Genomic DNA, 42,478 nt, shown 5'->3' on the forward strand with positions numbered 1-42,478 from the left:
CGGTCAAATTCTGAAGCTACGAAAGTCGCGTAGTTTTTCCCCTTCGTATAGGGGCTCGTTATTGACGCTCCCACGTAGGTGCTCTTGTCCCGAAGGGCTTCTTGAACACGTTTCGAAGCCCCCCGTACTTGCGGGTGGGCAAGCTGAAGATCCATGGTTTCCCATGCGCTATGTAACTCTGCACGGAGTTTTGCGTTGGCCGTCTTGATTTTGAAGGTATCCATTCCGAATTCATGCATAGTCGAGTAGGAATGGGCGGGCCGTTTGGGCTTCCGCGAAAAGATCTTTTCCAAAATTTTCGACAAGCGCTTATTTGACCCCTCAACTTCAACTTTCTTTTTAACCTGATCCTGGATGGTGGCGGTGTAGGTGAGGGGTAACGCTTCGTACAAAGAATTGAGTCTCAATTCCCCGGCGGTTGCTAAGAAGTCACGGACAGCGGCGAGCTGTTCCTTACGTGATTCGGCCTCCTGTTCTTGTCGTCGGTGGTGTCTGGCAAGAGCGTTCTTGGTAAATTCGCCATATACACCGGCGAGCAAAGTCAGAGTACCGGTGATAACGGCGACTAGAACTGTGTCGGATATTGGAAGGTCAAACATAAAGAAAATATATGAATGAACTGACCAAAGCTAATGTTCAACCCCTATTTATGGGGTAGTGTGCGTCAGACCGTCGACCACGACCAGAAGAGTTCGTTCCCGGCGTCGGCTCGTAGTCCGATCAACTTCGACAGGCGCCGGGTGTCGTCGAGGTGGTCGGCGTCGAGGGCGGGCGCCAGAAACTTACTGTCGGACGACGACGGGTCCATCCCGTTGCCCTTTACGGTGAGCGTGACCACCCTGGCGAGCTTCGACACTTCAAGGTAGCCGAGAACGTCGCGCGTACGCCTTGCGAGCCTGTCGGTGTGCCACACGATCACCCGGTCGACATTGCCGCGGGCGATGTGGCGGAGAAGTTCGGTGTACGCCGGGCGCTCGCCCCCCGACCACGCGCTGACGCTGTTGTCGACCAGTTCATCGACGACTTCGAGGTCGTAAGGCCCGGCGAGCTTATGACAGTTGTCAAGCTGGCGGTTCACACCCGCTTCTTCTTTGCGGTCGAGACTGATCCGTGCGCAAATGACCGCACGCCCGGCCGGGCGGCGTTCTTCTCTGCTGTTTACATGGGAAAGGCATAATCCAACTTGTCACTTAAAAGTGACGGTGGGTGCCGTCACAAATAACATATGCGCTGCTAGGTATGTGTTTTTGGCGCAATAGGGGAGTGGGAGTCTGTTTTTGTCTCAGTGGGGTGAAAATGAGGCGTGAGAGGCAGTTATGCCGTTCGGGATGCCGGAGAAGGTGTAGTGGTATGGAACACCGATTTTACCTTGTATGTGCTCTGTTGTGAGCGATTTTCAGTGTGCGGGGAATTAAAGACGAAGAAAAATTCTCTCTTTTAATGAGACGCGGGGTAGGGGTCTGAGCGTTGATGGAGAGTGGACCGTCTTGGCGCGGATCGTATTCGATGGTGCGTGAGTCAATATGACATTCGCGAAAACGATGGGCGCGGGCGCGCAAACATTTCCTACTGCTTTTGAGATCGATTCAGCACAAACGCCAGCATCTCTTCACCCCACTTGTCCACCCTGCAATTTCCAACCCCGCAAATCGCCGTAGAATCGCACACACTTTCTATGTGTTCCGGACACCCGTGAGCGCACCCCAAACACTCACTTTCCCCGACTACATCAGTTCTTCCCACTCAGCATCTACCAGCACCGTCCCGTCATCGGACACGCCCACAGCGGGAAGTACCTCTAACGGTGGAATCCCAAACGACATGAGCATGCGCCCAAACGCTCGCTGACTCGGATAGTGCTCATCTTCTAGCCCCTCAGCATCCAGAATGACTTGCTCGGTCAGCACGGAAAGTCCGTACCAGAAGTCTTCACGACTCCCGCGATACGTAAACGCCATGTAGCGAGTGGAAGCATCGTCTACGTCCCCGAACGTGAGATCACATCCTGTCTCCCACGCATTCGCAGCATGCAGTTTGGCGATTTGCAGAAGTGTCAGAAGTGGATTCTCGCGCGGGTCGATCAGGACCAGAAACTCGTCCGGGATCTCATCGACTTCGCGCCATTGCGCAACCTCTGCGCGAAGGTGTCCAGCACTTACGTTTGGCTTGAAATTAGCAATCATCAGTCACCTTCCACTGCTCCGGGATCGCAAAACCACCATCATCGAGGTGGTGATCCTTCCAATCCAAAATGGCACGTTTCCATCGAGTGGGATCAGTCTCTTGCCACCCGTGGTCACGCTCGACAGAAAGATGACCGTCTAGAAGACGTGCGGTTGCATCCGTTACGTCATCAGCCAGTGTGTAAGCGAAATCTCCAGGAAATTGCGCATCCGCCCATCGAATGAACGGCAGAAAATCCGGGTCACGGAAGTCCTCACATGGCGGGTCAATCATCGTCCCGTCAGGTAAGTATTCGCAGGACAAAATGTGCTGGTTTTGTGCCATTTCCGTCTCAGCAATGTCCATTAAGCGCACCAGGCGAGAGACGTTGAGCATCAGCGCTCCGTCGAACTCTTCTCCGTCCAGGCGTTTGATCCATCCAGCATCTACCAGGCGGTTAATGCAGCCTTTCAGCGGATACTCCGGTTCGCGCCACCAGGGACGCTCATAGGCTTCTTCTGGGATGTAGTGAATCATCCCGATACAACCACGTCGAAAAGTCCCGTGACGGTCGATCAGGTGCCCGGTAGAATCATCAGCGTGTTTGCTCACATGTGCGAGTGCGATCTTGTCGTAGTACTCCAGTGATGGGGTCATCACTTGCATCACTGCATCAGATAGAATTTCTCCCAAATTGTCTCCTTTGGTTGGTGGTGTTGGCACGGGATTGTGCCAACGGAGACAGAACGCTACAGTACGCTGTTTGCGCATGTCAAGACCCATTTTTCCGACTTAGTAGGTGGGTGGAATACGTAGTATCTGCGTGGGTTTTGCAGGGCGGATCTGGGAGCGGGAGAACACCTAATAAGTCACGGGGACGGACGGGACGCTCACATAGAAAGTGAAGGACAACGTTGGGTGCGATACATAGAATGTGTGAGCGATAACCCGCGCGAGCAAGAGGTGTTGTGCTCGCGGGGGCGATTACTTCTCGCGGGACGCGACGGTGCCACCTTCGTGCGGAAGGTGCGTTAATTCCGCATCGGCACGTAGATCGCGGATGAACCCTTCGAGCCATTCGGCGGTCACTGCGTCATCGGGTGAGATCACCGCGACCGGGATGAGGTCTGTAATCGGCGGGCGTGTGGTTGGTTTGTCCAGGTTGATCACCTTGCTTTCTTGTGTTGGTTTTTCGGGCACGGGGTTGGGGTGAGGTGAGTCAATATGACTCACCAGGCGCACGCGCGCCTATCCCCCTTACGCCCCGTGGTAACAGGCTTCTTCAATCCAGGAGATATCCGCGCGGTAGGCTTCCTTTTCACCGTCGAGGTACATGTCCACCAAGTAGATCCAGTAATCCACCCAAAACGCTTTCTCAGAATCGATCCAGATGGACAGGGGACACCCTGGCGGAAGGTAAATCGTCCATGTCTCATCCGGGTTGTCACCTACCGAGACTTTCGCGGGGAGGTCCGTGCCCCAATCGTGTCCCGCTAACTGGCGTTCAATCTCGGGTAGGAAATTCGACGGTCCCGATTGACCAATTTTCACCTGAGATTTATCCCATGAGAAGCGGACTACATCGAGTTCTCCGCGCTCGTTTCGTCCTGTTTGATTTATCTCGTACTGCTGGTCCAAGTTGTTCTCCCTTCACTAGACCGATCAGTACAGTAAGAGGACTTTGCGCGGTTTGTCAAGAACATATGTTCGACATAGTAGGTGCGGTGCGTCCCCCGCTTTCGCTTATCTCACCCTGACTTACACCAGTTTGAAACAGGGCGTGACCAGCACTGGACACCAACTATCACGTTCCGACGAACGGCGCGCGGACTGTGAAAGAATGGAGAGGTTAATGCAAAAAACTGAATGAATAAGGAATTAGAACATGAGCAATTACACGCCGATTACTCGCGACGAACTGGAGAGAACTCTCTGGGGAGCAGCCACGGCACTTCGTGGATTTATGGACGCTTCCGATTACAAGAACTACGTGTTCCCCGCACTGTTCTGGAAGTGGATTAGCGATAATTACAAGTACGAAACGGAACGGTTTGAAGCGGACTATGACGGTGTAAGACTCGACTCCGAAACCCGTGACGAGGTTGAAGCCGATTACCACGCCTTTGTGATCCCACCGGGCGCGTCGTGGGACAACGTGTATCTGGATAAGGACATTCCCGAGAGTATTCGTAAGGACAAAGCGCACGCACTTCACCCGAGGAACTACATTGGCGCTCGTATACGTTCGGCAATGACCGCAATCCAACATGCTAATCCGGAGCAACTTTCAAACATCTTCGGAGATGCTGCTTACGGTAACGAAGAGCGCCTAAAAGAAGAGGGACTTCGTAAGATGCTCGCCGGTCTTGCGGAGCACACGTTTAATGCAGAAACAGTTCCGGGCGACTCTTTCGGAGATGCGTACGAGTACCTACTCAAGAAGTTCTCGGATGATTCCGGCACCGGCGCGGGAGAATTCTTCACCCCGCGCCCGGTCGTGCGCTTGATTACCCGTCTTCTCGATCCGCAGTCCGAAGAGTCTGTTTACGACCCCGCGTGTGGCTCCGGTGGCATGCTCATCGAAGCCTGCAACACCGTCGAAGAGCATGGTGGCGATCCACGAACCCTTACCTTGCATGGTCAGGAAAAGAACATGACCACGCAGGCTATCGCGCGGATGAACCTGTATATCCACAACCAGCCAGAACATAAGGTCATTCACGACAACACCCTGCTCGATCCCGGCAATCGCAGACCGGATAACACCTTTGAACAGTATGACGTGGTAATTGCCAACCCTCCGTTTTCCGTTGAGGATTGGGGACGTGAGTCGTGGGATGACGATCCCCGAATTATCGGTGACTTGGCTCCTAATTCCTACGCAGATTTCGCGTTCATGCAGCACATGATCACTTCAATGAAGCCTAAGACGGGACGTATCGGCGTAGTCATGCCCCACGGCATCCTTTTCCGAGGACATGCGGAGAAGCGGATTCGTACGGAAATTCTCAACCGTGATCTCATCGAAGCGGTCATTGGCATGCCAAACAATATTTTCTACGGCACAACAATCCCGTCCTGCATCGTGATTCTGCGCGCTGAGAAGTCGGAAGAGCGTAAGAACAAGATCCTTTTCGTGGATGCTTCAACTCGTTTCGTCAAAGGCTCGAACATGAACGAACTTACTGATGACGATGTGAATGCAATCCTGTCAGCGTTCCACGACGAGGAGGACGTGGACGGCGCAGACGAAGGAATCGAGTTCCGACTTGTAGACATGGACGAGATCGAGTCAAATGACTACGACCTCAACATTGGTCGTTACGTCCAGGCGAACACGGATGTTGAAGTGGATCTTGAAGCATCCATCGCAGAATGGAACGAAGCGGAATTGGAGCGCGAGCGCGCCCGCGACGCATTCCGCAACCTCCTAAAGGAGGTCGGTTTTGGTGAATAAACAAAACTGGATACCTACCAAGGTCAAAGATGTTGCAAAGATTGTGTCTGGCGCTACCCCCAAAACCGGCATCGAAGAGAATTGGGGTGGTGACATACCGTGGCTAACGCCAAAGGATTTGTCTGACAATCCAGCGCCATATACTTCTCACGGTTCACGGTTCCTTACCGAACAGGGGTTTAATTCCTGTTCCACGCATATGCTGCCCAAAGGCACCGTTCTTCTTACTTCACGCGCTCCAGTTGGGTACGTCTCTGTAGCAGCGAACGACATTTGTACGAATCAGGGCTTTAAGAGCCTTGTTCTAGAAGATGGTCAAATTCCGGAGTTCTGGTACTACCTCCTGAGTGCTAACACCGAAACGCTTCTTAACTACTCAGGCGGATCGACATTTAAAGAACTAAGTAAAAGATCTCTTGAACAAATCGAGTTCCTGATTCCCCCTATTGAGGAACAGCGCGAGATCGTAAGTTTCATGCAGGCGCTGGATCTCATGATCCAGGCGGGTGACCGCGAGATTGCCAGCGCGGAACAAATGCGCGGAGATGTGGCAAGAACGCTCATCCGACAAGTGGGCGAAGAGTTCGAATTTAAGCCCCTTCAAGAGGTTGTGGAATTTCACGACAATAAAAGAAAGCCTGTAAAGAAGGCGGATCGGGTTCCCGGATCTTACCCATACTATGGCGCAAGCGGAATAGCGGATTATGTCGATAACTTCCTATTTGAAGGCTTGCACCTGCTGATCGCAGAAGACGGTGAAAATATCAGAACCCGAAAACTACCTATCGCGTTTCTGGCTAATGGGAAATTCTGGGTTAACAACCATGCTCATATCGTCAAAGCGGAGAGTGACACATCCACTCAGTACGTGGCTCTAGCAATCGAATTCTCGGATGTATCTGCGTACATCAGTGGCTCATCCCGTCCGAAAATTACCAAGTCAGCGTGCCAATCCATTCAGATTCCCTTCCCACCCCTCGAAGACCAGAAAAAAATCGTGGGAAAAATGCAAACACTCGATACGTACATCGATTCCGCGAAACGATCCCAAGAAGCGCTCAAGCAGGTGCGCCAAGACGCGCTCCACGCACTGCTATCCGGTGACAAGGGTGTGCGCGATTTAGCGGAGTTGTTCGCAAGCGATGAGGGCGTAGCGTAGGTGCATCCCGCGCCTGTGAGTCATATTGATTCGCCCACCCCTCACGCCCCATTCACACCCCGCGAAAACCCCGCCCCACCTGCTATAATCGACATATTCATCCACCGCCAAAACACATAGAAGGTTCATAAGGCGACAACAACATAAAAGGTAGACAGAAAATGGCAACGTTCAGCGAAAAATCAACGGTTCAAAGCTTCCTCGCAGACAGAATCTCCGATAACGGATTCACGGAGGTCAAAGCGAAGGATCTTCCCCGTCAACTCGCTGACCCCTACATCCCCGCCTACCTCAAACAAGCGGTCATCGATCTCAACCCCACCCTAAAAGCGCACCCCGAGCGCTATGACGAGATCGAGCCACGCCTATCAGCAATCTTCGGCAAAGCGGTCACGTCCTCGCCCATGCAAGCGAACAAAGAGTTTATCCAACAACTCTTCGGTGGTTTTACCCACAAGTTCATCGGGGACAACGACTACACGACCATTCACCTTTTTGACCTGGATAACCCGGAAAATAACCAGGCGATTGTTTCCAAAGAGGTGGTCTACAAAACGCCCAACACCCACGAGCGTTTCGATCTCGTGCTGTTTTTAAACGGACTACCCGTAGTCATTATCGAGACGAAAAACATCACCCAAGATTGGAAACTTGGCGTATCGGATATCAACCAGGTCTACCTCAACAAGGCTCCCGCATTTTTCGCTACCAATATCCTGAATGTGGTCTGCAACGGGACAAACTTCCGCTATGGCTCGCTTAACCAGCCGGACTACACCTGGAGCATGTGGGGATCGACCGAAGACCCCTACGACCTGAAAGGTATCGAGCGCACAAAGCGTTCTATCGACCTGCTGCTGTCCCCATCCACGCTGATCAACATCGCGGATGATTTCACGCTGTTCCAGCGCTCCGGCGTGAGTGGTGCGAAAAAGATCATCCCCCGCTACGTGCAGATGGAAGCAGCAGAAGCCATTCACACGCGTGTTCGCGAACCTAACGGTGGCAACGGATTGATCCACCACTACCAGGGAACAGGCAAGACCCTGCTGATGGTCTACACGGCGATGAAACTGCTCGAAGACGCAGATATCGAAAAGCCCACCATCCTGATCGGACTCGACCGCGTGGACTTAGAGAAGAACGTTCTCGATGACTTCCGTGATTCTGGTATCGCCAACATCACCCACGTCGGCAGCGCGAAGCAACTCAAAAAGACGGTCACCAACGCCGTTCCCGGCATCATCGTCACGTCCATCTGGAAGTTTAAGGACGTAATCCTCGACTCCGGCGAGGTGTGGAACTCCAGCGAGAACTTCATTGTGATGATCGATGAGGCGCACCGCACCCAAGACGGCGATCTTGGTATGAAGATGCGCCAGGTCATCCCGAACGCTCGTTTCTTCGGTATGACCGGCACACCGATTAATGAAGGTGGCATTAACGGGCGCAACACGTTCAAACTGTTCGGCAACCAAAAAGATCCGGGACAAGTGCTGTCCAAGTACACGATGGAACGCGCTATCGCGGATGAGACTTCCGTCCCCATCATTGTCGAACCACGCTTGGTGGACTGGAACCTCGACCAGGACGCGCTCGATGCAGCCTTTAACACGCTTGTCGAAGATGAGGGACTGACTGAAGACGAAGCAGCCTATTTGTCTGATCGTTCCGGCAAGCAGAAAACGGTCGTGCTCAACCCGGATCGCATCGATGCAGTCTGCAACGACATTTTGGACTACTACCACGCGCATGTCGCCCCACTTGGATTTAAGGCGCAAGTAGTCGCGCTGGATCGTGAAATGTGTGTCATCTACGAGCACAAACTCAACGAATTGATCAAACAGCGCGGATTGAACTACACCACCGAAGTCGTGATGACTGTCGGCGGGAAAGAAGACGAAAAGCGCGGATGGACAAAATACGAGCGTTCCCGCCCGCAAGAGCATGCACTCATTGACAGGTTTGTGCGTCACGATTCTGCGCCAGACATTCTGATCGTGACCTCGAAGTTGCTCACCGGGTTTAACGCGCCTATTGAAAGCACAATGTTTATCGACAAGCCATTGTCGAAGCAGACGCTATTCCAGGCGATTACACGCACGAACAGGCGCTATGCCAACCCGGAAACGGGACAGGAGAAAACCCACGGCATCATTGTCGATTACGTAGGCATCTCCAAGCGGATCGCGCGAGCGCTCAAAGAAGCATCCCCCGAGGATAAGAAACTCCGTGTCGAAGTCGAGGAAGTGCTGGTCCAATTCGATAAGGCGCTCAAACTCGCCTTGAGTCGGTTCGACGGGATCGACCGGACAGACGACAGTTTTAAGTCCTTCACCGCAGCAGCCAGCCGTTTCGCTACCGAAGATGACGCGCGTGCTTTCAAGCGTGAATTCATGACCGTTGAAGGACTGTGGGAGGTGCTGTATCCCAACCCGCAAGTAATCAAGCATGAGCAGGATTACAAGTGGCTTGCACAGTTGTATCAAGTGGCGAAGGGTGCCGAAACTGACTTTGACCTCGTGTGGGAGAAGTTGGGCGCAAAAACGATCCAACTCGTCCATGATTCGATCTCGAACGTAAAGGTGAAAAGTCTCAAGCGCCTGGAAGTCTCATCAGACACTATCGACAAGTTGCGAGAATTAACTGACATTCTTGACCCTGATGGGGACGAACTCGATCCTGATGCGGTCACCGCTGACGAGATTCTGGACTCGATTGATCGCCGGATCAAGATGCGTCTCGCCAAGTCTGACGGGGCGACGGTGTATGTCTCACTTGCGGAGCAGTTGGAAAACTTGCGCACGCGCTCCACCGCCACGATGGAAGACACGGAAAAATTCATCGAGGAAGCAATTCGTTTGGCGCGCAAGATCCGTGATTTGGATAAGCGCTCCGGTAGCGATGAGGACACTTCGAAGGTAGAAGAAAATATCGCGCTGCTACCGGATGATCACGTTGGTGCGCTGACGCAGATTGTCACCGAGTACAAGCCGGAAGATTCTTCTATCGTGGTGGAACTTCTGGCGAAGGAAATTGATCAAATCGCGCGCACGGTGACGTTCTCGGGATGGAGTGCTGGCAACTCCACGGGCGACAGGAAGGTACGCGCTACCATCTCGAAGAAGTTGGTTGATTTCCACATGCCCCCGCGTGGCGACCTGTTTGATGCTGTGTACGAGTACGTCGCGGAGCACTACTAACGGATGCAAAAGCCAACAACAAACGATCTACCCGTAATCTCCCACGATGAGGTTGCGCCGGAGGTAGCAGACGTTTCGCAGGTAGTCGAACCTGTTCCGGTTGTGGTCCAAGATGAGGGACTTGAATTATCGGATTGGCTCAATATCGCCATGCTGTTCGCCACTATCGTGTCGCTAGGTATTGCTGCTTATGCCACTTGGCAGAACGCGAAAACAGCACGAGAAGCCAGCGAAAACGCCCAAGACGCAGCCGACCAGATGGAAGAGATCGCTCATGCGAGCCAGTCCACGATGTGGACCGCTAGAGATCAATTGGATCGTTTAGAGATCATGACGGCGACGGAGACACAGATTCTTGGTGGGTTGGATGATGTGATGCTTGCGTTGTTTCGCCCTCGTATGAACGCTTATCTTGGAAGCCCGATACACGAAAAGGGATATCTCCCGCTTGTCGTGGAGAATGTTGGCAAAAGTCCCGCCCGCAACGTCACTGTGAGATTCAACCCGCCACTTCCGGAACCAGACGTGGATCGTCTCAACGCCAATACTTCGGAGTTAGTCGATTACAGGAAATCGCCGGTCGAACTGACCCTTGCGAAGTACGAGGGGAAGACGTTCAAGACTTGGGCACCAAATCAGTCCACGTCTGTGCCATTTTGGGCGACAAAAGTTGAGCGGTTCCCTCTTCGAGAAGTCGGAGAGAGTAAGCGATTTGTCAATGCGGACGGAACTCCAGCGGATGCGGTGTTGGTCCGTAAACAATCTGACGGAGCAATGCTGCTCGATGAATCCGGCGACGGGATTCCCGCTGATGTTGAGGTGATCATCAACTACAGCGATGACAACGGCGAACAGTATGAGGATTCGGTGTCGCTCAATCCTGACCTGTGGGTTTCTACGACGTTTAGTAGCAAAGAGCGTCACAGTTCATCGGTGACGTATGGCGCGGACGATTAGGCGTGTCAATTTGGCACACGGGTAGTCCAGCATCACCCGGCGCAAACAAAACACCTACTAGGTGGGACTATCTTCCCGACCTAGTAGGTGTTCCTTCCTCCCCCGTCCCCAAGACTCATTAGTGATCAGCGAAGTGCTGGACGCAGAAATAGTGTCCCGTAACCGGATCTTGTGCAATACCAATACCTACTTTTGGAGCACGCCCGTTAGTACTCATGGCACTGCTGTGTCCAGGTGACCCGGCGAACATACTGATGAACCTATCGTGCGAGATCTGGCTCATCGCCACGTTCTCCCGACCCCTTGTGTTGTACCCCGAGTGCCAAATCTCATCTCCCGGAGTCTGCGCCAATTCTTCAGCAAACCGCTGCGCAGTTGCTTCCAACGCGGGATCGTAAGTAATCGGGCGCAACTCCTTGTCACGAGAACGCCACGCAACCAACTGATCGAACTGTTCCTTTTTCGCTTGCTGGATCTCGCTCGGAGTCAAGGGCGGGTTCTTTTTGCCGAGAGGACTGTTCTCTTGCTTGCACTTGAAGTAATCAGGAGTGTTCTTCACGCACCCGTCTGAATCTGCTTTACGCCCACCATTCGACGGAGCAGACGTGTTCGATTGCTTCGCCAGTGCCGATTGTGCTCCTGTATCCGATCCAGGAGAAGACGAAGACAAATCTCCGCTTCCAAAGAGCAATCCAAGAATCAGGACGATGACGGTGACAGCAGCACCGGCGTACTGCATGAGTTGTTGTGGGTTAGGCACGGGATTTACTTCCTTGGGAAAACGGATGACACGGGGTAAAAAGACATTCTCATCATAGCGCTAGGTCTTTCCTGCGCTTATGCTGCGCGATACTCAGGCATCGTCTCGTTCGGATCGAGCGGAATCGTGACCTGATCTGGGTACGACAAATTGCTGTACGCCTGCACAAGCACCGCTTCAACGTTGTCAAAACCGCCAAAACGTGAGATTTTGACGCTACCGCTTGCGCCAAGTCCGCGAATTTCGCCAAACGGCGGTTCAGTACGGTAATTGTCGTTTGGACGAACCACTTCAAAAATGACGAGATAGTACTCCTTATCCGTCAACTTCTTGATCTCGATATTGGCTCCGTCATCAGTGACACGCGCATCCCAACCTGCTTCTTTCGGATTGAAACGGGTGCGCGCCCCATCCATGCGCTGGAACCGTCGAAGGCTGTCCCGATAGTTCTGCTCTTCCTCGTCCTCGCGCTGCTTGATTAAGCGTTGTTGCTCGCGGTACTGCTCTTCGCGCGCAAACTTTTCCTGCTGTGCTTGACGGTCAAGATCCGCCTTCCTTTGCGCTTGGATAGCGCGCTGTTTTTCTTCCTCGTAGCGCTGCTGGTCAATCTCGCGCTCGTGGTCGTACTTCGCGACAAGTGCTTCCCGTTGCTTCTCACCGCGCCTATTCGTGAACACGGCGTAGATGATTCCAGCGACACCGATACCCAAACTGACAATGCTCCAAACGTCCAACTCCACATCCTCCCTATTCGACTGCGAGTGCGAATACTGTCCGTGTAATTCGCACTTGTGGGAATCATAGAATGTGTCACGGATGATCCACCCGAATCATTTTTGTGAACGGACTCTTACGGGGAAATAACGCGCGCTCCCAAAAGTGTGATAGCGGACTGCGACATGGCATGAAAAGTAGCGCTAGCCAGGTGTTATGACGGCTTTCTAGTGGGTGGCGCGCGGTGAGAATTGGCACTCCAAGGGATTTTCCGCGAACAACTATTGGCGTAATTGTTCTCGTGGTTGCCGATATGGAAATTCTTTTTTACCTGTATGGATATAGCAGTGTGTAGAAGTCCTCGATGTTCTGGTTGTTGTAGTCGTTGAAGTACCCGTTCGCGTGCATGATCATCTGCGCCAACTCCTGGATCTCGTTGTAGGTACATGATGTTCTTCGCGTTGGATTGGATGAGCGCATCATCGCGCGCGAAGCGATGCGGGTGAGATCCAGAAAGTGATTCTGACGAACGGGCGTGCGAATCAGTTAACCTAATAAATGAACACTATTAGTGTTGATGAATTCAAATTATTAAACGCTTAAGCGCCAGGACTTTCTGCGCGCATGCGTGTACGTACACAAAAGGGAAAATTAGATATGAAAACAAATATAAAGAAACAAATTCTACACTCAATTATTGCCACTGCGCTACTTGCGGGAAGTGCTGTTAGTGGAGTAATCCCCGCTCAGGCTGTGGGTGTGTCGGACAACGTTCATAATTCCGGTGCTGGGGGAATGGTGAACTGTAATGGTGGCGACATTTGTGTTGAGAAAGTTGGGGATGAAATTCAAGTGTCATACGAGATTCAGTTTGGCAACATTCTGCATTCCTCCAATCACGGACAGACTGCAACAGGTTCTCTTATTGCTTTCCCGTCGGTCATCAAGAATCCGAAACTTGAAGTGGTATCAACGTCTATCGAGGGCAAACGTTTCGACTGCTCAAACCTGCGCGCTCTTGGCGGTTTTCCCACTCACACTTTCAAGCAACCTGTGGATGTTCCTCTCCTAGAAGAAGATGAGTTAAAGGCTGCTGGACTCAGTGCAGGGGGATCAAATGTCGGATTTACCCTAAAGGATGAAAACAATCCCCAAGATGATGCTTCATACGTGTCAAAATTCGATGATGACGAAAGAAGATTTGCAACACACGTCAAGGGTGAGGAAGTTATCTCACAGTTCAAAGACGGGTACGAGAAGTACAAGCGTGAAAATCCTGAAGAAACGGTTGCTGGAAACGGGAAAATAATCACACAGGATGCATGGGATTGGGTTAGATCTAGTCGTGATAGCAAAGTAGTGGGTAATTTCTCCCTCCCGGAATATGGAGCGATGGAGGTTGACTACCCCTATGAGTACCTGCTTTTCAATAACGACTCACTAGGTGTTACTACCTATCGTCTAACAGGAACGGTCAAAACTGAGTCAGATCTCGCTTACCTACCTATTAGAGCAAAACAAGGGTTATGGAAATGTTCACAGGAAGGAGGACTTGGTGGTTATACGGCTGGCTGTCAATCTCTCGCAGAATACGAGTGGGGAAGAAACCGTGATGTACTTCCCCGATACTCGCTAGAAAATGACGATGTAACCCGCAATAATCTTAAAAACGACACCAAAGACGGTTTGCACGGATCGTTTAGATGCGCTGTAACTGAAGATCTTGGACGTAACGATCTCATTGGCGCAGACGTTCGTCCCCGCGACCTTAATGGATCAACGTCATGGGGAGCGAAGTATGCACAAACATTTACACTCCAATCTAACGTGGCAACTACTTACTACGTAGGTGCATACAGTGTCGCGGAAGATGGTTGTGACCAGGCGGGTGTCAAGATCTCGGTTTGTGAGGAAGATGAGCAACCAACATCACCAGTTACCCCTCCTCCATCTGAGACAACCACTCCACCAAGAGATGACCGTCCAGGATCATCCACTGAGCCGGTTCCATCGTCTGAGGTCACTTCCAGTGAGCCACCCGCTCCAAGTGAAGAGCCGACCGCTGACGAGTCTGAACCTACCCCTCGCGAGACTCCAAACATCCCAGAACCAGAACCTCGTGAGACTCCAGAAGTTCCAGAGGACACCCCGAGAACTACCGAACCAGCAGCGAGAATTATCCCGTCTTCTCCTGCACCAGTGAACACCCCTCCAGCGGTAAACCACACGCTTCCTGCTAAGCAGCCAGTGCCAAACAATCCTTCTCGTGTGAACACTCCGCCGTTCGTTCCTGCTCCTGCTCCTGTTCAACCAGCAGCAATTCCAGGACCAGTTTCCGAACACGGTCCAGTGGTAAACACAGGTGGCGCAGTTCAAGAGTCCTTCTGGACGAAGATTGTGAACCTGTTCCGTTGATCTGGTAGATCACTTATTCACCCTCGTGTTTCACGGGGGTGTTTTTCATGTCAGCACACCGCTACAAGCGGACTATGTTCATTCTGACGAACATGTGTGCGATGTTGGTATTATGATAACTAGCGCATGATTGTGCGCTCATCCTTCTACACGGATATGTCCCGTGGTAATTGAGTTTTGTTTCTTTCTCTTTTACTCGTACAAACGGTGTCATTGAGGTTCTTTTCTCGGTGGCACCGTTTTGGTTTGTATGGGGCGCTCCTGTTGCGTGGACTGGTGGCTTCAAAGTGGTTTGTAGAGCGTTTCGGTGAAGTGGTGCGGGATAGGACGCTAGGCAGTGGTGGCGTGATGTTTTCGGGACGTTTGTGCTGGTGGGTGGTTGTTCTAGGGGACGTTCTTGCTGGTCAGGGGTGTTCTTTGGGGATTGTCGTGGTGGTTCCGGGGAATTCGGGGAATACTTCCGGGGACGGTCTGGGGGAGGGGTGTGTTTTGGGTGGTAGGGGAGTTTCGCGAATCCCTCGATTGAAACCCGGCCAGGGGATCCCCTGGCCGGGTTTCTGCATGCCGGTCGAATTCCCCCGAGCTCCAGCTAGACGGCTAGCTCAAGCACCGCTTCGCCGACACCGGCAGCCGACGTCGGGTTCTGGCCGGTGATCAGCGTGCCGTCCACGACGACGTGCTTGGTCATCGGGATCTTCGCGGTGGTGTACTCGCCGGCCTGGTCGCGCAGCTTCTCCTCTAGGCTGAAAGGGACTTCTTCGGTGCGGCGGGCCAATTTTTCTTCGGCCCAGGAGTAGCCGGTGACGTGGCGGCCGTCGAGAAGCTTGGTGCCGTCGGCGAGCGTGACGTCGAGCAGGCCGGCGGGGCCGTGGCAGACCGCGGAGACAATCTTGCCTGCGTCCGCGAAGTGGGCGACGGCGCGGGACACGGCCTCGGACGGGAAATCGAAGAGCGTGCCGTGGCCGCCGATGAGGTAGATGCCGTCGTATTCGTCGAGGTTCACGTCGGCGATTGCGGGGGTGTCCTCCAGCTTGTCCATGAACTCGGGGTCCTCGTAGCGCTTGTTCGTGCCGCCCAACTGGATCACCGGGGTTTTCAGGCTGACCGGGTCGATGGGCACGGCACCGCCGTCCACGCTGGCGAGGGTGACCTCGTGGCCGGCTTCAGTGAGCACGTCGTAAAAGTGGGTGAACTCGCCCAGCCACATGCCGGTGTGAATGCCGGAGTTGGTGTAGCGGTGGACGCTGGTTGAGAGCGCAAGAAATTTCATAAACCCATTATGGGGCATGCGCCGCAACGTATAGTCCGGGTATGTCACACAGCACACCACCATTAAACAGTGCGCCAGTCGTGGAAACGCTGGGCATCGATATCGTGCCCGAATCCGAGCGCACCGCGAAACCCTCGGACCTGTTCTGGCCGTGGTTCGCGGCGAACATCTCGGTCTTCGGCATCTCTTACGGGTCGTTTGTGCTCTGGTTCGGGCTGTCGTTCTGGCAGGGAGCGCTCGTTGCTGCTCTTGGCGTGACGTTCTCGTTCTTCCTCTGCGGCCTGATCGCCGTGGCCGGCAAGCGCGGGTCTGCGCCGACAATGGTGCTCTCACGTGCGGCGTTCGGCGTGAACGGGCAGAAGGTGCCGGGCATCGTCTCGTGGTTGACGTCTATTGGTTGGGAGACATTCCTTGCCATCATGGCGGTGCTGGCCACAACGACCGTGATACGGGAGCTCGGCGGCAACCCGGGAACCGGCACCAAGGTCGTGGCCACGGTCATCGTTGCGAGCTTGATTGTGGCCGCGTCCGTGCTGGGATACCACACGATTATCAAGATGCAGTCGGTGCTGACGTGGCTGACAGGTGCGGTGACCGTGCTGTACATGTTGCTGACTATCCCGCGCATCGACTGGGCGGCGGTAAGTGCGGTACCCGCAGGCTCCGCCGGCGACGTGGTGGGCGCACTGGTGATGGTCATGACGGGCTTCGGACTCGGATGGATCAACATCGCCGCAGACTGGTCGCGCTATCAGCGCCGGGATACGCCTGATTCCGCCATCATTTTCTGGAACACCTTCGGCGGCGCCATCGCGCCGGCGATTCTGGTTGTCTTCGGCCTCCTGCTCGCCGCGTCCGACGAATCGCTGGCAGATGCGATCGCCGACGACCCAATCGGTGCGCTGGCCGTCGTCCTCCCCACATGGGTGCTCGTGCCCTTCCTTATCACCGCGGTGTTGTCGCTGGTCTCCGGCGCGGTACTGGGCATCTACTCCTCTGGTCTGACCTTGCTCACCCTGGGCATCAACATCCCCCGCCCAGCAGCAGCCGCGATCGACGGCGTGCTCCTTACCGCCGGCACCATCTGGGTGGTGTTCTTCGCCCAGAGCTTCCTCGGCCCGTTCCAGTCCTTCCTGATCACCCTGGGCGTGCCCCTTGCCAGCTGGGCTGGCATCCTCATCGCGGACATCTACACCCGCACGCAGGACTATGACGAGCCGTCGCTTTACAGCGCCGAAGGGCGCTACGGTGCAGTCGACTGGACCTCTATCGGCATCCTTGCCGTCGTGTCGGTCATCGGGTGGGGGCTTGTGACCAACCTCTTCGCGGAGGAGGCCGCCTGGAACAACTGGCAGGGCTACTTCCTGCCGCTGGTCGGCGAGCACTGGGCGGATGCCAACCTTGGTGTGCTCGTAGCGCTGGTGCTCTCGTTCTTCGCGGCGTGGTTGGCGCGCCGGGGCCGGATCCGCCGGCAGGAAGGGATCGCAGCCTAGGCGGCGTCGCTCCGAGGCGGAGCCGCCACCGGTGCTAGGCCGCCGGGTTACGCACCAGGAGGCGGTCCACCTGCTGGGACAGATCCGGCGGCGGGGTGGTGAAGTCGCTGCCGAGCTCCCGGTCCGCCTGCTCCCCGGCATCGGTGTCAGCTCTTCCGCTGACCATGGCTGCCTCCGCCACGTCCAGCAGACGCTGTAGGCGGTGGACGTTGAGCTGGTACGCGCCGTCGTGCTCGGGGCCGTCCACCGGTGAGAGCCAGCCCGTGGCGGTGAAGACGAACAGGCGGGACTCCAGCAGGTTCGCCTTCAATCCCAACCTGTCTTTCGGGTCTCCCAGGCGGGGCACGTATCCCCTGTGGGCCTTGCGCACCGTACCGTCGGTGTCTAACACGGGGCCCGTATGGTCATCGGCGTACAGCGCGATGTCGGCCAACATATGCAGTTCTCGGGGGAAGAGCGACGGTGCTGTGATGCAGCGAACGGCGGCTCGCAATACTTCGCCCAAGGGCGCCTCCTTTATGCGGTTGTGGTGGAACAACGCGACATTATAATTCCGCGTCCGTCATCGGAGGCGGGGTTGCCGAAAGCCTGTGCGGAGATCCTAGATGGAGGAACCCGCCGGGATGGAGGAACCGCGCAGGCGAGAGTTGAACGCGATGACCCGGCCGTGGTCGGCGTAGATGTCGTTGATCTCGCCGACGCGGATGACGCGGCTCAGCCCCCGGTCGCCGATGAAGAAGTTGCCTCGCGTGTCGCTTGCCACGAATGTCGAGCCGTAGCGGCGCAGCTGCAGGTTGCCCATCTTGGGCGCACCGGCAAATGCGTTTGTATCGGCACAGTCCCACGCGTCCCACTTGCCCAGGTTCATCGCGTTCGCCTTGCCCTGGCCAGCGCACATGTGGCCCGGCATCGTATCCACCAGGCTGAGGCAGTGGACGAAGTCCTGGCCCTGGACGTTGTACACGCCGCAGCGCACGGTGTCCTGCTGGTTAGCAAAGGTGGCGTACGGCGCCTGGGCGGGCAGCGCGCCGTGGGCTGCGGGCCACTCCACGCCGCGGGGGTTGAAGCCCGGCCCCTGATCCGCGGATGCGGAGGACGCGCCTGCAGCAAGTGCGGTGGCAGCAGCGATAGTGGCGATGATGCCGCGGGTGATGGTGCGCATGATGTCTCCTTAGAAGTTGAACAGCACAGTGTTGGTGGAGCCGGCTCGGACCAGCGCGCGCCGGGTGATGTCAAGGACATACAGGTTGCCAGAAAACCCGGGGATCACCGTTGCGGTGCCAAAGCGCCGCACCTGCAACGGGTTGAGCTTTTGGGGCTGGCCCACAAAACCCTGGTTCCAGCAATTTGTGCCCACGAAGTCTCGGTTGACCGTGACTGCAGGGATGAGCTGTTGCGGCGGGTTGCATTCCGGCTGCGTCTGGCGTGCAGTCTCGGACACACAGATGGTCTCGGTGCCGGCTTCGGTCTGATACATCTCGCAGCGAACGTCACCCGTGGCGTTGGAGTACGTGGCCAGGTTAGGGTCGGCCGCGGCGGAGGGGACAAGGGCGGCGGCGAAAAAGGACGCTGGCGGCAAGCGATGCGGTGGCTCTTCGGTGCATGGCAGCAGTAAACCAGGCTATCCCCAGCGCTGCACGCCTCCCGGCAAAGATTTCAACATAATGCCTCGTTGTGCGGCCGATTGCGCATGCGTATCCACGAACTTCTCCGAGCGCACCCCACCCGCGCAGTACACCACCACCTCATCGCCCTCCGCGTACTTGGCCAGGGCGTTCGCCACCGCGTCGGGGTCGCGCTTCACCTCGCTCAGCGGCAGGTGCGCGGATGCGAACGGCAAGTCGGCGATGGCGCGTTCGTGCGGCTCGCGGATGTCTAAGGCGTGGGCTGCGCCGGTGCGGATGTCGTCGTAAAGCGACTGCCCCTCGGTGTCTGCCTCAGTGCTCACCGCGCACGCCTCGGCGTAGGTGGCAAGCGTGGTGGCGCGCGGGCGCGCCGGGTCGCGGGGGACGGTGAAGCGGCGGATGGTGGTGCTCAGCGCGTCGTACACGTGCAGCCGGCCGACCTGGACGTTGCCCACGCCGGTGAGGAACTTCACCGCCTCCGTGGCCATGAGCGAGCCCACCGCGGAGGTGGTCACGCCGAGCACGCCGGCGGTGGCGCAGTCCGGCACGGAATCAGCGTCGGGCTGGGTGGGGTAGAGGTCTCGCAGCCCCACACCGTCTGCGGGCGCGCCGGGGCCTGACCACCACAGCGCGATGTCGCCGCGGTAGCGCAGCACCGAGCCCCACACAAGCGGCGTGCCGGTGATCTCTGCGGCGTCGGCCGCGAGGAACTTGGTGGCGAACGTATCGGAGCCGTCGATGAGCAGGTCGATGCCGTCCAGCGCCGCGATGAAGTTGTCGGGGGTGAGCCGGCCATCCACGGCCGTGACCTCGATGCCGGGCTGCAGCGCCCGCAGGCGCTCCGCGGCCACCTCGACCTTGGATCGGCCCACATCGTCCGCGCCGAAGAGGATCTGGCGGTGGATGTTGGTGATGTCCACGTGATCGTCGTCCCACACCGTGATGTGGCCGACCCCGGTGGCCGCCAGCGTCTGCATAATGGGGCAGCCCAGGCCGCCCGCGCCGATGACCAGCACCCGCGCGTTGTGCAGCCTCTCCTGCTGCTCCGGGCCAAAGCCGGGCAGGTTCATTTGACGCGCGGTGCGCTTCAGCTCTTGCTCGTGCAGCATCTATAAGACCTCGTCCGCCCAGCTGGCCAGGCCGTCGAAGGTGGAGGACGCCACCGCGTGCTCTCGCTTCGGGATGCGCCCGGCCGCGCGCGCCAGACGGCCCGCCTCCACCGCGTGCCGCATCGCCTGCGCCATCGCCACCGGGTCCTGGCAGCGGTTCACCGCGCTGGCAAGCAGCACGCCGGAGCAGCCCAACTCCATGGCCAGGGCGGCGTCGGAGGCGGTGCCCACCCCGGCGTCGATAAGCACGGGCACCTCCGCGCGCGAACAGATCAGCTCGATGTTGTGCGGGTTGAGGATTCCAAGCCCCGTGCCAATCGGCGAGCCCAGCGGCATCACCGCGGCGGCGCCCAAATCCTCCAGGCGCTTGGCGGCCACAGGGTCGTCGGAGGTGTAGGCCAGCACGGTAAAGCCCTCGTCTATCAGCATCTCGCAGGCGTCGACGGTCTCCACCACGTCCGGCAGAAGCGTGCGGTCGTCCGCGATGACCTCGAGTTTCACCCAATCCGTGCCCAGCGCCTCGCGGGCGAGCTTCGCGGTGATCACCGCGTCGCGCGCGGTGCGGCAGCCGGCCGTATTCGGCAGCGGCGCGATACTCAAGCGGTGTAGCAGGTCGAAGACGCTCTCACCGCCGCCGGTTTTGGCGGAGTGGCGGCGCATCGCCACCGTGGTCAGCTCCGTGCCGGAGGCTTCAAGCGCCTGTTCCAGCATGTCGAATGAGCTCGCCCCGCCAGTGCCCATAATCAGGTGGGAGCCGAACTGCTTTCCTGCGATTTCCAGCACGTCTAGCCCCCCTGAACCGCGGTGAGGACGTCGGCCGCGCAGCCGTCTGCAAGCTTGCGCGTCCACTGCGAGCGCGGTACCACCTCGCCGTCGATGGCCACCGCGGTGCCGTCGGCGGGGGCTCCGACCTCGGTGACGAGTTCTTCCACCGTCGCCGCTTCGGTTGTGGTTGCTTCTCCGTTGAGCGTGATGTTCATGTATGCCTCCTCGGGTCGCACGCGGACAAGTCTATTGCGGGCGTGTGCTTCTCGACGAGCTCCGCCCCACACCGCGCCCCCAACGCCGCCAGCAAAATCCCGTGCCTGAAGTAGCCGGTGGAGACGACGGTGCGATCATCTATCCGGCCCAGGTAGGGAAGATCGTCCGGCGTGCCGGGGCGCGCGCCGGCGGTGGCCTCGATGAAGTCGCACTCCTCCAGGGCCGGCACCAGCTCGATAGCGTCGCGCATGAGCTGGTGGATCCCTTGGACCTGCGGCTGGTCCCGGCCGTCCTCGCGAGTGGACGCCCCGATGGTCAGCGTGCCGTCCTCGCGGGGGATGAGGTAGACGGGGCGGTCCTCCACGAACCCGCGTACCACGCGCGTAAGCAGCGGGTACTGGTGCTGCGGCACCCGCACGTGCAGCACGTCGCCGTAGACCGGCCGCAGATCCAGGCCTGCAACGAGTTGGCTTGCGCCGAGGCCGTTGGCCACCACCACCTGATCGCCGTCCAGCGCGTCGAGGCTTTCGATACGGTTGGGGGAGAACGTGACGTTGGCGGACCGGCAGGCGTCGATAAGCGCACGCGTAAACAGGCGGGGCTGGACCTGGTGGTCGCCGCCGATCGCAACCGCCCCCGCCAGCGCGGGGGAGAGCGCCGGCTCGAGCTTTCGGGCCTGGCGCACGGTGAGCTTGTCCACCTCCATGCCGTGGCGGGACTGGTAGTCGCGCAGCTCCTCCAGGTGGGTCTTGTCCGCGGTGTCGCGAGCCACCACGAGCGTGCCGTCCGTGCGGTAGCCGGTGGGCAGGTCCGTGTATTTGGCGGTCAGCGCGATCAGGTCCGGGTACCACTCGGCGGACGCGCGCATGAGCGGAAACAGCGGGTCCTGCTTGTACACCACCTCCGCAGTCGGGGCGAGCATGCCGCCCGCGTGGTGGGAGGCGCCGGAGGCCGGAGCTGGGTCGTGGACCGTGACCGTGTGGCCGCGGTCCGCGAGCGTGAGGGCGGCGGTCAAACCGATAATTCCTGCGCCGACGACCGAGATAATCACTCTTCAGAGGTTAGCGCGCTCGCGGCTTCGCGGCTGCGATTTTAGTGCAGCCGAGCCAGACCTCAGCGGCGAACGTGTGGTCAGGCTCTGAGGAATAAACCATGAGTTTGCCCAAAATTTGGCCTTACTCAGGGGTGCTTCCTATGGGTTTTGTGCGTACGAAGAGGCGGTGGTTGAGTGGTCCTGCACACCCCGGTCGTACTCGGCGACGACCCGCTCGCAATACGCCTTCGCGTCGTCCGCGTGCATGATGCCGCGCACGATGGCGCACCCGTCCACGCCCGCCCGGGCCAGGTCGTAGGCGTCGTCGGCGGTGACATCGCCGATGGCCACCAGTGGCACGTCGGAAGCGGCGACCAGCTCCGGGTACCCGTCAAGCCCAATCGGGGCGCGGCCGGAATCCTTCGTCGGTGTGGCACGGAAGGGGCCGCAGCCGATGTAGTCGATGCAGTCCGCCACGTCGTTGGCGGCGCGGGCCAGCTCGAGGGTGCCCGTAGTCAGGCCGATGATCGCGTCCGGGCCGAGCAGTTCGCGCACCACGCGCACGTCCAGGTCGTCTTGGCCCACGTGCACCCCGGCGATGCCGTGGCCCTGGAGAGCGAGGGCGACGTCCACGCGGTCGTCGATAAGCACTCGCGCCTGCGGGTTGACGGCGTGCACGGCCTCGACCACAGCGCGGGAGAGCGCGTAGAGCTCACGCGCGGAGATCGGTTTGGAGCGCACCTGGATCACGCCCGCGCCGCCGGCAGCGGCCTGGCGGGCGCGCTCCACGACGTCTGGGCCCTGGCCTGTGACGAAGTAACAGCGCAGATCAATCTCGGGCTTAGTCACGCAGCGCCTCGATCAGCTCGTCTTTGGTCATCTCGGAGCGGCCCTCGATGTCGAGCTCCTGCGCGCGCTTATACAGTTCGTCCTTGGTCCAGTCCTCATAGGAGCCGGACTCGCCTCCGCGCTCGCCGACTGCGGAGCGGCCGTCGCGGGCGGCCGCATTTGCAATGGCGGCCGCCTTGGACTTGGAGTTGCCCTCGCGCAGCAGGGCCTCGTAGACCTCGGGATCTTTGATCGAATTAGCCATGTGTGCCAGCCTAGGCGTTTCCGCGTGGGCGCTCGGGTTTTCTTCCGTGCGCTGGGCGCGCTGGTAGCTGGTGATGCTGGTGCCTGCCCGTGCCTTTTGGGCGGATCTGCTAGTTGCTCGGGAGCGCTGCTAGAAGATCGGTCCATTATTGAACATCAGTTTCACTATCACCTGCGGAAACGCAAAGTTGGACGCGTGATCTTCTAGTAACCGCACGCGGCGCCGCCGGCCCAACCAGCAGATCCGCGCTGAAGCGCCGCCGGTGCGCGCTCTACACCGTCATCGGGCCGGTGCGGGTGGGGTGCCCCAGAGGCTCCACGTGCACGATGGTCTCCGCGCCGCCGAGGGCCTCCGCCAGGCCAGCCTCGATGGCGTCGGCGTGGTCGTGGGCGCGGTCGACCGTCCAGCCTCCGGGGACTTGCATAACCAGATTGACGGTGCGCTCGCGGCCGGCGGCGGCGGTGCGCACGGAGGTGAACGTCACGCCGTTCGCGTCGGCGTAATCCTCCAGGTAGGTGTGCACCACCGCGGTTTCTTCCTCTGGTAGCGCCTCCGCGAGCAGGCCCAGCATGGCGCCTTTGAGCAGCTTGTAGCCGGTGAACAGGATGTTCAGGCCGACAATCAGCGCCACAATCGGGTCCAGCGGCTGCCACCCGGTCAGCCATACCAGCGCCATGCCGACGATGACGCCGACGGTGGTCCACACATCTGTGAGCAGGTGGTGGCCGTCCGCGTTGAGCGTGGTCGAGCGGTATTTCTTGCCGGCGCGGATCAGCGCGACGCCGACGGCGCCGTTGAACACCGTGGCCACCACGGAAAAGGCCAAACCGATGCCCACCTGTTCCACAGGGACGGGGTGGAGCAGCCTGTCCACGGCGGTGAAGATGATGGCCACAGAGGCGAGCAGGATCAGTGAGCCCTCCACCTGGGCGGAGAAGTACTCGGCGCGGGCGTGGCCGAAGTGGTGGTTGGCGTCCGCGGGCTTGGCCGACAGCTTCAGCGCCCACAGGCCCACCGCGGCAGCGATGAGGTTGATGCCGGATTCGATGGCGTCTGAAAGGAAGCCCACAGACCCGGTCACCCACGCTGCGACAGCTTTCAGCACAATGGTTGCCACGGCTGCGCCGATGGAGAGCCACATGAAGCGCTCGAGGAGTTTCTGCTCGTTATCCACCACGATGTGTCATCCTTTTCAACCCCGGCAGTCTCAACCCTGCTGTCGAGGAGTCACCCTAACAAACCGGTACCGTTGGCCGGGCACAACGCAAATTCCCCTATCCCGGAAGGTTTTCATCATGGGCCGTTGGGTCGTTGCCATCGCCGGCGCAGTCGTCGGTGCACTGTTTTTTGGTTGGCTGCTGCAGATGCTGGGGGTCACCGGCATCCTTTACACCGTGGGCGTGCTGGTCGGCTCCGCCGTCACCTCCTCCGCGGCTGGCGCCCTGATCAAGCCGGGCCGCTAAGCGCCCCTCCGACTCCGCACCCCCAGATAGGACCCCGCATGGCGCGCACCCGCAGGCCCGCGCCGGGGTATGACTCGGAGGGCAACGAGGCGGAGCGCCCCGAGCTGGAGGACGATTCCTGGAAGTTCCCCGAGGGCTTCGTCCTCGACCGCGGGGATCGCGGGTAGCTTAGCGACGCGCTAACGCCCAAGCCGCATCACGCGGTGCGGGATGCCGGTGTCGAGGAACTCCTCGCCCTCGGCGACCAGGCCGAACTGCTCGTAGTAGCCGACCAGGCCCGCCTGGGCCTCGACGATGAGGTCGCCGGGGAAGCGCTCGGTGTATTCGATGCCGGCGCGCACGATTTTCGGCCCCAGGCCGGAGCCGCGGTGGGCGGGGTGGACCACGAAGCGGCCGAAGCGGGAGCCTGTGTCCGTGGGGAAGACGCGGGCGCAACCGGCGAACTGCTCCCCGTCGAACGCCAGGATGTGGCGGGTGGCGGGGTCCGCGTCCTGGTCGTCGATCTCGTTGTAGGGGCAGTTCTGCTCCGCGACGAACACGTCCACGCGCAGTTTGTACAGCTGGTGGACCTCGAGCGGGGTCATCTCATGCAGTGATTTGAGGCTGATCATGCTTTGGTTCAATCCTTCCCGTCTTGCCATACGAGAGGTGGCGGTGCGCCCACTCGAAGGGGCCCTGCTTTCCTGCGCGGTCAAGGGCCACGGCCAGCGCCAGGGTAATCGCCCACACCAGCAGGCCGATCAGCAGCTTGCCGGTGACGGACGTATCCAGGCCGACTCCCAGGAATGCGGGGGTGCACAGCAGGATAAACAGGAACGACTGCGCCAGGTAGCCGGACATCGAGCGCTTGCCCAGGGCCACAAACGCCCGGGCCCAGCCGGGAACCTGGTTGTGCAGGCTGTCCGTGGCCAGCGCCAGCGCGGCCAAAATGCCCGGTCCGGTGAGGTACCCCACGGCCTGGTTGAGCACGAACAGGGGCATCTCCCACGCGGCGGGCAGCACGCCAGCCGCACTCAGGCCCCAGGGCAGGCCGACGTACACGATCACCACCCCGGCGATGACTGTCCAGGTGATTAAGGTGCGGCGGTGCGAAGCGACGTCGATAAGCACCCGCTCCCGCGCCCACACGTAGCCAATGACGGCCAAACTCAGCAGCTGCACCGCGGCGATGGGCTGCATGCTGAGCATCCCCACCGCCATGCTCATGTTGGAAGAGAAGTAGGCGCCCAGTGAGTCCAGGCTGAGGGTGGGATCTGCTTCCAGGAAACCGGAGGTGGCGTCGAAGTAGAGGGAGGCGTAGGCGCCCATCACGCCCATCGCGGTGAACACGACGAGGATGCTGTACGCGATGACGCGCAGTGTTTTCGAGCTCAGCGTGAGCATGGCCGCGAGCAGGATGCCCACCAAGCCGTAGGTGAGCATGATGTCGCCGTAGAAGAGCAGGCACATGTGCGCCAGACCAAACAGCGCGAGGATGCCGTAGCGGCGAAACAGCACGCGCCGGGCCTGCTTGGCCGGGTAGTGCTTCCGGTACAGGCTCGCGGCGACCAGGCCGAAGCCGAAGCCGAGGAGCGTGGTGAACATGGGCAGGCCGCGTACGTGGATGAACATGGCGGCGAACACGGCGCTGACCTGGTCGAGCATGCTGCCGGGGCGCACGCCGCCGACGGACCAGCCGACGCGGGACTGGTCCTCCGACCAGTCGTTAATCACCCAGGCTTGGGCGACGTTCGCCATGGCGATGCCCAGCAGGGCGGTGCCGCGCGCGAGGTCGGGGACGATTAAGCGTTGCTGTTGCTGTTGGCTCTCGTGCATGCGCTCAACCTACCGCGTTAGCCCCGCCCGAGTCCTTCACGGTGCCGGGCGCGGTGTGGTTGAATGTCTCTGTTGATACAGAAGTTGCCAATGTGATTGGGGATGCCATGCGCCGTCTGCACGCCGCCCGAACCGTTGCCGCCGCGATCATGCTCGTGACCTCGGCGGTTGTGGCCAGCCCTGCGGCGCACGCGCAAAACGCGGAGGCGGAGGTGAATGATCTGCAGAACTACACCTGGCGCACCGACCCAGTCTCCAAGGTGCTTGCGGGCAAGCCCACGGCCGAGCGTGTCCTGCACCGCGTGCCGGGATCGTTCTTCGACGCCCCTCGCACCCCTGCGGAATCCGACGCGGCACTGCAGCGCGGCCACGCGCTCTACGGCCCGAGCACGCCGCTCTACGTCGGCTCCGTTCCCGGCCAGGAGGTTATGTGCACCACCACCGTCGCCGGGTACAACAACCGCGGCGAGAAGGTCGCTCTCACCGCGGGCCACTGCGGCAACGTGGGTGACGCAGTGCGTTCCGCGGACGCCTGGCAGCTCGGCCGTACCGGGACGATCACATACGTGAACAAGCAGCTGGACTACGCCGTGATCACGCTGGCGCCCAACACGGAGGTCACCCGCTCGTACAACGGGGTGACCGCCAACCACCTCGGCGGCGCACCGATACCCCGGGGTGGGGTGGTGTGCAAAACCGGCGTGGCTTCGGGCACGACGTGCGGCTACACCATTTCGGACTGGGATACCCGCAACACCAACCATGTCTGCGCCATGCAGGGCGACTCAGGTGCGCCGCTGATGGTGGGCGACCGCGTCATCGGCATGGTCAACGGCGGGATGTGGGCCCCGCCGTTCAACGTGTCCTGCCGGACACCGCTGCAGGGCCCGCTCCATGCGCCGACAGGGTCGTTGCGCATGGATTCCGTGCTCGGCGACGTGCCGGGCGGCTTCCGCCTTCCGTAGCCCGCCCGGTCCCGGCTAGCTCCGCAGCGCGGCGAGGACCTCCGCAACCGTCTGCGGGTTACCGGCCACGCACCACGTCACCCCGCCCGCGTCCACCTTTTCTGCGCGTCCGCCCACGGCCTCCACGAGCGCTTTCCCCGGCAGCCAATCCCAGTCCGGGACGGTGTGCTGCAGCCAGGCGCCCATCTGGCCGGATGCGAGGTTGGCAAGATCCACAGAGCCCGCGCCCATCATCCGGATCGTCGCTGTGTGGCGCACGGCCTTCAGCCAGGTCTCACGCACTGCGTCGTCCGCCATGAAGGTGGGGTGCAGGTACGTCACCAGCGCGCTTCCGCCTAGCGACGCCTCCGGCAACCCACCAAGCTCCACCCCGTCCCGTGTCGCGGTGCCGTCCGCCGCCAGCCAGGTTGTCCCGGTGGCGGGGCGGTGCACAGCGCCAATGGCGGGGGTGCGGGCGGAGCCGGCGTCTACAAGCGCGAGCGCGGAGCAGAAGTAGTCCGAACCCTGCGAGAAGTTGTAGGTGCCGTCCACGGGGTCGATCACCCACGTCCTGCCCGTCGCGGAGGCGCGGGATGCGCCCTCCTCGCCGAGCACCCCGTCGTCCGGCCGCAAGGCGTCGAGCACGTCGGCCACGAACGCCTCGGCAGCGCGGTCCGCGTCGGTGACCACGTCAGAGACAGACGTCTTGAAGTCGGTGCCCACGCCACGCGCCCGCATCCGTAGCGCGAGCTGCCCGGCGTGTTCTACCAGCGCGGCGGCCAGCTCGGCGTCAGAGTCGTGTGCGTGGGCTTTGATGAACGTTTGAGTATCCGTCACGCCGCCATTATTGCCTAGACGGGGAAGCCGCGCCTGTGTCCTCGTTTTCCTCCAAGTAGACGTTGGAACCAAGGTCGCGGAACTCGCGCGCCATCTCCTGCTCGCCCTCGCGCGCCGCCGGTCCGGTCACTGGGTCCGGCGTGGCGTCGAAGTCGAAGGTGGGCATGCCCAGGTCCGCGATCTGGTCGCCGAACTCGTCGCGGATGTCCTGGCTGATGCGCATGGAGCAGAACTTCGGCCCGCACATGGAGCAGAAGTGTGCCGTCTTCGCGGGCTCCGCCGGCAGCGTCTCGTCGTGGTAGGACTGCGCGGTCTCCGGGTCCAGGGAGAGCGCGAATTGGTCGTGCCAACGGAACTCGAAGCGGGCCTTGCTCATCGCGTCGTCCCAATCGCGCGCGCCGGGGTGGCCCTTGGCAACGTCGGCCGCGTGGGCGGCCACCTTGTAGGTGATCACGCCGGTCTTCACGTCGTCCTTGTTCGGCAGGCCCAGGTGCTCCTTCGGGGTGACGTAGCACAGCATGGCGGTGCCGCCCATGGCGATGTTGGCGGCGCCGATCGCGGAGGTGATGTGGTCGTAGCCCGGCGCGATGTCGGTGACCAGGGGGCCGAGCGTGTAGAACGGCGCGCCGCCGCACCACTCCTCTTCCTTGTCGTTGTTCACCTGGATCATGTTCAGCGGCACGTGGCCCGGGCCCTCGATCATCACCTGGACGTCGTAGTCCCAGGCGCGCTTGCACAGCTCGCCGATGGTCTTCAGCTCGGCGAACTGGGCGGCGTCGTTGGCGTCGGCCACGGAGCCGGGGCGAAGCCCGTCGCCAAGCGAGAACGCAACGTCGTACTGGGCGAAGATCTCGCACAGTTCGTCGAAGTTCTCGTAGAGGAAAGACTCCTTGTGGTGAGCCAGGCACCAGCCGGCCATAATCGAGCCGCCGCGGGAGACGATGCCGGTGACGCGCTTGGAGGTCAGCGGCACGTACGGCAGGCGCACGCCGGCGTGGACGGTCATGTAGTCCACGCCCTGTTCGCACTGCTCGATCACGGTGTCGCGGAAGATCTCCCACGTCAGGTCCTCGGCGATGCCGTTCACCTTCTCCAGCGCCTGGTAGATGGGCACGGTGCCAATCGGCACGGGGGAGTTGCGCAGGATCCACTCGCGGGTGGCGTGGATGTCGTCGCCGGTGGACAGGTCCATCACCGTGTCCGCGCCCCAGCGGGTGGCCCAGCGCAGCTTGTCCACCTCCTCACGGATGGAGGAGGTCACCGCGGAGTTGCCGATGTTGGCGTTGATCTTGGTCAAAAACGCGTTGCCGATGATCATCGGCTCGCTCTCCGGGTGGTTCACGTTGTTGGGGATAATCGCCCGGCCCGCGGCGACCTCGTCGCGCACCTTCTCCGGGGAGCAGTGCTCGCGCAGCGCCACGTATTCCATCTCGCGGGTGATCTCCCCGCGGCGGGCGTAGGCCATTTGGGTCACACGCTTGCCGTCCTGCGCGCGAAGCGGTGCGCGGGACTCGCCCCGCCACTCGTCGCTGGCGCGGCCGCGTTTGACGGCGGAACGGCCGTCGTCAAGCAGATTGCGCTCGCGGCCCGCGTACTCCTCCACGTCGCCGCGCGCCTGGATCCACTCGCCGCGAAGATTCGGCAGGCCCACCTCCGGCTCCGCGTACGGGCCGCGGGTGCGGTAGATCTTGAACGGTGCGTTCGGGCCAGTGGGGGAGTCGTCCAGCTCGATCGCGGTCTCCGGCACCTCCAGTCCGTCCCGCACAATCGGGGCGTAGGAGTGCTTCGGGTGGATTTCGTGTGCATAGATGTCGTGAGCCACGACCTTCTCCTTCCTTCGCTGGTGCTAACCAGACAGGTTCGAACGGTGTTCGCGCGGCGCGTGTGTGCCACATCAGCGCGATCTCAGCCCGGTGCCCCGGGCGCCCGTGTGGGGTCGGATGCCATGCTATCCCGTCTTGGCTGTCGCGTCAGGCGGTTCGCTAGACTTCCCCCCTATGCAGCCGGAGACTCACGCGCGGATCAAGGACTTAAGCTCCACCCTCTCCACCATTGAGAAGGTGATGGACTTGGACGTGCTCCGCGAGCGCGCCCGAGAGCTTGAGGCGCAGGCCGGGGACCCCAGCTTGTGGGACGACCCGGCTCATGCGCAGCAGGTCACCACGGAGCTCTCCAACGTGCAGGCGCGGTTGAAGAAGGTCACCTCGCTTCGCTCGCGTATCGACGACCTTCCGGTCATGTACGAACTGGCCGAAGAAGAGGGCGACGCTGGGATGGCCGACGAAGAGCTGGCCGACGTTGCGGCCCAGATCGACTCGCTTGAGGTGCAGACCATGCTCTCCGGTGAGTACGACCAGCGCGAGGCCGTGGTGAACATCCGCTCCGGCGCCGGCGGCGTGGACGCGGCGGACTGGGCCGAAATGCTCATGCGCATGTACACCCGCTGGGCGGAAAAGGCTGGCCACAAGGTGGACATCTACGACATCTCCTACGCCGAGGAGGCCGGCATCAAATCCGCGACGTTCGTGGTGCACGGCGAGTACCTCTACGGCCAGCTCTCGGTGGAGCAGGGCGCGCACCGGCTCGTGCGCATCTCACCCTTTGACAACCAGGGCCGCCGCCAGACCTCGTTCGCCGAGGTGGAGGTGTTGCCGGTGGTGGAACAGACCGACCACATCGACATCCCGGAGTCCGACATCAGGGTCGACGTCTACCGTTCCTCCGGTCCCGGCGGGCAGAGCGTGAACACTACAGACTCCGCGGTGCGCATCACCCACATCCCCACCGGCATCGTGGTGACCTGCCAAAACGAAAAGTCCCAGATCCAGAACAAGGCATCCGCGCTCAACGTGTTGCAATCGAAGCTGCTGGAGAAGAAGCGCCAGGAGGAAAAGGCCGAGATGGACGCGCTCGGTGCCGGCGGCAACGCCAGCTGGGGCAACCAGATGCGCTCCTATGTGCTGCACCCGTACCAGATGGTCAAAGACCTGCGCACCGAGTACGAGGTGGGCGACCCGCAGAAGGTCCTCGATGGCGACATCGACGGGTTTTTGGAAGCCGGCATTCGCTGGCGCATGGCGCAGCAGCAGGAGGGGTAAGGAAGCGTCTTCCTGTCCCGGGCGGTGACGGATCTGGCATACGCCCATCCGCCGTCCTGGGGAGAATGACAGATGTTGCAGTCGGCGTGGGCCATCCGTCATTGGGGCGGGGCTTTTTAGGCGTCGCGCCGAACACAGCCGCGACCGCCACGGTGGCGGCGACGAGCATGGTCCGCGGACGCGAATCGATCACGCCCATGAGCGGGATCTGCAGCAATGCCACAGAGATGGCAAAGGCGAACACGGGCACCTAGTAGGCGCTGCCGCCATCAACCTGTGCACGGAGGTGGGCTACAAAAACGCTTGATCCAGGAGCAGTTGCGCATCGCCTCCGGGCAGAAGCTGCGGCCTGCCCCCAGGACGACATCCAGATCCGCGACGAGGCCATCGAACGCGCCCTACGTGCGCTCGGCGAGCTGAAAGTCGACGGTGTGGTCACCACCGCGCCGTTCCAGGCGTAGCTGATCAACACGCTGTCGCGGTGGTCCGAGGTGGTGGCCGGGGCGGTTTCGCTCCGGCCCTTACTTTTTGCGGGCACCGATCACAGATGTTGCACGGGCGTTTCCGCCGACCTGGGGGTAATGACGCATGTTGCGGGTGGGCTGGGACATCGGTCATTGCGCTGGGCCAAAAGGGGCAGCAGCGAGGTCGAGCGGGCCGACACCACAGCAGCCACCGACAGGCTCCGCGCGCCAAAGATTCACTATCGCCACTTCCGTAACAGGTAGAGTGAGCCGCGTGATCCGATTCGACCATGTGACCAAGGCGTACCCGACGTCCACGCGCCCGGCGCTCGACGACGTCACGCTCGACATCCCCGACGGCGAGTTCGTGTTTCTCATCGGCGCGTCCGGCTCCGGCAAATCCACCTTCCTCGAGCTGCTCATCCGCGAGGAAAACGTCTCCTCGGGCGACATCTACTTCGACGACTTCCACGTCAACGCGCTCAGCGGCAAGCAGGTGAACACCCTGCGACAATCCATCGGCTACGTGTTCCAGGATTTCCGTCTGCTGCCGCGCCTGAACGTCTACGACAACGTCGCGTTCGCTCTGGAGGTCATCGGCAAGCCCAAAAACCGGATCGCCAAGCTCGTCCCGGACGCGCTCGAGCTCGTCGGGCTGGCTTCGAAGGCCAAGCGCATGCCTCAGGAGCTGTCCGGCGGTGAGCAGCAGCGTGTGGCTATTGCGAGAGCTTTCGTCGATAAGCCGAAGCTCATGCTTTGCGACGAGCCTACGGGCAACCTCGACCCGGGCACCGCCGGCGAAATCATGGCCCTGCTCGCGCGGATCAACCGCATGGGCACAACCGTGATCATGTCCACACACAACGCCCGCGCGGTGGACGAGATGCGCAAGCGCGTCGTTGAACTGCAACTGGGCAAAATCGTGCGCGACGAGCAAAACGGCGTGTACGGGGATGTGAGGAGGTAGCTATGAACTGGGGATTTATTGGCCGCGAGGGTGTCAAAGGTCTGGGGCGCAACCTCACCATGACTATCGCGTTGGTCATTACCACGGCGCTGTCGCTGGTGCTGGTCGGCGCGGGAGTGCTCATCTCGAAGGCCACCGCGCAGACGAAGGACCTCTACCTCGACCGCGTCGAGGTGATGGTGGAGCTCAACGAGGACATTTCCGCCCACGACCCGGATTGTTCCTCCGAGGCATGCCGCCAGGTGCGCGACACGCTCCAAGCGGATGACCGCGTGGATCAAGTGACGTTCCGCTCCCGGGAGCAGTCCTACGAGCGCTTCAAGGAGCTGTTCCAGGATTCCGAGCCGGAGCTTGTGCGCGAGACCACCCCGGACGCGCTGCCGGCGGCCCTCCACGTGAGGCTGGCCGACCCGACGGACACTGCGCCGCTCGACGCCATCCGCGACATGGACCAGGTGGAGGTCATCTCCGACCAAGCCGACACGGTCCGCTCCGCTGCCGGGACCCTGAACACCTTCCGCAACGTCGCGTTCGCCGTGGCCGCGGCCCAGGCTCTCGCCGCAGTCTTCCTCATTGCCAACATGGTGCAGCTGGCCGCCTACAACCGCCGCGAGCAGATCGGCATCATGCGCATGGTGGGTGCGTCGCGCTGGTTCACCCAGGCGCCGTTCGTTTTGGAGGCGGTCCTATCCGTGCTCATCGGCGCAGTGCTAGCCACCATCGGCGTGTGGGCCGGCAAGCAGTTTGTCGTGGACCCGCTGCTGGGGGATTTGTACGCTAACCAGCTCATCGCCCGCGTGCCCGATTCCACGGTGTGGGCCGTCATGCCGCTTGTGGGGCTCATCGCCATGGTGCTCGGAGGCCTTGCGGCGCAGGTGGCACTTCGCTCTTACGTGCGTAAGTAGTACACTTATCGCTCTTATGTCCAAGAAGAACACAAAGACGAAGCTTTCGAACACCGGTGTGCTTGCCACCAACCGGAAGGCTCGCCACGACTACACCATCTTGGACACGTGGGAGTGCGGGCTGGTGCTCCAAGGCACCGAGATCAAGGCCCTGCGCGAGGGCAAGGTGTCGCTTGTGGAAGCATTTGCCACCATCGACAACGGCGAAGTCTGGCTGCGCAACATGCACATCCCCGAGTACTCGCGCGGCCACTGGACCAACCACCCGCCCCGCCGCACGCGCAAGCTGCTGCTGCACCGGCGAGAGATCGACTCGCTGGAGGGTAAGGTGCGCGACGGCAACCGCACGCTCATCCCGCTGTCGCTGTACCTCAAGGACGGCCGCGCGAAGGTTGAGCTCGGCCTGGCGCAGGGTAAGCAGGACTACGACAAGCGCCGGGACATCAAGCGCCGAACAGAAGACCGCGAAATTACCCGCGATCTCGGCCGCAAGCTCAAGGGCATCAAAGCCTAGCCGCATACTTCGCTACGGTGGTTGCCTATGAAGAAGGCACTGATTACTGGCGCATCCCGCGGCATCGGCCGTGCCATCGCCGAAGAACTGGGCAAGGACCACCACATCTACGCCGGCGCGTCGAAGGACGCCTCCGACATCGTGGCCGCGCTTCCGAACGCGGAAGCGTTCGAAGCGGACCTCACCGACACCGACGCGATCCTGAAGGCCGCGTCCGAAATCGAGGAGCTGGACGTGCTCGTGCTCGCCGCCGGCGTGATGGATCACGGCCCGCTGGAAGAGCTCACAGACGACAAGTGGCGCGAGATGATGGAGGTCAACCTCTTCGCCCCGGTGACGCTGACCCGCGCGTTGCTGCCTGCTTTGCGACGTTCCTCCGGCCTCATCATCACCATCAACTCCGGCGCCGGCTTCCACGGCATCGCCGAGAATTCCGCATACTGCGCCTCGAAGTTCGCCTTGCGCGGCTTTACTGAATCCCTGCAGGAAGAGGAGGCCGGAAAGGTGCGGGTGACCTCGCTGCACCCGGGTCGCACCGACACAGACATGCTCTCCGGTGATGACGGTCGCCCGAAAATGGATGCAGTCGAGGTGGCCAAGGCGGCGCGCCTCGCCGTGGACGCTGGGCCGGATGCGGTGGTGGAATTCCTCCGGGTGCGTCCCGCGAGGACGTAGCCGGGGTGCGGGGGACGGGACCGGGCGTCGTAAAGCGCTTGCGTTATAGGCGGGCGTGAGGTAACGTCCTGTCACCTACGTTTCTTCGTAGTTGACGGGGTCGATTCTGGTTTCGACTTCATCTACTCAGCCAGGGGAAGCGTGCCGGTGCAGGCAGGAGACCACCGTGAGCGTCGCTGTAACTAATAAACGCAGAGAAGAACTCTCAGCGTGACTACGCCCTCGCTGCCTAATTAGAAAGGTTCAGCGACCTGCGTGTCCGTCAGGCCGGGATGTCCCCGACCCGGTACCTGGCGTCGACTTAGGGGACTTGCCTTCCGGCCCTGTCAGTGGGGCCTTGGAAGGGACACCTTTCACTGACTGGGCCCGTCATCCGGACATGTTCGCCTGATCCGGAGGGCCAAGCAGAGACGTTGCGCGAACTGCGCACGGAGAAGCCCTGGCGCGGTGGTGAAGGACCCGGGTTCAATTCCCGGCGGCTCCACCGAATGCAGGAAACCCGCTGGCCACGACCCGGTCAGCGGGTTTCTTGTTGCGCGGGGATCTAGTTGGCCGCGTAGCCGGTGACCGGGCCCTCAGTGTGCGGCTTCCAGCCCAGCGCGGGGGCCACGTGGGTGGCAAAGTTCTCCAGGATCTTCACGTTGACGTCCACGCCCATGCCGGTGGGGATGGTGATCAGCAGCGTGTCAGCGGCCATAACGGCCGGGTCGGCCTTGAGCTGCTCGATGAGCTTGTCCGGCTCGGCGGCGTAGGTACGGCCGAAGGTGGACGCGCCCACGTCCGGCAGCACCCCGACCTGGTCGGAGCCCGAGGCCTGCATGCCGAACATCTGCATATCGGCGCCGTCGACGATGGGGAAGATGGAGCGGGAGACGGACACGCGCGGGGTCCAGTCGTGGCCCGCTTCCTTCCAGGCGGCCCGGTAGCGGTTGATCTGTTCCACTTGGATTTCTCCCAAGGTTTGGGCGGTGGTCTCGGAAACCAGGGTGGAAGACATCAGGTTGAGCCCGTCTTTGGCGGTCTGCTCCGCCGAAGCGTGGGTGCCCGAGCCGTAGAAGATGTGCTTGCGCAGCTCAGGTGCAATGGGGAAGACCGGCAGAGCGGAGCCGGGCTGGAACATGTTGGGATACTGGCGGTCAAGGGGTGCGGCGGTGGCGAAGCCGTTGCCGTCGACCGCGGCCATGAAGGTTTCCAAGTGGGCGCGCGCCACGTCCGCACCATTGGAGGCCTCGCCCCTGTAGCCGAAGGCCTCCCAGCCGCGCTCAGCTACCTCGGGAGCGCCACGCGAGACACCCAGGGCCACGCGGCCGCCGGAAAGTTGGTACAGGGAGGCGGCCTCTTCGGCGAGGTAGAGGGGGTTTTCGTAGCGCATGTCGATCACGCCGGTGCCCACCTCGATGTGCTTGGTGGTGGCGGCGACAGCACCCAGCAGCGGCATCGGGGCGGAGGCCTGCGGCACGAAGTGGTGGACGCGGAAAGACGCGTTGTTCACGCCGATCTCGTCTGCGGCCTGGGCGATCTCCAGGTGGATCTTGGCGATCTTTTCCGCGGACGGGCCGCGCTGGCCGCCGAAGGCGTAGTGCCCGAAGCTCAAGAAACCGAATGCCTTCATTGCTCAACACTCCTTGTTGGTGACGTATCAACAAATAGGGTAATGCTTTACCCGCAAATTGTCACGGGTCGTGCCGGGTTGGGCGACACGTTCTGGGCAGGGCTCCAAACAGAAGGCGTTAATCTCCCGCGCGAGAGCAATCTGAGTTCTAGTGCTCGCTGGCCGTTGAGTTACAGGAACGTCCAGGCTGTTTAAAAGTTTCGTAGGGGCCGTTTAATGCTGCTCAATGCCAGGTAGGTTGGCGCGCATGATCTCGAAGACTGTAAAGACGTTGTCCGCCGCAACTGCTCTCGCCGCCCTCGCTGGCGGCTTTATTGGCGCAGGAACCGCCAACGCGCAGATGTCATCCAGCGGTCCCGCCGACATTGAGGGCTGGACCCACATGGGGTGGTCTGCGTTTAGCGGCTCTGTCATCAACAAGGACGGCAACTACGTGCTCCTGCGCGACCTGCCGGCGGGCGCTAAGCCGCTCACAGGCGCGGACGCGAAGGCGGCCCTTGCGGGGCCGCTGAACGCGAAGGGCGACGGCACCATCAGCTTGAGCTTCGGCCAGGACGGAAAGCTGTCCTTCTACGACGGCTGCAATGCCGGAAGTGCGCCCTATACGCTGGATGACGGTGGCACCGTGAAAGTCGGCAACCTTGCCGTCACCCAGCGCCTGTGCGACCCGACGACGATGAACAAATCCGACGAGGTCAAGGCGATGCTGCAGGCCAAGCCGGCCGTGTACCGGATTGACAAGACCACCGTCGCACTCGTCGCGCAGGGCAAGGCCCTGGAACTCGTGAAGTAGCTTGTGGTTTTGGCGTTGCCTCAAACCCCTTGAAGCTCGGTTTCGGGCGAAGAAGAACAGCCGGGCACCCAGAAGGACGCAGACGACCTGAAGTCCGTGCTGGAAACCGGTCTGCAGCTGTTCCAGTTCGACGCGTCCACGCTGTTCGCTTCCGGCCAGGGCCACGGCATCGAGTTTCAGTAGATGCACGGCCATACCTTCCAGTAGCGCACTCGAGTGGTGCGAGATAGATAACCGAAAAGCCCCAGGTCGCAGACTCGGCCTGGGGCTTTCAGTGGCACTGGGGCCTTAGACGGCGACTTCGAACGGCGCCTCGGTGGCCTCCCGTACAGATTCGATCGTCTCACCGGGGGCGACCTCGGTCAGGGTGAGGCCTTGCTTCTCGTCCACGGTGAACACGGCGAGGTTGGTGATGATCTGGTCCACGCACTTCGCCCCCGTCAAAGGGAGGCGGCACTCGGGCAGCACTTTGGAGTCGCCCTTCTTGGTGGTGTGCTCCATAAGCAGGATGACCTTTTTCGCGCCGTGCCGTCTTGGATGCCTGGGGGATCTCTGAGGAGGACCCCCGCCTCAATCCGCTTGGATCGGGCATCTCGCTGGGCCACCCGGTGGGGGCGACCGGTGCGCGGATGGTGGTCACCGCAGCGCATCGCATGCGTCGGACCGGTGCGCACCGGGCCCTGGTGACCATGTGCATCGGTGGCGGCCAAGGCCTTGCTGCGGTGATCGAGCGGGCGTAGTTACGGGCCGAGTTTGGCAGTCTAGTTTGGGTAGCCTAATGTGGGTCAGGTAACCCTTACCTAAGCATCTGAATGGAAGGACGGCCATGACTCGTTTTCCACGTACCGCTCTGATCGCCCTCGCGGCCGCTGGCACCCTCGCGCTAGGTGCCTGCTCTACCTCCGAGTCCGGCACGGATACCGCCGCTGGTTCAGAAACCGCGGCGACCGAAGGGGCGTCGGCAAGCAATGATGCTTCTGAAGGCACCGTGACCCTTACCGACAACTACGGCGAGAAGACCGTGCCCAGCCCGCCGAAGCGGGTAGTCGCCCTGGACAACCGCTCTTTCGAGCTGCTGGATTCCTGGGGCATTAAGCCCGTCGCTGCGCCGCGGGACATCGTGCCCAATTCCATCCCGGGCATCGCGGACGATGAGGACATCCTCAACATTGGCAACCACCGCGAGCCGAACCTGGAAGCCATCGTCGCCGCCGACCCGGACGTGATCATCTCCGGCCAGCGCTTTGAAAAGTTCGACGAAGAACTGCAGAAGCTGGTCCCCGACGCCACGTTGCTGGACTTCGAGCCGCGCGAAGGCGAGCCGATCGACCGCGAAATCATCCGCCAGACCCTGGAGCTGGGCGATGTCTTTGGCAAGCAGGCCGAGGCTGAGCAGGCAGTCCAGGAATTCACCGAGGCTGTCCAGCGCGCCCGCAACGCCTACGACCCGGAGCAGAAGGTCATGGCCTTGAACGTCTCTGGCGGCGAGATTGGCTACGTCGCCCCGGGCGTGGGCCGAGTGTGGGGCCCGCTGTTCGACCTGATCGGCTTCACCCCGGCGCTGGAGGTGGCTAACGCCTCCGACGACCACCAGGGTGACGACATTTCTGTCGAAGCCATCGCCAACGCCAACCCGGACTGGCTGCTCGTGCTGGACCGCGACGCGGGCGTGAAGTCCATCACCGACTCCCCGGAAGCGCTGTCTGTGATCAACGACTCCGCGCCGCTGAAGAACGTCACCGCAGTTAAGGACGGCCACGTCTACGTCGCTCCGGCGGACACCTACACCAACGAGTCCATCTACACCTACACCGAGATCCTCAACCAGATCTCCGAGCAGTTCGAGGCCGCCAAATAGCACCCGCTGAGCAGGCAAGTAATCTGTCTCCGATGACTGATACAACGACCACCACCCGCCCCAAGCTTCTGGACTGGAAGCTCGGGGCGGGTGTCGTCCTTGTTTTAGGCCTACTAGTCGCCTCTTTGGCGGTGGGGCAGTACGACATCCTGGGCACCGAGGACGGCTGGGAAATGTTCCGCGCCACCCGCGTGCCGCGCACGATCGCGCTGGTGCTCGCCGGTGCGGCCATGGCGATGAGCGGGCTGATCATGCAGATGCTCACGCAAAACCGCTTCGTCGAACCCACCACCACCGGCACTACCGAGTGGGCCGGGTTGGGTCTGCTCGCATCGTTTCTACTCTTCCCGGACGGCTCCGTGATGACGCGCATGCTGCTCGCTGTGGGTGCTGCATTCATCGGCACCATGGTGTTCTTCGCGTTCCTGCGCCGCGTGACGTTGCGCTCCAGTCTGGTGGTGCCCATCGTGGGCATCATGCTCGGTGCGGTGGTCAGCGCGGTGTCCACCTTCATCGCGCTCCAGACTGACCTGTTGCAGTCGCTCGGGGTCTGGTTCGCCGGCTCGTTCACCAGCGTGATCGCCGGCCAGTACGAGATCCTCTGGGTCGTGCTGCTCGTGGTCATCGCAGTGTTCTTCTACGCCGACCGCCTCACCGCCGCCGGTTTGGGCGAAGACATCGCCACCAACATCGGCCTGAACTACAACCGCATCGTGCTCGTGGGCACCAGCCTCGTCGCGGTCGCCACCGGAGTGGTCACGGTTGTCGTGGGCAACCTCCCATTCCTCGGGCTCATCGTCCCCAACATCGTGAGCATGCTGCGTGGCGACGACCTCCGGTCCAACCTGCCCTGGGTCTGCCTCGCCGGCATCGGCGTTGTGACGCTGTGCGACCTGCTCGGACGCATCGTCATCGCACCGTTCGAGATGCCGGTGTCTGTGATCCTCGGCGTGGTCGGTGCTGCGGTCTTTATCGCTCTCATTGTCAAGCGGGGTCAGTATGCGTGAGGTCGGGGCGTTCCAAACGTCGCAAAGCAAAACGCGTTACTGGCTGGTAACCACCGTCCTTGCGGTGGCCGCGCTGCTGTTCACCGCGGGCCTGCTGTCTTGGGGAAACCCCATGGACTTCGGCACCCGCGGGTACTGGCTGATCGCGCAGCGCCGTATGAACTCCGTCATCGCAATGGCGGTGGTGGCGATCTGCCAGGCCACGGCCACAGTGGCGTTCCAAACGGTGACGAACAACCGCATCATCACCCCGTCCATCATGGGCTTCGAATCGCTGTACGTGGCCATTCACACCTCAACCGTGTACTTCCTCGGCGCAGCCGGGTTGAATAACGCCCGCACGCTGGAGATGTTCGTGGTGCAGCTGGTCTTGATGGTGGGGCTGAGCCTGATCCTCTACACGTGGCTGCTCGCCGGCGACAACCCGAACATGCACGCCATGTTGCTCATCGGCATCGTGCTCGGCGGGGGACTGGGCAGCGTGTCGACGTTTATGCAGCGCCTGCTCACCCCCAGCGAGTTCGACGTGCTCACCGCCCGACTGTTCGGCTCGGTGAACAACGCGGACCCGGCCTACTACCCGCTGGCCGTACCGTTGGTGCTGGTGGCAGCCGGATTGATGTACGTGAATTCTCGCCGGCTCAACGTGCTGGGCCTCGGTCGCGACGTGGCAGTGAACTTGGGCGTGAGCCACAAAAAGCACGCGGTGTTCACGCTGGTGCTGGTCTCGGTTCTGATGGCGGTTTCTACCGCGCTGGTCGGGCCGATGACTTTTCTCGGGTTCCTGGTGGCCACGCTTGCGTACCAATTCGCGGACACCTACGACCACCGTTACGTGTTCCCCATGGCAGCGCTGCTCGGCTACTGCATTCTGGCGGGCGCGTACTTCACCATGAACCACATCTTCTACGCCCAGGGCGTCGTCTCCATCATCATTGAGCTGGTCGGTGGTCTGACGTTCCTTATCGTTGTCCTACGGAAGGGGAGACTGTGATCGAGCTCAACGAGGTAAGCAAAGCCTACGGCGACGACACCGCCATCGGGCCGGTCTCACTCCAAATCCCGGCCGGCGGCATCAGTGCTTTGGTGGGGCCGAACGGCGCCGGCAAGTCAACACTTCTGACCATGATCGGCCGGCTTCTAGCGCTGGATTCCGGCTCCGTGCGCATCGGGCAGATGGACGTGTCCTCCTCGAACCCGAAGGACCTGGCCAAAGTGGTCTCCATCCTGCGGCAGGAAAACCACTTTGTCACCCGCCTGACCGTGCGCCAGCTGGTCGGCTTCGGCCGTTTCCCGTACTCGGGCGGGCGTCTGACCGGGGCGGATGAGGAAATCATCTCCCGCTACATCGACTTCTTCGGGCTGCGCGACCTCGAGCACCGCTACTTGGACCAGCTTTCCGGTGGTCAGCGTCAGCGCGCATACGTTGCCATGGTGCTTTGCCAGGAGACGGACTACGTGCTTCTCGACGAGCCGTTGAACAACCTGGACATCTCCCACTCCGTGGAAATGATGCAGCACCTGCACTCCGCGGCCCGCGAGTTCGGACGCACCATCGTGATCGTGCTGCATGACATCAACTTCGCAGCCCGCTACGCGGACTACATCTGCGCCGCCAAGGACGGGCAGGTATTTGCCTTCGGCACGGTGGAGGAGATCATGCGCGACGATCTGCTCACCGAAATCTTCAATACCCCGGTGCAAGTGATTGATGGCCCGCATGGGCCTATTGCCGCCTATCACTAAAATCCGTATTTACCTGCTGGTTTGTGCAGCGTTTGGGTTCGTGGTTATATATCCATCCGTTGCTTCCGAGCGGTTCGGCTGGTCGGAGGGAATGGTTTTAAGTGAATAGGGGTTACCGTCTGGTTAACCGGGGTTTAACGTGAGTTTGACTTTTGGTTGGTTGGTTGTGTAGCTTCTAGCGAAGTCGCTTTGCTGGCTGGGACGGTGTGTTCTGGTTGGTGGGGTGTGCTGGTGTTGTTTGAGAACTCGATAGTGTGCCAATGTACTTTTGTTGCGTGGGTGTGTTTGCCTGCCTTGTTGTGCACTGTGTTGGTGTGTGCCTGTGTTTGGGTGTGTGCCGGTGGTGGC

Annotated in this window: 44 protein-coding genes, 1 other RNA gene and 2 pseudogenes (1 of these 47 cut by a window edge); 21 read left to right on the forward strand and 26 right to left on the reverse strand. The window is 60.7% G+C overall.

The window, feature by feature from the left end; all coding sequences use genetic code 11:
* From HMA55_RS10620 to HMA55_RS10645, 6 genes are all read right to left on the reverse strand, one after another.
* Nucleotides 1-599: the 5' portion of a hypothetical protein gene (locus HMA55_RS10620; RefSeq protein WP_181193017.1), read on the reverse strand. 49 nt of this gene lie to the left of the window's left edge; the window shows 599 of its 648 coding nt (coding positions 1-599); it begins with the start codon at nucleotides 597-599; its stop codon lies beyond the left edge, outside the window.
* A 65-nt stretch (nucleotides 600-664) separates the two neighbouring features.
* The gene (locus tag HMA55_RS10625) at nucleotides 665-1,120 is read right to left on the reverse strand and encodes a recombinase family protein (RefSeq protein WP_181193061.1); all 456 of its coding nucleotides are present in this window, start codon (nucleotides 1,118-1,120) and stop codon (nucleotides 665-667) included.
* Between the two features lie 604 nt (nucleotides 1,121-1,724).
* On the reverse strand, nucleotides 1,725-2,183 hold the full coding sequence (locus HMA55_RS10630; RefSeq protein ID WP_181193018.1) for a hypothetical protein: 459 nt from the start codon (nucleotides 2,181-2,183) through the stop codon (nucleotides 1,725-1,727).
* The gene (locus HMA55_RS10635; protein ID WP_181193019.1) at nucleotides 2,173-2,934 is read right to left on the reverse strand and encodes a hypothetical protein; all 762 of its coding nucleotides are present in this window, start codon (nucleotides 2,932-2,934) and stop codon (nucleotides 2,173-2,175) included. The genes HMA55_RS10630 and HMA55_RS10635 overlap by 11 nt, the downstream gene beginning before the upstream one ends.
* Nucleotides 2,935-3,147: 213 nt before the next feature.
* A complete protein-coding gene (locus tag HMA55_RS10640) occupies nucleotides 3,148-3,333 on the reverse strand; it encodes a hypothetical protein (RefSeq protein ID WP_181193020.1) in 186 nt (61 codons plus the stop codon).
* 87 nt (nucleotides 3,334-3,420) lie between these two features.
* Nucleotides 3,421-3,801 (reverse strand): hypothetical protein, encoded by a 381-nt coding sequence (locus HMA55_RS10645; RefSeq protein WP_181193021.1) that lies wholly within the window; start codon nucleotides 3,799-3,801, stop codon nucleotides 3,421-3,423.
* 247 nt (nucleotides 3,802-4,048) lie between these two features.
* Between HMA55_RS10645 and HMA55_RS10650 the strand changes: the two genes are divergently transcribed.
* The 4 genes from HMA55_RS10650 to HMA55_RS10665 all read left to right on the forward strand — a co-directional run bounded on the left by HMA55_RS10650 (nucleotide 4,049) and on the right by HMA55_RS10665 (nucleotide 10,939).
* A complete protein-coding gene (locus HMA55_RS10650) occupies nucleotides 4,049-5,620 on the forward strand; it encodes a type I restriction-modification system subunit M (protein ID WP_181193022.1) in 1,572 nt (523 codons plus the stop codon).
* The gene (locus HMA55_RS10655) at nucleotides 5,613-6,779 is read left to right on the forward strand and encodes a restriction endonuclease subunit S (RefSeq protein WP_181193023.1); all 1,167 of its coding nucleotides are present in this window, start codon (nucleotides 5,613-5,615) and stop codon (nucleotides 6,777-6,779) included. The genes HMA55_RS10650 and HMA55_RS10655 overlap by 8 nt, the downstream gene beginning before the upstream one ends.
* Nucleotides 6,780-6,940: 161 nt before the next feature.
* A complete protein-coding gene (locus HMA55_RS10660; protein ID WP_181193024.1) occupies nucleotides 6,941-9,982 on the forward strand; it encodes a type I restriction endonuclease subunit R in 3,042 nt (1,013 codons plus the stop codon).
* Between the two features lie 3 nt (nucleotides 9,983-9,985).
* On the forward strand, nucleotides 9,986-10,939 hold the full coding sequence (locus tag HMA55_RS10665) for a COG1361 family protein (protein WP_181193025.1): 954 nt from the start codon (nucleotides 9,986-9,988) through the stop codon (nucleotides 10,937-10,939).
* 118 nt (nucleotides 10,940-11,057) lie between these two features.
* Here HMA55_RS10665 and HMA55_RS10670 read toward each other — a convergent pair whose 3' ends face one another.
* The 3 genes from HMA55_RS10670 to HMA55_RS10680 all read right to left on the reverse strand — a co-directional run bounded on the left by HMA55_RS10670 (nucleotide 11,058) and on the right by HMA55_RS10680 (nucleotide 12,896).
* Nucleotides 11,058-11,699: a CAP domain-containing protein gene (locus HMA55_RS10670; RefSeq protein WP_181193064.1), complete on the reverse strand. Its 642-nt coding sequence runs from the start codon at nucleotides 11,697-11,699 to the stop codon at nucleotides 11,058-11,060.
* A 77-nt stretch (nucleotides 11,700-11,776) separates the two neighbouring features.
* Nucleotides 11,777-12,439: a hypothetical protein gene (locus HMA55_RS10675; RefSeq protein WP_235961954.1), complete on the reverse strand. Its 663-nt coding sequence runs from the start codon at nucleotides 12,437-12,439 to the stop codon at nucleotides 11,777-11,779.
* Nucleotides 12,440-12,740: 301 nt separating this feature from the next.
* Nucleotides 12,741-12,896, reverse strand: coding sequence for a hypothetical protein (locus HMA55_RS10680; RefSeq protein ID WP_181193026.1), 156 nt, complete (start codon nucleotides 12,894-12,896; stop codon nucleotides 12,741-12,743).
* Between the two features lie 141 nt (nucleotides 12,897-13,037).
* Here HMA55_RS10680 and HMA55_RS10685 point away from each other — a divergent pair, with 141 nt between their 5' ends.
* Nucleotides 13,038-14,828: a hypothetical protein gene (locus HMA55_RS10685; RefSeq protein ID WP_181193027.1), complete on the forward strand. Its 1,791-nt coding sequence runs from the start codon at nucleotides 13,038-13,040 to the stop codon at nucleotides 14,826-14,828.
* A gap of 589 nt (nucleotides 14,829-15,417) precedes the next feature.
* On the opposite strand, the gene HMA55_RS10690 is transcribed toward HMA55_RS10685, so the two are convergent.
* A complete protein-coding gene (locus HMA55_RS10690) occupies nucleotides 15,418-16,098 on the reverse strand; it encodes a type 1 glutamine amidotransferase domain-containing protein (RefSeq protein WP_181193028.1) in 681 nt (226 codons plus the stop codon).
* Nucleotides 16,099-16,139: 41 nt separating this feature from the next.
* On the opposite strand from HMA55_RS10690, the gene HMA55_RS10695 reads away from it, so the two are divergent.
* Nucleotides 16,140-17,591, forward strand: a complete 1,452-nt coding sequence (locus HMA55_RS10695; RefSeq protein WP_181193029.1) for a purine-cytosine permease family protein — start codon at nucleotides 16,140-16,142, stop codon at nucleotides 17,589-17,591.
* A 34-nt stretch (nucleotides 17,592-17,625) separates the two neighbouring features.
* Here the strand turns inward: HMA55_RS10695 and HMA55_RS10700 are convergent, their stop codons facing one another.
* From HMA55_RS10700 to HMA55_RS10745, 10 genes are all read right to left on the reverse strand, one after another.
* Nucleotides 17,626-18,096, reverse strand: coding sequence for a hypothetical protein (locus HMA55_RS10700; protein WP_181193030.1), 471 nt, complete (start codon nucleotides 18,094-18,096; stop codon nucleotides 17,626-17,628).
* Nucleotides 18,097-18,192: 96 nt separating this feature from the next.
* Nucleotides 18,193-18,753, reverse strand: coding sequence for a hypothetical protein (locus HMA55_RS10705; RefSeq protein WP_181193031.1), 561 nt, complete (start codon nucleotides 18,751-18,753; stop codon nucleotides 18,193-18,195).
* Between the two features lie 9 nt (nucleotides 18,754-18,762).
* A complete protein-coding gene (locus HMA55_RS10710) occupies nucleotides 18,763-19,170 on the reverse strand; it encodes a hypothetical protein (protein ID WP_181193032.1) in 408 nt (135 codons plus the stop codon).
* 42 nt (nucleotides 19,171-19,212) lie between these two features.
* Nucleotides 19,213-20,325, reverse strand: coding sequence for a ThiF family adenylyltransferase (locus HMA55_RS10715; RefSeq protein WP_181193033.1), 1,113 nt, complete (start codon nucleotides 20,323-20,325; stop codon nucleotides 19,213-19,215).
* Nucleotides 20,326-21,108: a thiazole synthase gene (locus HMA55_RS10720; RefSeq protein ID WP_181193034.1), complete on the reverse strand. Its 783-nt coding sequence runs from the start codon at nucleotides 21,106-21,108 to the stop codon at nucleotides 20,326-20,328.
* A gap of 2 nt (nucleotides 21,109-21,110) precedes the next feature.
* Nucleotides 21,111-21,326: a sulfur carrier protein ThiS gene (gene thiS / locus HMA55_RS10725; RefSeq protein ID WP_407925756.1), complete on the reverse strand. Its 216-nt coding sequence runs from the start codon at nucleotides 21,324-21,326 to the stop codon at nucleotides 21,111-21,113.
* Nucleotides 21,302-22,357, reverse strand: coding sequence for a glycine oxidase ThiO (thiO, locus tag HMA55_RS10730; protein WP_181193035.1), 1,056 nt, complete (start codon nucleotides 22,355-22,357; stop codon nucleotides 21,302-21,304). Before thiO ends, thiS begins: the two co-directional genes overlap by 25 nt.
* A gap of 141 nt (nucleotides 22,358-22,498) precedes the next feature.
* Nucleotides 22,499-23,188 carry a thiamine phosphate synthase gene (locus HMA55_RS10735; RefSeq protein ID WP_181193036.1) on the reverse strand — a complete coding sequence of 230 codons (690 nt, stop codon included), beginning with the start codon at nucleotides 23,186-23,188 and terminating at the stop codon, nucleotides 22,499-22,501.
* The gene (locus HMA55_RS10740; RefSeq protein ID WP_181193037.1) at nucleotides 23,181-23,432 is read right to left on the reverse strand and encodes a DUF7218 family protein; all 252 of its coding nucleotides are present in this window, start codon (nucleotides 23,430-23,432) and stop codon (nucleotides 23,181-23,183) included. The genes HMA55_RS10735 and HMA55_RS10740 overlap by 8 nt, the downstream gene beginning before the upstream one ends.
* A 271-nt stretch (nucleotides 23,433-23,703) precedes the next feature.
* Entirely contained in the window at nucleotides 23,704-24,573 is an 870-nt protein-coding gene (locus HMA55_RS10745) for a cation diffusion facilitator family transporter (RefSeq protein WP_181193063.1), read from the reverse strand.
* 154 nt (nucleotides 24,574-24,727) lie between these two features.
* On the opposite strand from HMA55_RS10745, the gene HMA55_RS10750 reads away from it, so the two are divergent.
* Nucleotides 24,728-24,895, forward strand: a complete 168-nt coding sequence (locus HMA55_RS10750; RefSeq protein WP_085957783.1) for a glycerol dehydrogenase — start codon at nucleotides 24,728-24,730, stop codon at nucleotides 24,893-24,895.
* Nucleotides 24,896-24,933: 38 nt separating this feature from the next.
* Nucleotides 24,934-25,062, forward strand: coding sequence for a hypothetical protein (locus tag HMA55_RS11470; protein ID WP_257802599.1), 129 nt, complete (start codon nucleotides 24,934-24,936; stop codon nucleotides 25,060-25,062).
* Nucleotides 25,063-25,074: 12 nt separating this feature from the next.
* On the opposite strand, the gene HMA55_RS10755 is transcribed toward HMA55_RS11470, so the two are convergent.
* A complete protein-coding gene (locus tag HMA55_RS10755; RefSeq protein ID WP_181193038.1) occupies nucleotides 25,075-25,506 on the reverse strand; it encodes a GNAT family N-acetyltransferase in 432 nt (143 codons plus the stop codon).
* Nucleotides 25,481-26,710, reverse strand: a complete 1,230-nt coding sequence (locus HMA55_RS10760) for a DUF418 domain-containing protein (protein ID WP_181193039.1) — start codon at nucleotides 26,708-26,710, stop codon at nucleotides 25,481-25,483. The genes HMA55_RS10755 and HMA55_RS10760 overlap by 26 nt, the downstream gene beginning before the upstream one ends.
* A gap of 107 nt (nucleotides 26,711-26,817) precedes the next feature.
* Here HMA55_RS10760 and HMA55_RS10765 point away from each other — a divergent pair, with 107 nt between their 5' ends.
* Nucleotides 26,818-27,675 carry a chymotrypsin family serine protease gene (locus tag HMA55_RS10765; protein WP_181193040.1) on the forward strand — a complete coding sequence of 286 codons (858 nt, stop codon included), beginning with the start codon at nucleotides 26,818-26,820 and terminating at the stop codon, nucleotides 27,673-27,675.
* A gap of 15 nt (nucleotides 27,676-27,690) precedes the next feature.
* On the opposite strand, the gene HMA55_RS10770 is transcribed toward HMA55_RS10765, so the two are convergent.
* The gene (locus HMA55_RS10770; protein ID WP_181193041.1) at nucleotides 27,691-28,491 is read right to left on the reverse strand and encodes an inositol monophosphatase family protein; all 801 of its coding nucleotides are present in this window, start codon (nucleotides 28,489-28,491) and stop codon (nucleotides 27,691-27,693) included.
* A gap of 7 nt (nucleotides 28,492-28,498) precedes the next feature.
* Nucleotides 28,499-30,313: a phosphomethylpyrimidine synthase ThiC gene (gene thiC, locus HMA55_RS10775; protein ID WP_181193042.1), complete on the reverse strand. Its 1,815-nt coding sequence runs from the start codon at nucleotides 30,311-30,313 to the stop codon at nucleotides 28,499-28,501.
* A 175-nt stretch (nucleotides 30,314-30,488) separates the two neighbouring features.
* On the opposite strand from thiC, the gene prfB reads away from it, so the two are divergent.
* From prfB to ssrA, 6 genes are all read left to right on the forward strand, one after another.
* A complete protein-coding gene (gene prfB / locus HMA55_RS10780) occupies nucleotides 30,489-31,589 on the forward strand; it encodes a peptide chain release factor 2 (protein WP_181193043.1) in 1,101 nt (366 codons plus the stop codon).
* A 738-nt stretch (nucleotides 31,590-32,327) separates the two neighbouring features.
* Nucleotides 32,328-33,020 carry a cell division ATP-binding protein FtsE gene (gene ftsE / locus HMA55_RS10785; RefSeq protein ID WP_181193044.1) on the forward strand — a complete coding sequence of 231 codons (693 nt, stop codon included), beginning with the start codon at nucleotides 32,328-32,330 and terminating at the stop codon, nucleotides 33,018-33,020.
* Between the two features lie 2 nt (nucleotides 33,021-33,022).
* The gene (ftsX, locus tag HMA55_RS10790; protein WP_181193045.1) at nucleotides 33,023-33,925 is read left to right on the forward strand and encodes a permease-like cell division protein FtsX; all 903 of its coding nucleotides are present in this window, start codon (nucleotides 33,023-33,025) and stop codon (nucleotides 33,923-33,925) included.
* Between the two features lie 16 nt (nucleotides 33,926-33,941).
* Complete coding sequence (gene smpB / locus HMA55_RS10795; RefSeq protein ID WP_181193046.1) at nucleotides 33,942-34,439, forward strand: SsrA-binding protein SmpB; 498 nt, start codon at nucleotides 33,942-33,944, stop codon at nucleotides 34,437-34,439.
* 27 nt (nucleotides 34,440-34,466) lie between these two features.
* Nucleotides 34,467-35,114: an SDR family oxidoreductase gene (locus tag HMA55_RS10800; RefSeq protein ID WP_181193047.1), complete on the forward strand. Its 648-nt coding sequence runs from the start codon at nucleotides 34,467-34,469 to the stop codon at nucleotides 35,112-35,114.
* 96 nt (nucleotides 35,115-35,210) lie between these two features.
* Nucleotides 35,211-35,601: a transfer-messenger RNA gene (gene ssrA / locus HMA55_RS10805) on the forward strand.
* Between the two features lie 57 nt (nucleotides 35,602-35,658).
* Here ssrA and HMA55_RS10810 read toward each other — a convergent pair.
* Complete coding sequence (locus tag HMA55_RS10810) at nucleotides 35,659-36,726, reverse strand: LLM class flavin-dependent oxidoreductase (RefSeq protein WP_181193048.1); 1,068 nt, start codon at nucleotides 36,724-36,726, stop codon at nucleotides 35,659-35,661.
* Nucleotides 36,727-36,973: 247 nt separating this feature from the next.
* Here HMA55_RS10810 and HMA55_RS10815 point away from each other — a divergent pair, with 247 nt between their 5' ends.
* Nucleotides 36,974-37,519: an META domain-containing protein gene (locus tag HMA55_RS10815; RefSeq protein ID WP_181193049.1), complete on the forward strand. Its 546-nt coding sequence runs from the start codon at nucleotides 36,974-36,976 to the stop codon at nucleotides 37,517-37,519.
* A gap of 288 nt (nucleotides 37,520-37,807) precedes the next feature.
* On the opposite strand, the pseudogene HMA55_RS10820 reads toward HMA55_RS10815, so the two are convergent.
* Nucleotides 37,808-38,047: pseudogene (locus HMA55_RS10820) on the reverse strand (CoA-transferase); the annotation flags it as partial.
* Between HMA55_RS10820 and HMA55_RS10825 the strand changes: the two are divergent.
* From HMA55_RS10825 to HMA55_RS10845, 5 genes and pseudogenes are all read left to right on the forward strand, one after another.
* Nucleotides 38,047-38,259: pseudogene (locus HMA55_RS10825) on the forward strand (acetyl-CoA C-acyltransferase); the annotation flags it as partial. The pseudogenes HMA55_RS10820 and HMA55_RS10825 overlap by 1 nt on opposite strands.
* 86 nt (nucleotides 38,260-38,345) lie before the next feature.
* Nucleotides 38,346-39,377, forward strand: coding sequence for a siderophore ABC transporter substrate-binding protein (locus HMA55_RS10830; RefSeq protein ID WP_181193051.1), 1,032 nt, complete (start codon nucleotides 38,346-38,348; stop codon nucleotides 39,375-39,377).
* A gap of 32 nt (nucleotides 39,378-39,409) precedes the next feature.
* Nucleotides 39,410-40,384 carry an ABC transporter permease gene (locus tag HMA55_RS10835; protein ID WP_181193052.1) on the forward strand — a complete coding sequence of 325 codons (975 nt, stop codon included), beginning with the start codon at nucleotides 39,410-39,412 and terminating at the stop codon, nucleotides 40,382-40,384.
* Complete coding sequence (locus HMA55_RS10840; RefSeq protein WP_181193053.1) at nucleotides 40,377-41,378, forward strand: iron chelate uptake ABC transporter family permease subunit; 1,002 nt, start codon at nucleotides 40,377-40,379, stop codon at nucleotides 41,376-41,378. The genes HMA55_RS10835 and HMA55_RS10840 overlap by 8 nt, the downstream gene beginning before the upstream one ends.
* Nucleotides 41,375-42,130: an iron ABC transporter ATP-binding protein gene (locus tag HMA55_RS10845; RefSeq protein WP_181193054.1), complete on the forward strand. Its 756-nt coding sequence runs from the start codon at nucleotides 41,375-41,377 to the stop codon at nucleotides 42,128-42,130. Before HMA55_RS10840 ends, HMA55_RS10845 begins: the two co-directional genes overlap by 4 nt.
* Nucleotides 42,131-42,478: the final 348 nt, after the last annotated feature.

Source organism: Corynebacterium wankanglinii (assembly GCF_013601005.1).
In the GTDB taxonomy this organism is placed as follows: domain Bacteria; phylum Actinomycetota; class Actinomycetes; order Mycobacteriales; family Mycobacteriaceae; genus Corynebacterium; species Corynebacterium wankanglinii.

Excerpts from the sequence above, each read along its gene's own strand:
- HMA55_RS10630 (WP_181193018.1), bottom strand. The coding sequence starts at position 2,183 with ATGATTGCTAATTTCAAGCCAAACGTAAGTGCTGGACACCTTCGCGCA.
- HMA55_RS10705 (WP_181193031.1), bottom strand. The coding sequence starts at position 18,753 with ATGCGCACCATCACCCGCGGCATCATCGCCACTATCGCTGCTGCCACC.
- HMA55_RS11470 (WP_257802599.1), top strand. The coding sequence starts at position 24,934 with ATGGCGCGCACCCGCAGGCCCGCGCCGGGGTATGACTCGGAGGGCAAC.
- HMA55_RS10695 (WP_181193029.1), top strand. The coding sequence starts at position 16,140 with ATGTCACACAGCACACCACCATTAAACAGTGCGCCAGTCGTGGAAACG.
- HMA55_RS10740 (WP_181193037.1), bottom strand. The coding sequence starts at position 23,432 with ATGGCTAATTCGATCAAAGATCCCGAGGTCTACGAGGCCCTGCTGCGC.
- HMA55_RS10800 (WP_181193047.1), top strand. The coding sequence starts at position 34,467 with ATGAAGAAGGCACTGATTACTGGCGCATCCCGCGGCATCGGCCGTGCC.
- ftsX (WP_181193045.1), top strand. The coding sequence starts at position 33,023 with ATGAACTGGGGATTTATTGGCCGCGAGGGTGTCAAAGGTCTGGGGCGC.
- HMA55_RS10835 (WP_181193052.1), top strand. The coding sequence starts at position 39,410 with ATGACTGATACAACGACCACCACCCGCCCCAAGCTTCTGGACTGGAAG.
- HMA55_RS10745 (WP_181193063.1), bottom strand. The coding sequence starts at position 24,573 with ATGTGGCTCTCCATCGGCGCAGCCGTGGCAACCATTGTGCTGAAAGCT.
- HMA55_RS10685 (WP_181193027.1), top strand. The coding sequence starts at position 13,038 with ATGCGTGTACGTACACAAAAGGGAAAATTAGATATGAAAACAAATATA.
- HMA55_RS10830 (WP_181193051.1), top strand. The coding sequence starts at position 38,346 with ATGACTCGTTTTCCACGTACCGCTCTGATCGCCCTCGCGGCCGCTGGC.
- HMA55_RS10665 (WP_181193025.1), top strand. The coding sequence starts at position 9,986 with ATGCAAAAGCCAACAACAAACGATCTACCCGTAATCTCCCACGATGAG.
- HMA55_RS10680 (WP_181193026.1), bottom strand. The coding sequence starts at position 12,896 with ATGATGCGCTCATCCAATCCAACGCGAAGAACATCATGTACCTACAAC.
- HMA55_RS10715 (WP_181193033.1), bottom strand. The coding sequence starts at position 20,325 with ATGCTGCACGAGCAAGAGCTGAAGCGCACCGCGCGTCAAATGAACCTG.
- HMA55_RS10755 (WP_181193038.1), bottom strand. The coding sequence starts at position 25,506 with ATGATCAGCCTCAAATCACTGCATGAGATGACCCCGCTCGAGGTCCAC.
- HMA55_RS10660 (WP_181193024.1), top strand. The coding sequence starts at position 6,941 with ATGGCAACGTTCAGCGAAAAATCAACGGTTCAAAGCTTCCTCGCAGAC.
- HMA55_RS10765 (WP_181193040.1), top strand. The coding sequence starts at position 26,818 with ATGCGCCGTCTGCACGCCGCCCGAACCGTTGCCGCCGCGATCATGCTC.
- smpB (WP_181193046.1), top strand. The coding sequence starts at position 33,942 with ATGTCCAAGAAGAACACAAAGACGAAGCTTTCGAACACCGGTGTGCTT.
- prfB (WP_181193043.1), top strand. The coding sequence starts at position 30,489 with ATGCAGCCGGAGACTCACGCGCGGATCAAGGACTTAAGCTCCACCCTC.
- HMA55_RS10750 (WP_085957783.1), top strand. The coding sequence starts at position 24,728 with ATGGGCCGTTGGGTCGTTGCCATCGCCGGCGCAGTCGTCGGTGCACTG.
- HMA55_RS10760 (WP_181193039.1), bottom strand. The coding sequence starts at position 26,710 with ATGCACGAGAGCCAACAGCAACAGCAACGCTTAATCGTCCCCGACCTC.
- HMA55_RS10650 (WP_181193022.1), top strand. The coding sequence starts at position 4,049 with ATGAGCAATTACACGCCGATTACTCGCGACGAACTGGAGAGAACTCTC.
- HMA55_RS10815 (WP_181193049.1), top strand. The coding sequence starts at position 36,974 with ATGATCTCGAAGACTGTAAAGACGTTGTCCGCCGCAACTGCTCTCGCC.
- HMA55_RS10810 (WP_181193048.1), bottom strand. The coding sequence starts at position 36,726 with ATGAAGGCATTCGGTTTCTTGAGCTTCGGGCACTACGCCTTCGGCGGC.
- HMA55_RS10690 (WP_181193028.1), bottom strand. The coding sequence starts at position 16,098 with ATGAAATTTCTTGCGCTCTCAACCAGCGTCCACCGCTACACCAACTCC.
- HMA55_RS10635 (WP_181193019.1), bottom strand. The coding sequence starts at position 2,934 with ATGCGCAAACAGCGTACTGTAGCGTTCTGTCTCCGTTGGCACAATCCC.
- HMA55_RS10840 (WP_181193053.1), top strand. The coding sequence starts at position 40,377 with ATGCGTGAGGTCGGGGCGTTCCAAACGTCGCAAAGCAAAACGCGTTAC.